Origin of the sequence: Pseudobacteroides sp., assembly GCF_036567765.1 — a bacterium.
In the GTDB taxonomy this organism is placed as follows: Bacteria; Bacillota; Clostridia; order Acetivibrionales; family DSM-2933; genus Pseudobacteroides.
Genome location: NZ_DATCTU010000112.1, coordinates 1 through 57,671, shown reverse-complemented (window position 1 = coordinate 57,671; position 57,671 = coordinate 1). Strand labels below are relative to the sequence as shown.

56 protein-coding genes and 1 pseudogene (1 of these 57 running past the window's edge) are annotated in these 57,671 nt (G+C 37.1%); 18 read left to right on the top strand and 39 right to left on the bottom strand.

Annotated features, from left to right (window positions below):
• The 8 genes from VIO64_RS18040 to rpsB all read right to left on the bottom strand — a co-directional run.
• On the bottom strand, window positions 1-1,069 hold the 5' portion of the coding sequence (locus VIO64_RS18040; RefSeq protein ID WP_331920822.1) for a 1-deoxy-D-xylulose-5-phosphate reductoisomerase. It extends 71 nt beyond the left edge of the window; 1,069 of the gene's 1,140 nt are visible here — the first part of the coding sequence; it begins with the start codon at window positions 1,067-1,069; the stop codon falls past the left edge of the window.
• A 12-nt stretch (window positions 1,070-1,081) separates the two neighbouring features.
• Window positions 1,082-1,936, bottom strand: a complete 855-nt coding sequence (locus VIO64_RS18035) for a phosphatidate cytidylyltransferase (RefSeq protein WP_331920820.1) — start codon at window positions 1,934-1,936, stop codon at window positions 1,082-1,084.
• Between the two features lie 3 nt (window positions 1,937-1,939).
• On the bottom strand, window positions 1,940-2,704 hold the full coding sequence (locus VIO64_RS18030) for an isoprenyl transferase (protein WP_331920818.1): 765 nt from the start codon (window positions 2,702-2,704) through the stop codon (window positions 1,940-1,942).
• A 215-nt stretch (window positions 2,705-2,919) separates the two neighbouring features.
• A complete protein-coding gene (locus VIO64_RS18025; protein ID WP_331920816.1) occupies window positions 2,920-3,123 on the bottom strand; it encodes a hypothetical protein in 204 nt (67 codons plus the stop codon).
• A 4-nt stretch (window positions 3,124-3,127) separates the two neighbouring features.
• Window positions 3,128-3,685, bottom strand: coding sequence for a ribosome recycling factor (gene frr / locus VIO64_RS18020; RefSeq protein ID WP_331920814.1), 558 nt, complete (start codon window positions 3,683-3,685; stop codon window positions 3,128-3,130).
• Window positions 3,686-3,702: 17 nt separating this feature from the next.
• Window positions 3,703-4,410: a UMP kinase gene (pyrH, locus tag VIO64_RS18015; protein ID WP_331920812.1), complete on the bottom strand. Its 708-nt coding sequence runs from the start codon at window positions 4,408-4,410 to the stop codon at window positions 3,703-3,705.
• A gap of 144 nt (window positions 4,411-4,554) precedes the next feature.
• Window positions 4,555-5,202 carry a translation elongation factor Ts gene (gene tsf, locus VIO64_RS18010; protein ID WP_331920810.1) on the bottom strand — a complete coding sequence of 216 codons (648 nt, stop codon included), beginning with the start codon at window positions 5,200-5,202 and terminating at the stop codon, window positions 4,555-4,557.
• A 75-nt stretch (window positions 5,203-5,277) separates the two neighbouring features.
• Window positions 5,278-6,033, bottom strand: coding sequence for a 30S ribosomal protein S2 (gene rpsB, locus VIO64_RS18005; RefSeq protein WP_331920808.1), 756 nt, complete (start codon window positions 6,031-6,033; stop codon window positions 5,278-5,280).
• A gap of 371 nt (window positions 6,034-6,404) precedes the next feature.
• On the opposite strand from rpsB, the gene VIO64_RS18000 reads away from it, so the two are divergent.
• From VIO64_RS18000 to VIO64_RS17955, 10 genes are all read left to right on the top strand, one after another.
• Complete coding sequence (locus tag VIO64_RS18000; protein ID WP_331920806.1) at window positions 6,405-6,773, top strand: DUF5362 family protein; 369 nt, start codon at window positions 6,405-6,407, stop codon at window positions 6,771-6,773.
• Between the two features lie 278 nt (window positions 6,774-7,051).
• Window positions 7,052-7,627, top strand: coding sequence for an RNA polymerase sigma factor (locus VIO64_RS17995; RefSeq protein ID WP_331920804.1), 576 nt, complete (start codon window positions 7,052-7,054; stop codon window positions 7,625-7,627).
• A gap of 1 nt (window position 7,628) precedes the next feature.
• Window positions 7,629-8,054: a zf-HC2 domain-containing protein gene (locus tag VIO64_RS17990; RefSeq protein ID WP_331920802.1), complete on the top strand. Its 426-nt coding sequence runs from the start codon at window positions 7,629-7,631 to the stop codon at window positions 8,052-8,054.
• A gap of 5 nt (window positions 8,055-8,059) precedes the next feature.
• On the top strand, window positions 8,060-8,710 hold the full coding sequence (locus VIO64_RS17985) for a DUF2953 domain-containing protein (RefSeq protein WP_331920800.1): 651 nt from the start codon (window positions 8,060-8,062) through the stop codon (window positions 8,708-8,710).
• Entirely contained in the window at window positions 8,700-9,077 is a 378-nt protein-coding gene (locus VIO64_RS17980; protein ID WP_331920798.1) for a GerW family sporulation protein, read from the top strand. Before VIO64_RS17985 ends, VIO64_RS17980 begins: the two co-directional genes overlap by 11 nt.
• A gap of 158 nt (window positions 9,078-9,235) precedes the next feature.
• Window positions 9,236-10,582 (top strand): CCA tRNA nucleotidyltransferase, encoded by a 1,347-nt coding sequence (locus VIO64_RS17975; RefSeq protein WP_331920796.1) that lies wholly within the window; start codon window positions 9,236-9,238, stop codon window positions 10,580-10,582.
• 218 nt (window positions 10,583-10,800) lie between these two features.
• Window positions 10,801-11,733, top strand: coding sequence for a hypothetical protein (locus tag VIO64_RS17970; protein ID WP_331920794.1), 933 nt, complete (start codon window positions 10,801-10,803; stop codon window positions 11,731-11,733).
• Window positions 11,734-11,829: 96 nt separating this feature from the next.
• Window positions 11,830-13,521, top strand: coding sequence for an extracellular solute-binding protein (locus tag VIO64_RS17965; protein ID WP_331920792.1), 1,692 nt, complete (start codon window positions 11,830-11,832; stop codon window positions 13,519-13,521).
• 18 nt (window positions 13,522-13,539) lie between these two features.
• A complete protein-coding gene (locus tag VIO64_RS17960) occupies window positions 13,540-16,026 on the top strand; it encodes a DUF5050 domain-containing protein (protein WP_331920790.1) in 2,487 nt (828 codons plus the stop codon).
• 66 nt (window positions 16,027-16,092) lie between these two features.
• Window positions 16,093-17,697, top strand: coding sequence for a fused MFS/spermidine synthase (locus tag VIO64_RS17955; protein ID WP_331920788.1), 1,605 nt, complete (start codon window positions 16,093-16,095; stop codon window positions 17,695-17,697).
• A 336-nt stretch (window positions 17,698-18,033) separates the two neighbouring features.
• On the opposite strand, the gene VIO64_RS17950 is transcribed toward VIO64_RS17955, so the two are convergent.
• Together VIO64_RS17950 and VIO64_RS17945 are read right to left on the bottom strand one after the other, a co-directional pair.
• Window positions 18,034-18,486 (bottom strand): hypothetical protein, encoded by a 453-nt coding sequence (locus VIO64_RS17950; RefSeq protein ID WP_331920786.1) that lies wholly within the window; start codon window positions 18,484-18,486, stop codon window positions 18,034-18,036.
• Window positions 18,487-18,619: 133 nt separating this feature from the next.
• On the bottom strand, window positions 18,620-19,063 hold the full coding sequence (locus tag VIO64_RS17945; RefSeq protein ID WP_331920784.1) for a cell wall hydrolase: 444 nt from the start codon (window positions 19,061-19,063) through the stop codon (window positions 18,620-18,622).
• A 164-nt stretch (window positions 19,064-19,227) separates the two neighbouring features.
• Here VIO64_RS17945 and VIO64_RS17940 point away from each other — a divergent pair, with 164 nt between their 5' ends.
• Window positions 19,228-19,539 carry a carbohydrate-binding protein gene (locus VIO64_RS17940; protein ID WP_331920782.1) on the top strand — a complete coding sequence of 104 codons (312 nt, stop codon included), beginning with the start codon at window positions 19,228-19,230 and terminating at the stop codon, window positions 19,537-19,539.
• Window positions 19,540-19,687: 148 nt separating this feature from the next.
• Here the strand turns inward: VIO64_RS17940 and VIO64_RS17935 are convergent.
• The 4 genes and pseudogenes from VIO64_RS17935 to VIO64_RS17920 all read right to left on the bottom strand — a co-directional run.
• Window positions 19,688-20,059: pseudogene (locus VIO64_RS17935) on the bottom strand (sigma-70 family RNA polymerase sigma factor); the annotation flags it as partial.
• Between the two features lie 24 nt (window positions 20,060-20,083).
• Window positions 20,084-21,709 (bottom strand): recombinase family protein, encoded by a 1,626-nt coding sequence (locus tag VIO64_RS17930; protein WP_331920780.1) that lies wholly within the window; start codon window positions 21,707-21,709, stop codon window positions 20,084-20,086.
• Between the two features lie 41 nt (window positions 21,710-21,750).
• Window positions 21,751-21,960, bottom strand: a complete 210-nt coding sequence (locus VIO64_RS17925; protein ID WP_331920778.1) for a hypothetical protein — start codon at window positions 21,958-21,960, stop codon at window positions 21,751-21,753.
• A 233-nt stretch (window positions 21,961-22,193) separates the two neighbouring features.
• Window positions 22,194-23,285, bottom strand: a complete 1,092-nt coding sequence (locus VIO64_RS17920; RefSeq protein ID WP_331920776.1) for a Gfo/Idh/MocA family oxidoreductase — start codon at window positions 23,283-23,285, stop codon at window positions 22,194-22,196.
• Window positions 23,286-23,543: 258 nt separating this feature from the next.
• Between VIO64_RS17920 and VIO64_RS17915 the strand changes: the two genes are divergently transcribed.
• Window positions 23,544-23,789, top strand: a complete 246-nt coding sequence (locus tag VIO64_RS17915; protein ID WP_331920774.1) for a hypothetical protein — start codon at window positions 23,544-23,546, stop codon at window positions 23,787-23,789.
• Here VIO64_RS17915 and VIO64_RS17910 read toward each other — a convergent pair.
• The 6 genes from VIO64_RS17910 to typA form a co-directional block, all read right to left on the bottom strand.
• Window positions 23,764-24,183, bottom strand: coding sequence for a sigma-70 family RNA polymerase sigma factor (locus tag VIO64_RS17910; protein WP_333783868.1), 420 nt, complete (start codon window positions 24,181-24,183; stop codon window positions 23,764-23,766). The genes VIO64_RS17915 and VIO64_RS17910 overlap by 26 nt on opposite strands.
• A 68-nt stretch (window positions 24,184-24,251) precedes the next feature.
• Complete coding sequence (locus tag VIO64_RS17905) at window positions 24,252-25,913, bottom strand: peptidoglycan D,D-transpeptidase FtsI family protein (RefSeq protein WP_331920770.1); 1,662 nt, start codon at window positions 25,911-25,913, stop codon at window positions 24,252-24,254.
• A gap of 98 nt (window positions 25,914-26,011) precedes the next feature.
• Window positions 26,012-27,235 (bottom strand): U32 family peptidase, encoded by a 1,224-nt coding sequence (locus tag VIO64_RS17900; RefSeq protein ID WP_331920768.1) that lies wholly within the window; start codon window positions 27,233-27,235, stop codon window positions 26,012-26,014.
• Window positions 27,236-27,247: 12 nt separating this feature from the next.
• Window positions 27,248-27,886, bottom strand: a complete 639-nt coding sequence (locus VIO64_RS17895; protein ID WP_331920766.1) for an O-methyltransferase — start codon at window positions 27,884-27,886, stop codon at window positions 27,248-27,250.
• Window positions 27,887-27,983: 97 nt separating this feature from the next.
• Complete coding sequence (mltG, locus tag VIO64_RS17890; RefSeq protein ID WP_331920764.1) at window positions 27,984-29,075, bottom strand: endolytic transglycosylase MltG; 1,092 nt, start codon at window positions 29,073-29,075, stop codon at window positions 27,984-27,986.
• 34 nt (window positions 29,076-29,109) lie between these two features.
• Window positions 29,110-30,933, bottom strand: coding sequence for a translational GTPase TypA (gene typA, locus VIO64_RS17885; RefSeq protein WP_331920762.1), 1,824 nt, complete (start codon window positions 30,931-30,933; stop codon window positions 29,110-29,112).
• A gap of 279 nt (window positions 30,934-31,212) precedes the next feature.
• Here typA and VIO64_RS17880 point away from each other — a divergent pair, with 279 nt between their 5' ends.
• Window positions 31,213-31,533 (top strand): YmaF family protein, encoded by a 321-nt coding sequence (locus VIO64_RS17880; protein WP_331920760.1) that lies wholly within the window; start codon window positions 31,213-31,215, stop codon window positions 31,531-31,533.
• A gap of 43 nt (window positions 31,534-31,576) precedes the next feature.
• Here VIO64_RS17880 and VIO64_RS17875 read toward each other — a convergent pair whose 3' ends face one another.
• On the bottom strand, window positions 31,577-32,785 hold the full coding sequence (locus tag VIO64_RS17875; RefSeq protein ID WP_331920758.1) for a transglutaminase-like domain-containing protein: 1,209 nt from the start codon (window positions 32,783-32,785) through the stop codon (window positions 31,577-31,579).
• Window positions 32,786-33,157: 372 nt separating this feature from the next.
• Between VIO64_RS17875 and VIO64_RS17870 the strand changes: the two genes are divergently transcribed.
• Complete coding sequence (locus tag VIO64_RS17870) at window positions 33,158-35,248, top strand: glutamine synthetase III (protein ID WP_331920756.1); 2,091 nt, start codon at window positions 33,158-33,160, stop codon at window positions 35,246-35,248.
• A gap of 216 nt (window positions 35,249-35,464) precedes the next feature.
• Here the strand turns inward: VIO64_RS17870 and VIO64_RS17865 are convergent, their stop codons facing one another.
• The 8 genes from VIO64_RS17865 to VIO64_RS17830 form a co-directional block, all read right to left on the bottom strand.
• Window positions 35,465-35,998 carry a 2-oxoacid:acceptor oxidoreductase family protein gene (locus tag VIO64_RS17865; protein WP_331920754.1) on the bottom strand — a complete coding sequence of 178 codons (534 nt, stop codon included), beginning with the start codon at window positions 35,996-35,998 and terminating at the stop codon, window positions 35,465-35,467.
• 4 nt (window positions 35,999-36,002) lie between these two features.
• Complete coding sequence (locus VIO64_RS17860; RefSeq protein WP_331920752.1) at window positions 36,003-36,749, bottom strand: thiamine pyrophosphate-dependent enzyme; 747 nt, start codon at window positions 36,747-36,749, stop codon at window positions 36,003-36,005.
• A gap of 25 nt (window positions 36,750-36,774) precedes the next feature.
• Window positions 36,775-37,833 carry a 3-methyl-2-oxobutanoate dehydrogenase subunit VorB gene (locus VIO64_RS17855; RefSeq protein ID WP_331920750.1) on the bottom strand — a complete coding sequence of 353 codons (1,059 nt, stop codon included), beginning with the start codon at window positions 37,831-37,833 and terminating at the stop codon, window positions 36,775-36,777.
• Window positions 37,834-37,894: 61 nt separating this feature from the next.
• A complete protein-coding gene (locus VIO64_RS17850) occupies window positions 37,895-38,101 on the bottom strand; it encodes a 4Fe-4S dicluster domain-containing protein (RefSeq protein WP_331920748.1) in 207 nt (68 codons plus the stop codon).
• A gap of 9 nt (window positions 38,102-38,110) precedes the next feature.
• Window positions 38,111-38,815: a PilZ domain-containing protein gene (locus VIO64_RS17845; protein WP_331920746.1), complete on the bottom strand. Its 705-nt coding sequence runs from the start codon at window positions 38,813-38,815 to the stop codon at window positions 38,111-38,113.
• Between the two features lie 31 nt (window positions 38,816-38,846).
• Window positions 38,847-39,512 carry a hypothetical protein gene (locus VIO64_RS17840; protein ID WP_331920744.1) on the bottom strand — a complete coding sequence of 222 codons (666 nt, stop codon included), beginning with the start codon at window positions 39,510-39,512 and terminating at the stop codon, window positions 38,847-38,849.
• A gap of 20 nt (window positions 39,513-39,532) precedes the next feature.
• Window positions 39,533-40,303 carry a tRNA threonylcarbamoyladenosine dehydratase gene (locus tag VIO64_RS17835; protein ID WP_331920742.1) on the bottom strand — a complete coding sequence of 257 codons (771 nt, stop codon included), beginning with the start codon at window positions 40,301-40,303 and terminating at the stop codon, window positions 39,533-39,535.
• A gap of 9 nt (window positions 40,304-40,312) precedes the next feature.
• Window positions 40,313-40,912: a flavodoxin family protein gene (locus VIO64_RS17830; RefSeq protein ID WP_331920740.1), complete on the bottom strand. Its 600-nt coding sequence runs from the start codon at window positions 40,910-40,912 to the stop codon at window positions 40,313-40,315.
• A 225-nt stretch (window positions 40,913-41,137) separates the two neighbouring features.
• On the opposite strand from VIO64_RS17830, the gene VIO64_RS17825 reads away from it, so the two are divergent.
• Window positions 41,138-42,367 (top strand): cofactor-independent phosphoglycerate mutase, encoded by a 1,230-nt coding sequence (locus VIO64_RS17825; protein ID WP_331920738.1) that lies wholly within the window; start codon window positions 41,138-41,140, stop codon window positions 42,365-42,367.
• Between the two features lie 170 nt (window positions 42,368-42,537).
• Here the strand turns inward: VIO64_RS17825 and VIO64_RS17820 are convergent, their stop codons facing one another.
• Together VIO64_RS17820 and VIO64_RS17815 are read right to left on the bottom strand one after the other, a co-directional pair.
• On the bottom strand, window positions 42,538-44,910 hold the full coding sequence (locus VIO64_RS17820; RefSeq protein WP_331920736.1) for a DUF5050 domain-containing protein: 2,373 nt from the start codon (window positions 44,908-44,910) through the stop codon (window positions 42,538-42,540).
• Window positions 44,911-44,929: 19 nt separating this feature from the next.
• Entirely contained in the window at window positions 44,930-46,492 is a 1,563-nt protein-coding gene (locus tag VIO64_RS17815) for a recombinase family protein (RefSeq protein WP_331920734.1), read from the bottom strand.
• 338 nt (window positions 46,493-46,830) lie between these two features.
• Here VIO64_RS17815 and VIO64_RS17810 point away from each other — a divergent pair, with 338 nt between their 5' ends.
• Window positions 46,831-47,145 (top strand): hypothetical protein, encoded by a 315-nt coding sequence (locus VIO64_RS17810; RefSeq protein WP_331920732.1) that lies wholly within the window; start codon window positions 46,831-46,833, stop codon window positions 47,143-47,145.
• A 157-nt stretch (window positions 47,146-47,302) separates the two neighbouring features.
• Here the strand turns inward: VIO64_RS17810 and VIO64_RS17805 are convergent, their stop codons facing one another.
• The 5 genes from VIO64_RS17805 to VIO64_RS17785 all read right to left on the bottom strand — a co-directional run bounded on the left by VIO64_RS17805 (window position 47,303) and on the right by VIO64_RS17785 (window position 50,789).
• A complete protein-coding gene (locus VIO64_RS17805) occupies window positions 47,303-48,247 on the bottom strand; it encodes a type II CAAX endopeptidase family protein (protein ID WP_331920730.1) in 945 nt (314 codons plus the stop codon).
• Window positions 48,248-48,280: 33 nt separating this feature from the next.
• Window positions 48,281-48,859 carry a 5-formyltetrahydrofolate cyclo-ligase gene (locus VIO64_RS17800; protein ID WP_331920728.1) on the bottom strand — a complete coding sequence of 193 codons (579 nt, stop codon included), beginning with the start codon at window positions 48,857-48,859 and terminating at the stop codon, window positions 48,281-48,283.
• Window positions 48,860-48,912: 53 nt separating this feature from the next.
• Window positions 48,913-49,587, bottom strand: a complete 675-nt coding sequence (locus tag VIO64_RS17795) for a hypothetical protein (RefSeq protein ID WP_331920726.1) — start codon at window positions 49,585-49,587, stop codon at window positions 48,913-48,915.
• A 293-nt stretch (window positions 49,588-49,880) separates the two neighbouring features.
• Complete coding sequence (locus VIO64_RS17790; RefSeq protein WP_331920724.1) at window positions 49,881-50,357, bottom strand: zinc ribbon domain-containing protein; 477 nt, start codon at window positions 50,355-50,357, stop codon at window positions 49,881-49,883.
• Window positions 50,358-50,492: 135 nt separating this feature from the next.
• On the bottom strand, window positions 50,493-50,789 hold the full coding sequence (locus tag VIO64_RS17785) for a hypothetical protein (protein ID WP_331920722.1): 297 nt from the start codon (window positions 50,787-50,789) through the stop codon (window positions 50,493-50,495).
• Window positions 50,790-50,992: 203 nt separating this feature from the next.
• Between VIO64_RS17785 and VIO64_RS17780 the strand changes: the two genes are divergently transcribed.
• The gene (locus VIO64_RS17780) at window positions 50,993-51,952 is read left to right on the top strand and encodes a hypothetical protein (RefSeq protein WP_331920720.1); all 960 of its coding nucleotides are present in this window, start codon (window positions 50,993-50,995) and stop codon (window positions 51,950-51,952) included.
• Window positions 51,953-52,031: 79 nt separating this feature from the next.
• On the opposite strand, the gene VIO64_RS17775 is transcribed toward VIO64_RS17780, so the two are convergent.
• Window positions 52,032-53,021, bottom strand: coding sequence for an asparaginase (locus VIO64_RS17775; RefSeq protein ID WP_331920718.1), 990 nt, complete (start codon window positions 53,019-53,021; stop codon window positions 52,032-52,034).
• A 186-nt stretch (window positions 53,022-53,207) separates the two neighbouring features.
• Here VIO64_RS17775 and VIO64_RS17770 point away from each other — a divergent pair, with 186 nt between their 5' ends.
• The gene (locus VIO64_RS17770) at window positions 53,208-54,473 is read left to right on the top strand and encodes a nucleotidyltransferase (RefSeq protein ID WP_331920716.1); all 1,266 of its coding nucleotides are present in this window, start codon (window positions 53,208-53,210) and stop codon (window positions 54,471-54,473) included.
• Window positions 54,474-54,567: 94 nt separating this feature from the next.
• Here the strand turns inward: VIO64_RS17770 and VIO64_RS17765 are convergent, their stop codons facing one another.
• Window positions 54,568-56,235 carry a ribonuclease J gene (locus VIO64_RS17765; protein WP_331920714.1) on the bottom strand — a complete coding sequence of 556 codons (1,668 nt, stop codon included), beginning with the start codon at window positions 56,233-56,235 and terminating at the stop codon, window positions 54,568-54,570.
• Window positions 56,236-56,353: 118 nt separating this feature from the next.
• A complete protein-coding gene (locus VIO64_RS17760; RefSeq protein WP_331920712.1) occupies window positions 56,354-57,577 on the bottom strand; it encodes a glycosyltransferase family 4 protein in 1,224 nt (407 codons plus the stop codon).
• Window positions 57,578-57,671 lie beyond the last annotated feature (94 nt).

Genomic DNA, 57,671 nt, shown 5'->3' with positions numbered 1-57,671 from the left:
TCTTTTGATGTTTCTCCATAGCTTTTTCTATTATAGCCGGAATATCTATAAACCTGATCTTTTCTTCCAGGAATAAACCGACTGCCACTTCATTTGCTGCATTTAAAACCGCCGGCATAGTCCCTCCTGTCTTTAATGCGTCAAAAGCAAGCCCAAGGCATGGAAATGAATTTAAATCAGGCTCTTCAAATGTAAGGCTTCTCGTTTTCAGCAAATCCAACTTTGAAAACTCATTATCACTTCTATCCGGGTATGTAAGTGCAAACTGTATGGGAATACGCATATCGGGTGATCCAAGCTGTGCCATAACAGAGCCGTCACAGTATTCTACCATTGAGTGAATAACACTTTGGGGATGTATCAAAACCTCAATTCTGTCTGCGGAAATGTCAAAGAGCCATTTCGCTTCAATAACCTCAAGCCCTTTATTCATTAGGGATGCAGAATCAATGGTTATTTTGCTGCCCATAACCCAGTTGGGATGCTTTAATGCATCTTTTAATGTCACTTCCATGAGCTCCTCACAGGTTCTGCCCCGGAACGGTCCACCTGATGCAGTAAGGATAAGCTTTGATACTTTATTTAAATTATTACCCATTAAGCACTGAAAAATAGCAGAATGTTCACTATCGACAGGCAAAATATTTACATTATACTTCTTCGCCTCAGACATAACAATGCTTCCGGCTGTCACAAGAGTTTCCTTATTTGCAAGGGCTATGTCCTTCCCCTTTCTTATTGCTTCCATTGTAGGAATGAGACCAGCAATACCAACGATAGAAGTAACAACCGTGTCTACTTCATCCATAGCGGCAACTGCCTTTAGGCCTTCCAAGCCGCTAAGAACCTCAATGGGTAATCCTTTTAGCCTAGATTTTAGTTCATCCCTTAAAGAATCATTATTTATAGCAACAATCTTGGGCATAAACTCCCTAGCCTGCTCTTCCAAAAGGTCTAAATTGCCGTTTGCCGATAATCCTGAAACCCTTATTTTTAAATTCCTTGCTACATCCAATGACTGTGTGCCAATGGAGCCCGTCGAGCCAAGAATAGATATATTTTTAGCCATTATTTCAACTCCCTAGAATGATAAAACCATTCTTATATATAAATACACAGTCGGTGCAACAAACAAAATACTGTCAAACCTATCTAGTACACCACCGTGGCCTGGCATAAGGTTTCCGTAATCCTTGACTCGGGAAAACCTTTTTATAGCTGAAGCACCCCAGTCTCCGATCTGTGAAACAATGCCGTTGATACCGCCTAGAATAATAAAATGATGATAAGGAATAGTCTCACCCATATCTTTTTTAAACAAATAATTTATAAAAAGGCCAAAAGCAGATGTAAGCACCATGCTGCCTAGAATACCGCCTACAAAACCTTCAAATGTCTTTTTGGGACTTATTACAGGCAGAATTTTTCTTTTACCGAAGAATTTTCCTGAAAAGTATGCAAAAGTATCGGTAGCAAATGCACCTATGAAAATAAGCCAAATGTAATAAAAACCATTATCAAGCTTTCTTGTCATTACAACAAATGAAAACAAAAAGGGAACATACAGCATTCCGAATACCGTAAGGGATATGTTTATTATATTAAACTTCTCATGGAAGAAGATTATTATCAAAAATAAAAATACCATTACTAAAAATAATGCCAATGAAACATAATTTGCAGATTTTATTATGTCCAAATAATCAGTGAAAAACCTGTTGCTTGTTTTAAGTCCAACTATAAGAATCGGAAGGCATGACAAATAACCGAACAGCCTTATAGGCTTATAGCCCACATTTGATACTGCATTATAAAATTCATAAATACCTATTAGGGATAAAAGAAAAATTGATGCTGAGACAAAAAAACTTCCTGAAAATACCACAACAAAAAGTAATGCAATTCCTATAATTCCACTAATAATTCTCGTCTTCAAAAGTTACACTCCTCCAAAACGTCTATTTCTTTTTTGATATTCCATAATAGCCTCATCTATGTAAGCTTCGCTAATATCAGGCCACAGCACATCTGTGTACCAAAACTCGGTATAGGCCATTTGCCACAACAAATAGTTGCTGTGCCTTTTTTCACCGCTTGTACGGATAAGCAGGTCAGGATCAGGCATATACCACGTATATAATTTTTTAGCGAAATATTCTTCGTCTATATGATCATTCTTTATAATACCTTTTTCCGCTTCGGTCACAATCTCTTTTACAGCATTTACGATTTCGTCTCTTCCACCATAGTTCAATGCAATATTGAGGCAGATTCCGGAATTTTGTGAAGTAACCCTTTCAACCCTCTTGATTTCATTTTGAATATCAATGGGCAGCCCTTTAATATTGCCTATAACTCTAATTTTAGCCTGGTCTCCACCCAATTCCTTTTCTGCGTTTTTAAGCTTTTCCAAAAGGAGATCCATAAGCTCATCAACTTCCTTTTTAGGTCTTTTCCAATTCTCTGTAGAAAAGGCATAAACAGTAAGATATTTAACACCAAGCTTGTCACAATATCTTACAATCTTTTTTAAAACATTGCTGCCCTCCCTATGTCCCAATATTTTAGGAAGCTTTCTTCTTTTTGCCCATCTTCCGTTTCCATCCATAATAATAGCTATATGGGTTGGAATATTTTGAGGATCAACACCTATTCTTTCCCCTTTATCCTTATTATTTTTCAAGAACCCTTTAAATAAACTCATTACGCCTCCGATTAATCACTCTTCGTATAGATTGCAATTTGTATATACTTAGTCATGATCAAAAATAACTTCCGCTATAAATTTCGCTCATGTGTTGACTTAACTCATCAATCTATTATATAAAATTATTTAAAAGCCATAACCAATATATATAATACATTAATTTCTATAATAAAACAACAACAAACTATTTGGCCGCATAATGACTAACCCCTCTATATGAGGGGTTTTGCTATCAGCAGTCTAACTTTATTATTACCGACAATATCGCACCTTAGTATCCTGTAGCCCATATCGTACTCGCTGGAAGTTTTCCTGGGTTCGCTTGTCACTTTGATTTCATCTGCTTCAAATGAATATTTTTTTATCTGCTCTAATCCATCCTTCAGAATATATCCGGTCAAATCGGGTAAACTCAATGTGTTACACCTCTAATATTTCTTTTTCCTTATCTTCAACTACCTTTTCAATTTCAGCAACCCTTTTGTCAGTTATATTTTGAATATCCTTTTCCGCTGTCTTAAGGTCGTCTTCAGTTATGGAATTATTCTTCTTTTCGGCTTTGAAATGTTCTATGGCATCTCTTCTTATGGCCCTTACAGCTACCTTCGCATCTTCACCGTATTTCTTAACTGTTTTTGTAAGTTCTTTTCTTCTCTCCTCTGTAAGAGGTGGAAATACCAGCCTGATTATTTTTCCGTCATTGTTAGGATTTAGACCAATATCGGATTTTTGTATCGCCTTCTCAATTTCCTTTAAAACCTTAGCATCCCATGGCTGAATAGAAATAATTCTTGCTTCCGGTATTGTAACACTTCCTAACTGTGTTATTGGAGTAGGTACACCGTAATAATCTACCATAATCTTATCCAAAATGGACGAGTTCGCTCTTCCTGCTCTGAGTCCTGCCAAGTCATCCTTCAAAACATTTATAGTCTTTTTCATCTTTTCTTCAAATGGTTTGTAATCTTCTTTATTCATACTAATAACCTCCCTGATTACCTTATAGATGTTCCTATTTCTTCTCCAAGAATTACCTTAATTATATTATCCGGTTGATCGAGACCAAATACAATTATAGGTATATTATTGTCCTTACAAAGCGATGCTGCCGTTGAATCCATGACACCAAGTTCTTTATGAAGCAAATCTAGATATGTCAGCTTATCGAATTTCTTGGCATCAGGATTAACATTGGGATCACTGTCATATACTCCATCAACCTTTTTCGCAAGAAGTATAACTTCTGCGTCAATCTCAGCAGCCCTCAATGCTGCCGTTGTGTCTGTAGAAAAGTAAGGGTTCCCAGTTCCGCAGGCAAAAATAACAATTCTTCTTTTATCAAGATGCCTTACCGCCTTTCGCCTTATGTAAGGTTCTGCAATCTGCCTCATTTCTATAGCAGTTTGAACCCTTGTAGGTACTCCTCTTGACTCTAGGGCATCTTGCAGTGCGAGAGAATTTATAACTGTTGCCAGCATTCCCATATGGTCAGCAGTTGTGCGGTCCATGCCTTTGCCGCTTCTTCCTCTCCAGAAGTTCCCTCCTCCGACAACTATTGCCACATCTACTCCAAGTTTGTAAATTTCGTTTATCTTATCACAAACTCCATTAATTGTATCAGCATCAATACCGACTTTATGGTTTCCGGCTAAGGCTTCACCGCTGATTTTTAACATAACCCTTTTGTACTTTGGTGTCAGCATCAAAAATTTCCTCCGATTCTTAATATTAAAAGCAATTGTATTATATTAAGTTCAATTTATCACAACAAATGAAAATATTTTTATATATGAATATGGGAACATAATAAATGTTCCCATATTTTAATATTATTATTTGCTTTAATATTAGCCACCGATTTGCTTCATAACTTCATCAGCAAAGTTTTCCTGCTTCTTTTCTATACCTTCGCCTCTTTCAAATCTAACAAACCTTCTGATGTTGATATTTTCTCCGATAGTTGCGATTTTTTCAGTCATAAGCTGCTGAATTGTCTTGTCATTATCTTTAATCCATGGCTGTTCTAAAAGACATACTTCCTTGTAATACTTCTCGATTCTTCCTTCAACCATTTTTTCAATAATTTTCTCAGGCTTTCCTTCATTTAGTGCCTGTGCCTTCAAAATCTCTTTTTCCTTTTCCAAAATAGCTGTAGGAACTTCTTCACGTCTTACGTACTCAGGTTTTGCTGCTGCAATTTGCATTGCTACATCTTTAACAAAGCCTTTGAACTCTTCATTTTTTGCTGCAAAGTCTGTTTCTATATTAACTTCAACGAGAACACCGATTCTTCCGTCTCCATGAATATAAGCTTCTACCAATCCTTCAGCTGCTATTCTTCCTGATTTCTTTGCAGCTGCTGCCAATCCCTTTTCTCTTAATACTTCTATTGCCTTTTCCATATCTCCGTTAGCTTCTGTAAGAGCCTTCTTGCAATCCATCATTCCGGCTCCAGTTCTTTCACGGAGCTGCTTTACCAAATCTGCTGTAACCATAGTAAATCCTCCATAAAAATATTAATATAATATTTTTTCTTATAATCTATTATTTATTTTAATTTTAATTGAAAATTATTCAGCCTGAGCTTCCACTTCAACTACTTCCTCAGCTTGAACAGCTGCAGGTGCAGTATCTGTCAACTGTTCGCCCTGTCTGCCTTCTAAAATAGCGTCTGCTATTTTAGCTGTAATTAGTTTAACAGCCCTTATAGCATCATCGTTTCCTGGTATAGGGAAATCAATTTCATCAGGGTCACAGTTTGTATCAACTATAGCAACAACAGGAATACCCAATCTCTTTGCTTCCAATATTGCATTTCTTTCTTTTCTTGGGTCAACTATAAACATAGCTCCAGGCAATCTCTTAAGATTCTTTATTCCGCCAAGATTCTTTTCAAGATCAACCATTTCTTTTTTAAGCTTTATAACTTCCTTCTTAGGAAGAACATCAAATACTCCGTCCTTCTCCATGCTTTCCAATTTGTTTAATCTGTCAATTCTCTTCTTGATAGTATTAAAGTTGGTAAGCATACCTCCGAGCCATCTTGCATTTACAAAGTACTGACTGCTTCTTTGTGCTTCTTCCTTAATAGAATCCTGTGCCTGCTTCTTTGTTCCTACGAACAATATATCTTGTCCGTTCATTGCTACTTCTCTTATGAAGTAATAAGCTTCTTCTACCTTCTTTACAGTCTTCTGAAGGTCAATGATATAAATACCATTACGCTCTGTAAAGATAAATTCCGCCATTTTAGGATTCCATCTTCTTGTCTGGTGACCAAAGTGAACCCCTGCTTCCAATAACTGTTTCATAGAAATTACTGACATTTATTATTCCTCCTTTTAGTTATACCTCCACGTCTTCATCTTCCTGGAACACTCATTAGGAGCACTTTTCCAAAAATCAGTCCGTGTGCGTATTTTTACCGTTAAATAGTATAACACAAGGAAATAATATTATCAACTATTTCGACTAATTTATAAATATTATTTTTCACCCCCCCCTATAAACACTTGAAATTAGGTCAAGGATAGACTACTATTATATATATCCTACTAAATTAAATTGTGAAAAATGTTTTGCAGTTTTTCAATCTTAAATGTTACTTTCAAAACATATAGATTAAAGCAGATTTAACAGATTAACAATTAACCACTTTTAATCTATCTACTATTTTTTATTTATAGGGAGGCATTTTATGGAAGATATTAATTTTCTAAAAAGTTCGGCAGATTTTTCAGTGGTGCAGGGTAAACCACTAAATGGCTGGACTAAGTTTGTTGGCATATCGTATATTGTCTATGGCTCATTGATGTGTGTCGGAATCCTTACAGCAGCTATAGGTATACCTATAATATTTGCCGGCCTTAGGATTTTAAGAGCATACGAGGATATGAAACGTTTTTCCGAGTCAAACAGCTATTACAACTTAGCGAACGCGGTTGATAACCTTAACGGCAGCTTCAAAATCACAGGGATTCTGATTGTAATAGGTTTATCATTTATGGCATTATATATTATTGCTATAGTTGCTATTATGTTTTTGGGAATAATGGCTTTTCGTTAACAATCCTGTTCAACTTTTTTATGGTATTTTTTCTACACGTAAATGTATAGAATTAATCAATTTTAATACAGCTTATTAAGCCGGAGGATACTCCGGTTTAATTTTTTTAATGTCTAGGAAATTATGGTGTCTGCTACACCACAATTTCTCACGACAACAATCAAGGTTGCAAAATCGCAAGCGATTTTTTTAATGTCTTTGAAACTTTTTTGATTTTCAATTGTATTTATATTTATAAGACAAAACACTCAAGATTTTATAAAAGGATGGATGCAGCTTTGGAAGTAGCGGACAAGGAACTTATCAAACTTTGTAAAAGAAAAAATAGAGAAGGCTTTGATCTCTTATTCCAAAAGTATGAACGTTACATATATAAAATATGTTACTTCTATGCATCTTCCAAGGATGACTCATTGGATCTTGTGCAGGAAATATACATGAAGATTTTTAAGTCTCTCGATAGTTTTGATGAAGACAAGGCACTGCTTCCCTGGATAAAGAGGATTACGATCAATACATGCATAAACTTTTTAAAGAAAAACAATAAAGGTGTCATTTCTCTAAATGAAAGCACCGTTCCTGAAGAAGATCCCTTGGAGCTAAAGCTTGTTTCATCCGAAAACACAGAACAACAAATACTTTATCAGGATACTAAAAAGGTCGTAGAGAATTCCATAAGAGAGCTACCCTATGAAATAAGAATGGCAATAATTCTAAGACATATAAAAGGATACAGCTATAAGGCAATAAGTGATTTGATGTCATGCCCCGAAGGTACTGTAAAAACTTATATACATAGAGGCCGAAACCTTCTTAAGAAAAGTCTTATCAAGAAAGGAATATGGGAGGTATAAAATGGATTGCAATTTTGACACTGCTTTACTCCATGATTATTTGGAAGGAACAATTGACGAGCTGGAAAAAATATTTGTTGATGAGCATTTAAAGGTATGCAGAAAATGCAAAAAGGAACTTACCCATTTAAAGCTGCTTTTCTGGGAACTGGAAGGCATAAATGATGAGGAGATTGATATCCCCCATGAACTCGAATCCATAAGGGAAAATGTTGTTGACAATATAATGGCAGATGAAAGTGAAGGTTTTGGTATCAAAAAGCTTTTAAGAATCCAAAAAAAGAATCTGGAAACCTCCAACATGTATATAAATTATATTCCCGGTAAGGATTTATTCGAAAAAGGAATAAAAAAATCTTCTTCCATTTTATATAATGCATCAGGCAAGGCTATAAAAAAAGGAATTAAAATAATACAGTCGAGGTAATAATCATGGTTATATTGTTTATACTAAAGGTTTTCGGCATACTGCTTTCTTTTGTGGTTCTGCTTCTTTTGTTTGTACCTTTCACATACTGTGTCGCTGCCAGAAAGCATAAAGACACACATATAAAAGCTGGCGTAAGTTGGTTGTTTGGCTTATTGGGATTTACATTTTCCAAGAAAAACTGGAATAAAAGCCAACTATATATAAGACTTTTAAAAATAAAATTTTCTGTTATTAACAGCAATACTAAAAAGCTGCACCTTAAGGTAGATTCCAAATATCAAAAAAAAGATAAACTGCCACAAAACAACGTCAGGTTTTTAGATAAAAACTTTTTAAAACCAATAATGAAAGCATTAAAAGAGCTTTTTTATCATATAAAACCTAAAAGATTCAAACTTGAAGGGAGGTATGGTTTTGAAGACCCTTTTTACACTGGGGTAGCCCTGGCATCCTTTAACATAATGCGGCCGCTTTTTATAAATTATAATGTTAATGTATGTCCTGTATTTGAAGATGAAATACTTGAGGGTAATTTTCTTATAAAGGGTCGCCTGATACTGATTGCAGTTATGGTTATCGCTATAAAAACTCTTTTTAATAAAAATGTCAGAAAAATATTATTTTCCAAGGAGGAAAAAGCATATGTCAATTGATTTGAATGTAAATGAAAACATAAACATGATTTTTGAGAAATTGGAGAACTTTTTGAAATCAAAAACAGTAGTGGGTGAATCCATCAAAATTGGTGAAACAACAATAATACCGTTTCTTACAGTCACCTTTGGATTAGGTTCGGGAGGCGGCGATGGAAAGGACCCTAAAGGAGCAAATGGCACAGGTTCCGGTGCAGGTGTTGGTGCAAGAGTAGCTCCTACAGCAGTTCTGGTAGTAAAAGGGGATGATGTACAGCTTCTTCCAATTAAGAAAACAGGCGGTCTTGATAAGCTTATTGAAATGGTTCCCGACATTGTATCCCATATCAAATGCGATAAGGCCGGTGATACTGAAGAAAATAAATAATACCTGAAAGTAATGCCATAGGTAACATGAGGGCTGTCGGATATCCGACAGTCTTTTTAATGCCTTGGCAATAAAACAGCTTACAATTATACTCCCTAGACATATAACCTTGTGCTATAATGGATAATATAAATTTCCAACCTGAAAGAAAGGATTTTATGAAAAAAGATATATTATTACCGGATGATGTACTAAGCATTATAACAAGGCTGAATACCGCAGGCTATGAAGCCTTTGCAGTGGGCGGCTGTGTAAGGGACAGCCTTCTCAATAAAACACCCAAGGATTGGGATATAACAACAAATTCACTCCCCCACAATACAAAGTCGTTATTTGAAAAAACCATAGACACCGGACTAAAACATGGAACCGTAACTGTCGTTATAAATAATGAAAGCTACGAAATAACAACCTATAGGATTGATGGTGAGTATTCCGATAACAGAAGACCTGACAGTGTTGAGTTTACCGCTTCCCTGAAGGAGGATTTAAGCCGCAGGGATTTTACCGTCAACGCCCTCGCCTATAACCCGTCCTTAGGAGTAATAGACTATTTTGAAGGCATAAATGATCTTGATGATAAAGTTATAAGAGCCGTAAGGAATGCTGATGAAAGGTTTAAGGAGGATGCTCTTCGGATGCTTAGGGCAATACGTTTTTCTGCCCAGCTTGGATTTCGAATAGAATCCCAAACCCTAAAAGCCATTTCACAAAACAAAGAACTTATAAATAATATAAGCCCAGAGAGGATAAGGGAAGAGCTTACCAAGATATTGGTTTCACCCAATCCATCAAAGCTTCTTCTTCTCCATGATACAGGACTGTTAAAATTTGTACTTCCTGAATTTGAAAGCTGCATCGGCATAGAACAGAACAACCCTTATCATATGTATAATGTGGACCAACATACCATTCTTGCTGTGTCCGGCATTGAATGCGACAAGATTTTAAGATGGACAATGCTGCTTCATGATATTGGGAAAGCGGTTACCAAGACTACCGACTCAGAAGGGATAGACCATTTCCATGGTCATCAGAGTGTCAGTGTGGATTTGGCCCTTAGTATTTTAAAAAGGCTACGGTTTGACAATAAGTCCATAGATATTATACTAAAGCTTATCAAGCATCATGATATGAGAGTAGCCCCTGACAATGTCTCCATTAAAAAAGCTCTGAAAACACTTGGCAAAGAGGCTATATTCCTGCTTCTAAAGGTCAAGGAAGCAGATATAAGAGCTCAAAACACCAAATTTCTTGAATCAAGGCTCGTTGATTTGGCTAAAATTAAATGTATGGCAGGAGAAATAATAGAGTCTAATGAGTGCTTTAGCCTGGATTCTTTAGCTATTAGCGGAGATGACCTAATTAATCTTGGTATCAGCCAGGGTAGAAATATTGGAATTATTTTAAACAAGCTTTTGGACATGGTTATTGAAAGTCCTCAATTGAACACTTATTCCCACTTATGCCGAATAGTTGGCACCCGATTTTTGGGTCCTATGTAAATTTTTTCGAACACATGCCTTTTTAATCAATAATAGTTCTATTAGGGGATTGTAAAGTACTTTTATTAGGTATATAATTTTAATGTTACCCTAATTTGCTTTGTGGTTAATGTAAACATCGGTTTATACATTAACAGATTGCTTTTGTAGTTACAAAAGTATTCTACTCGGCAAGTTAGTATTATCTCATAACATTATATTACAGGAGGCAACCAAAAATGAAAAAAAATTTACTACTTATATCACTGTTAGTATTAATCTCAGCTGTATCTACCTCTTGCAGCTCTGATAGCAACAATACCGGCACCACAAGCCCTGAACCCTCGGCTATTACAGAGCCCTCACCTACACCAATTGATCCTTTGAGTATCAAAAAACCCCAAAGTGATATATCAATTGTAGTAAACAGAGGCAACATATTAGGAACAGTTGATCTAAAAAGTAAAAAATGGACAAATGCATCCGATTCACAAAAGCTTTTAAAAGGAGATGAGGTTTTTACTTATTATTCATTTGACTCAGTAGTAGGAACAGGCATAACACCCAAAATCAAAGAAGATAAATCAATTGATATAGCACAGGATTTCCCATACGCCAACAATGATGAGCTTAATGCAAAAGTTTTCATATACCAGCTTGGGATCAGCGGACCTTGGAACGCAATGCCAAGAGTTCCAAAAGCCTCAGGTGCAAACCTTATAACATACGGAAAAATAGTTAAGGATGTACTTGATAAAAAAGGCTTATCCAATAGCAACATATCTATTAAAAGGTCTTCTGAGATAGACCTTGACGGTGATGGAACAGTTGAAAAACTGGTGTGTGCATATGACTACAATACTGCCTCCTGGTACAAATCAGAGGGCAAAGAAGGACAAGGCACATACTCGATGGTTGTACTTAATAAAGTTGTAGACGGTCAGGAACAGAACATTGTTATACGTGATCAATACTCAAAATCCAAGCCTGCTAAGGAGTGTATTTATTTTGCTCCTATGGTTCTTGATATAGACAATGACAACAACATGGAAATAATTGTAGAAGGTAAAAACCAGAATGCTTCCACAATTGAAGTCTTCAGAGTTGTAGGAAAAGATGTAGTCAACGTCTATTCCACAGAAATACCTACAAAGATTATCAACAAGAAATAATAAACTTTGCTTATTAGGGGGACAAGCTTAAATGCACAGTCCCCTTTTTATTTCATTAATAAAATATTATTCTCAATTAAAGAAAGGAATACATACATGAAAAGAATTATACCGGCTATCATTTCCCTAATTTTGATTTTCTCCTCAGTAATACCTTCATCTTCGGCACAATCCAAGATAAAAGTAGCACTTGACGGCAAAGAACTGAAATTTGATTCAGCCCCCTTCATCAGCAACGGAAGAACCATGGTGCCTTTTAGAGCAATCTTTGAAGCACTTGGAGCAACTGTAGAATGGGATGCAGATACCGATACCGTAACTGGTACAAAAGATGATTTAAGAATTATACTTACAATTAACAGCACTACAGCCTCGATAAACGATGACATTATTGAATTAGATGCTGTTCCCCAGGTGAAAAACGGAAGGACTTTTGTTCCCACCAGATTTGTGGCAGAAAACCTTGGTGTGAGGGTTTATTGGAACAACGCTTCTAGCACGGTAGTTCTTTTGAGCGATAAAGTGGACCCATCCATGGACAGCAGCTATATAGAAGCAGCCAACCCTACTTATGAAGAGTCCAACTCCAATAAATCAGAAATAACTTTCTGGTACTTCAATAAGGATGAAGCACCTAATATAGTAAGAGCATATAACGAGCTGTATCCGGATAAAAAGATAAACCTATCTGTAATTCCCGATAAGGATCAACAATACCAGAACAAGCTTACGTCAGCTTACAGGGCAGGATCAGGTATTCCGGATGTTGCCGGATTTGAATCAGCCTTTGTCAAGAGGTTTGTTGAAATGCCCGGAGCCCTTGATGATATTACAGCAAAATCCAAAGATATTACAGGAAACATGTATCCTTATACTCTGGATGTGGGAAAGGATAAGGGCGGAGTTTTAAGAGCAATCGCTCACCAGATCGCACCCATATCAATCGGTTATAAAAAATCTCTTGCCAAAAAATATCTTGGGACAAATGACCCTGCAAAAATATCACAGATGATTTCCACATCTGATAACATTCTTAAAACCGCAGCCACCCTAAAGTCGAAAAGCGGTGGCAAAGTGGCCCTTTTCCCTACTTTCGAAGAGCTATTAAGGACTTATATGGGTGCACGCACCAAAGGTTGGGTATCAAACAACAACCTTGTAATTGATCAAAAAGTGCTGGACTTTATGGATCTTGCCAAGAAGCTTAGAGCCAACAGATATGAATCAGGCCTTGACCAGTGGTCTCCCGGCTGGTCTGCTGCCATCGCAAGCGATGAAACAGCAATGTGCTGGGTTATACCTACTTGGGGTGTACCCTGGATAATAGGTTCTAATGATAAAAGAGCTGCTGACGGCGGCAGATGGGCACTTGCCACACCACCTTATCAAAACTTCTGGGGCGGTACATGGTTTGGATTATCTTCAAAGAGCACCAGAAAGCAGGAAGCTTTCAATTTTATAAAAGCCTTCACCTCCAATAAGAAGTTTATGAAGAAGTGGTGTATCGACAACCAGGATATGCCAAATAACAAAGCATTGGTAAATGAATTGGCATCAGATTCATATTACACATCCAAAATAACAGGCCAGAATAACTTTAAGATATTTGGCCCACTTGCTGAAAAAGTAAACGGTAAATTGCTTACAAAATATGATGATACAATAGAAAACTCATATATCGATGTGCTTCGTTCCTACCTGGCAGGAAAAATTGATACCAGGGATGAGGCCATAAAAATCTTAAAAGATAAAGTAAAGACCAACTTGAAAGATATTGCTGTTAAATAACCTAATTTGAGGTGTATAATGAAAAAAATATTATTACTATTTGCATTTTTAATGCTGCAATTGTTTCTTTCAACCAGTTCCTATGCTGCTCCTGCAAAAATAAAGGTGATAGTAAGAGGAAAAGCCCTTACAATGGACACTGCACCTGTAGTGTCCTCGGGCAGGACCTTGGTCCCAATGAGGGATATTTTTGAATGTCTTGATGCATACGTTGAATGGAACGACAAGACAAAATCCATTACAGCAACCAGAAGCGGAAAGGTGGTAAAACTTAAAATCGGAGATAAAAAAGGCTTTATTAACGATACTCCGGTTGTTTTAGATGCCTCACCAAGTATAACAAAAGGCCGGACACTTGTTCCTCTGCGGTTTGTGGGAGAGGCCTTTGGTGCCAAGGTTGAATGGGATAATGGTACAAGAACCATCAACATTTCAACAGATGATCTTGTTGAAAAGACATACAACACCTCAGGAAATATTAATAACGAGGGTTATGTATGTTCAAGCGGTGACTATGATTATATTTCCTTCTATAACTTAGGCACTTATAAAATAAAGCATGGAAGTTCTGAAAAAGTAAAAATCAACGGAAACCCAGTATCATTCATAAATATTGTTGGAGATTGGATGTATTTCGTATACTCTGAGAAATACCCTGTAGAAAGCGAGAGAGACAGACTTTACAGGATGAAGCTCAACGGCACCTCATCCACTAAAATAACCTCTGATAAGGTTTTATATGCCTCCATTGTTGATGATTGGATCTACTACATAAACCAAAGCGATTATGACAGACCATATAAAATACGTTTAGATGGTAAAGGCCGTCAGAAAATCAGCGACGATACCGTGTCCAATCTTGTGGTGTCTAATGGATGGATATTTTTCGAAAGGGACGGTGACCTTTGCCGCATGCGAACAAACGGCAAGGATGAGTCGGTTTTATGCGAGGAAATAACAGGCAATCTAAATTTTAATAACACAAAAGACACACTAATCTTCAGCTTATTTAACGATGAGGACAGAGGAATATACAAAATTAAAACCAACGGAACAGGCATTGAAAAGATTGTGAGTACTTCGGTAAATTCCTTAAACTATTCTGAAGGCTTTATATATTACAACGACTTTCTTGGTAACCTATATAAAATCAAGGAAGACGGAAGTGAAAAAAAGAAGATTAGTACCGGAGTTAAAGGTAGCCTAAACATATCGGGAGATTGGATATATTATACAAGCTATGTAATGCCTAAAAGCTTATCTGATATGGATATACCTGATGAAGATATAAATTCCAATGAGGATATGGAATCTGATGAAGATAATGAAATTAGCGAGAAGATTGATATCAAATCAAAGGAATTCAGAGTAAAAACTGACGGTTCAGTTAAGCAAAACATGGATAAAGAGGGCATATTCCAAGATATACAGACCTTTATTCCAGGAACCACCTCCTCTACCCCGATGCCAATTACAGTTACATCGGTTCCGCGGCCTCAGGCCACCCTTAGCCCAAAGGACATTGCAAAGCATACTGAAGCAATTTACCTAATCAAAACTTTTGATGAAGATGGTGAGCCCATAGGTTCAGGCACAGGGTTTAATATTGAAAGCAGCGGTATAATAGTAACAAATTACCACGTTATAGAAGGAGCCACAACTATCAAATGCAGTGTCAACAACAGTACAACATATGATGTTGAATATATTTTAAACTATAACGTGATGAGAGACATAGCTATACTAAAACTCAAAAATACATCCAACTTACCATTCTTAAGCCTTGGAGATTCCGACAAACTTGAGCTGGCTGAAGAAGTTGTTGCCATCGGAAATCCCCTTGAGCTGCAAAACTCAGTATCGACAGGTATTGTCAGCGGACTTAGGGTGTTATTTGGAATGAGTTATATCCAGACCAGTGCTGCCATCTCTCCTGGTAACAGCGGCGGTCCTCTCATAAACTCCTATGGCGAGGTAATAGGTATTACTACCATGTCTATGGCCAACACCCAGAATATCAATTTCGCGGTGCCCATAAACAGCGTTAAAAAACTATTCCCAACAGCAGCAATGATTCCGCTTTTAGCAGCAAGCAGGGAAGAATCGGTTTTTGAAGAATCTGAGCCTAATAACACTCTGGAAAAGGCTGCCGATTATCCTCCTAACTCCACTATGGAGGGGACTATAAAAGATGAAAAGGATTTAGATTACTTTAAATTTAATTTGACTAATAAATGTAAAGTTATCCTTGTAGGCATAAGCGAGGGAGCATTTCTTACTGAAGAGTCCCAAGATGATTTAAGTATTATACTAATTGACAGCAATGGCAAGCAAATTGCCAAAAGCGTTTCTCAGGTTGAAAGCGAATTAAAAACCCAGAACTTGACAATGGAACTGGAGCCTGGCAGTTACTACATTTTAGTTAAATCTGCGGAAGGCTATAAGGCCGAGGAATTTAAAGACAACTCAAGTAATGAATATGGGATTATATTTTTAACCGATTGATTACATGTACTTGATTTATCACTTTAAATTTAGCATCATACTATTACAGAAAAAATGGGGGATACCATGAGTAAAAACATATATATTTATCTTACCGCATTCTTCTGCGGAATGTCGGTAATGGCTGTAGAACTGAGTGCAACAAGACTACTTGCACCTACCTTCGGTACATCCAGTATAATTTGGACTATTGTTATAGGTCTTATAATGATTTCTATGAGTCTTGGTAACATATTAGGAGGAAGATCTGCCGACAAATATAACAGCATGGACAGACTCTATGCTCTTATATGGGCCGCCGCTATTTATATAGGGCTTATCCCTTTTGTAGGAAAATATATAATTATTCTTTCTGTAACAATTTTTATGTGGGTTTCCCCTGACAATCTTGTTGTATCGGGATCAATTTTGTCTTGTCTTATCATATTTTCCATTCCACTTGTAATACTGGGCATGGTCACCCCATATCTGGTAAAACTAGGCATAACAGATATAAATAAAAGCGGGAAAACCGCAGGCGAAATATATGCACTTTCCACCATTGGAAGCATTATAGGGACCTTTATACCTACATTTATCACAATACCCCTTGTAGGAACCAGCAAGACTTTCCTTATATTTTCCCTTATCCTAAACCTAATTTGCCTCTATTACTTTGTCTCAAAAAGGATAAGACTTGCAAAATCCATAATATCAAGCGTTATCATATTGGCTTTGACTGTCATACCATTTCATGATTCATATGCCTTCTGGAAGCAAAACATAGTCTATGAAGGTGAATCCAAGTACAATTACCTTCAGGTCTCAGAGGATTCAAAGTCCGTTATACTATCAACAAATGTGGCATTTGGTGTCCAGTCAATATACAAGAAGAACAGCGTTATTACCAACCTTTACTATGATTACGCACTTATGGCTCCACTGTTTATGAAGAATGTTAATTTCAATTCCAGTAAAGATGTTCTTATATTAGGCCTTGGGACAGGTACTTATGCAAAACAGCTAAAGCACTTTTTTCCCAATGTCAATACGGACGGTGTTGAGATTGATCCCAAGATAGTGGATCTTTCAAAAAAGTATTTTAATTTAAAAGATAATGAAGCCAACATCTATATAAATGACGGAAGGACGTTTTTAAACACTCATAAGGATAAAAAGTATGATCTTATAATGGTAGATGCATATCACGACATAACAATACCGTTCCATATGTCTACCAAGGAATTCTTCGCATTGTTAAAAGAAAGCTTGAAGCCTGACGGCATAATTGTAGTAAATATTAATATCCGCTCTAAGAAAGACTCTCAGATCAATGACTATATTTGTCAAACAATAAAAAGCCAAATGGAAAAAGTGTACAAATGCGAATTGAATAACTCCACTAATACCATAGTGTTTGCATCAAGGGATGAAAACTCTCTAAACTTTTTTCTAAACAACTCTGAGAGTATTGAAAAACAAAATCCTTTAAAAGGAATTTCCGAATATGTTAAGGCAAACCTTACAGAGATCAACGAATCCAAGTTAGTTTTCACAGATGAAGTGGCACCAGTGGAAATCATGGGTCAAAAAGTACTTGATGAAATTGTAGCAAATGAACTCGAGTCCTTTAAGAATGAACTTAATTCTGGAAAGGGATTTTGGGATAACATCATGCAGTATTTACGATAAACCATTATTTGCAACAATAACAAAACATTTATCCATAAAAAGTCAAGGAGATAGTCTATCCCTATCTCCTTGACTTTTTAAGTACTACCTAGATTCAATAGTCTTATAGCTTATTAATCACATACATCGTAGTTTTTTCCGTTGAAGAACAGTAACAAGAAAATGAGTATAAAGAATAATATTTCGCTGTTGTCACCTAGAAATCCTTTAAATAAACCGTTAGACATTATTGATTACCTCCATAAATTTATGATACTATATATTATTCTTTTTATAAAAATTGGTGCTTGTAAAACATCATTTTTATAAAAAGAATAATAAGTTTTTTGTACAGTTTTACAGCAATATAGTTACAAATTTTATTGAATAAATGTCACACAATAGGACATCGTCTGAGCCTGTTGGTCTTAATAGAATATAACTTGCTCCGACAGCTATCAGGGTTCCTACCCTGTCAATCAAAGGCCCGTTTGTGCCTATTAAAAACTCAACTCGCATAAGCTTTCCTATCTGAGTCGTAAGAAATCCCGGTGTAAACATGGTGCTCTGAACAGTTGACGGTACCGGAATAGAATTACCATGTACTTGCTGCCCGGCAACTCCAGGACTTAGAGCAGGACCCGCTGAGTATCCTGTAGGCATACCTGTCGGTAAAGCAGGCATTGTACCTGCAGGCAGTGCAGGCATCATACCTGCTGCTTGCTCAGTTCCATTAGTAAAGTTTTGCATACCGCTAGACCCATTGCCGTAAGAACTACCGCATGGACGCATAATAGGTGGATATGTCACAAAAATTCCTCCTTGTTTAATAAATTTGGTCAATCATTTAATCAAATTTTGGTACTCTAAGATTTCTTATTTTTCTTTCGAAATTTTTATAAATCAAAAGCATAGATTACTAAAAATGCTCTTAATAGAAATATTATGTTTCTGCATATAGGGGAGTCGGTAAGTAGAAGCAGTGTTCCCCGACCCTGTTAAAATAGCTCCCTGTTCTTGTGGCTGGGAAATAATCGGAGCATATAGCACTAAAGGGATTATAATACCAAAGACAGTCTCCGGCACCCCAGTGCACATTACCGGCAAGAGCCCAATCTGCAATGTCATAATGAATCTGCTCAGGCTCATTGGACCAGACTGTTTGTGGATTATATTCTCCATATGCTTCCGGCATAAGGCATGTAAACTGGTATGGCTGTTCAATTACCCTTCTTAAGTTTCCCTGACCGGTCCTTAAATACTCACCGTATGCTACATGTACCCTATTCATAACAACAGAAGCAACTGCTTTCATGCCGTCAATACCTTCACCGCCAGCCTCACATTTTATGAGTCTTGCAAATAACTCTCTTTCTGAATATGCCATCTTAATCACCTTAAACTGTGTTTTATATATTATATTTACATAACAACCATTATGATACAAAGAATAATTATTTTTTTGAAACCAATACTAAGGAATGATTGAAGTTTAATTCATCACTTTTAATGAGTATTATTAAATCTATAAATAGTTGGAGGGATATAATTTTGTATAACTTGTACTATGAGAATGGAGTTCTGATTAAACCAAATGTTGTTGTCAAGGGTGATAATGCATCTGTAACCTACAAAGGAATATTAAGCAACTCAGGTGCCAAATCGGTTTATATGCATGTTGGTTATGGAGATACTTGGGAAAATACTAAAGATATAAAAATGGAAAAAACAGAAGAGGGGTTTGAAGCAAGTTTGCCCGTATCAGACGACAAGCCTCTTAAAATGGTATTTAAAGATTGTGCAAACAATTGGGACAATAATGGCGGAAGAAACTACACTTTTGAAGTTCAATCAAGGCTATAGAACAAAATCGCTTGTGATTTTGCAACCTTAGTCGTTGTCGTGGGAAATTGTGGTGCAGCATGCACCATAATTTCTTAGACATGAACAAAATGAGCATCCCCAAAAGCAGGGTTAACCAGTGCTTTTGGGGATAATAAGTATATTATCTTCAATTCTCAACTTTTAATTCTTTATTTAGTTTTTTTATAGCCTTTTTCTCTATTCTCGATACATATGACCTGGATATACCAAGCATAGAAGCTACTTCACGCTGAGTTTTGCCTACACCGCTTAAAAGCCCGTATCGGAGTTCCAATACTATTTTCTCCCTGTTTTTTAATACCGCTTTCATTTTGTTATACAGCCTTACGACCTGCATCTTGAGATCAACTTCATCAACAACAGACTCGGAATTATCACCAATTACATCGATTAGGGTTATTTCATTGCCCTCTCTATCTACTCCTATGGGATCCTGAAGTGAAACCTCGCTCTGATTTTTCTTGGTTGATCTTATATGCATAAGTATCTCATTTGCAATACTTTTAGTGCGGAAACAAATAAACTAATATAAAATCATATCCAGCTTTTCACCATTCCATATTATTCTATCCACAACACTTCGCATGATCTTTCTTTTGTCCTCAACATCCATAAGCTCCCAGGCTTTATCATTAAAGCTTCCCAGACTGTAAGCTGTAAGCTCGGGATTATACCTTCCATCCTCATTATCTCTTTCCTTGTTTTCCAGAGTCAACATTTTGATTTGTAGGTTTTCCTTTTGCTTGGTATATTTCTCCACGTTTTTTGTAAGTATGTCTATAACTTCTTTGTGTCCTTTAGATATGGCGAAAACTAAATTTTGGATTCTCAATTCCAATTCAGCTATTCTTTTCTCAAGTGCATCCTTCTCAAGCTGCAGTGGTGATTGATTAGATGAAACTACTTTTTTACCTCCCTGTATATCCTCAAATATAGGCAAAGCCTTTGCTGCTATTTTTTTTAGCTCATCTAAAACCAAGCTATCTAAAGTATTTCCGCTAATATTATGCATGGAACATCTAATCCTCTTGCTCTTTTCTTTCAGCTCACATATATAATAAAATACCTGCTGACCATTTTCATTTTTTCTTTGAACTGTTTTGGGCCTCATATAGCCTCCACAGCTTGAACATCTTAAAATTCCTGAAAGCAATGATTCGGTGCTTTTTACCTTGCGCAAGCTCTTGGATTTATTCTGTAAAAGCAGCTCCTGGGCTTTTATCCATGTTTGAGACGGAATTATCCCATGATGCAGCCCTACAGCAACTATCCATTCACTGCAGTCTCTGTATCTGTCCTTATGCTCCTTATTTTGTTGGCTGGTTTTATTGTAAGCAATCAAACCATTAACACCGTTAAACTCCCCTGCATTCGAATACACATCATAATCCTTTTTTGATAAATACTCATATAAATTTTTATCTGCTATGGCATATACAGGGTTTGACAAAATAGGTCTTAAGGAGCCGGTATGAAAGTTTACCCCGTTCTTAGTTAAAATATTATGCTCTATCAGGTATTTTTCAACCCCTGAAATAGACTTTATTCTTATGTATTTATCAAAAATCAGCTTGATCATATTTATCTCTTCTTCAATTGGTGCAAGCTTGAACATTTTATGCTGCTTCCCATTTTTATCCACCGTAATAACCGGCTCGGATTTATATCCTGTAGGCGGTATTCCCCCAAGCCATCTCCCGGTTTTAGCCAATTGGATCATGTTGTCCCTGATTCTTTCTGCAATAGTTTCTCTCTCAAGCTGAGCAAAGACTGATGCTATATACATCATTGCACGGCCCATAGGGGTAGCTGTATCAAATTGCTCCCTTATAGATACAAAATTTACATTATGTTTGTTTAAATGATTGATAAGTTGTGAAAAATCAGATATGTTTCTGCTGATACGATCCAATCTGTAGCAAATTAAAACTTGAAATTGGTTGGTACCTGCATCCTTCAACAGCTTTTGAAATTCAGGCCTTTTGGTATTTCCTCCTGAAAACCCCTCATCCTCATAAATAAGAAAGTTACTTTCATCAAAGTTTAAGTATTTTATGGCATATTCCTTGCAAAGCTGAATCTGATTTTCAACACTCTCACCTTTGCCTGTAAATTTACTTTTCCTAGAATATATAGCTGCCTTCATCATAAACAATCCTTTATCCAATTATCATTTTTAAGATATAAAATTTACACAACCTTTTTACCAGTATTTTTTAACTCATTTACTATTTTCAAGTATAGTTTATTTTTTTCTCCATCACATATAGGCAGACCAAGTATATAATCACTTATAAACTCAATATATGCCTTTCCCATTCTCCTTCTTAATTCAATAAGTTCCCCTTTGCTTTGCGGATAGTGAACTTCTATTATGTAAGAATCCTTTGGCCTGGCCATCAGACTCCCCCTTCTGCATTACTATCTATGAAATGTATATGCAATATTTACTTGTACTCTTTACTAAGTAATGATCAAAATATTACTTCCGCTTTCTACGCGTGTGTTGACGAACTAAGTCAACATGTAAGCGAAATATAGCGGAAGTTTATTTTGGCATTACTAAGTAATGATCAAAATAAGCTTCCGCTATATTTTTATAGATATATCAAAATCCCTTATTAAGTAGTTGATTACTGAATAAACTTTTGAGCCTGATTGCTCACGGGCATTTGGTGCAAGAACTCTACTTCCTTCTTTGCAGCATCCACATAAACTATAGTCCTTTTATTTATGGAATCTAAAATATCAAATACCATTTTCACATCACCAAACTCCACATCAGGCGTAACTGATATTTCTTCAATACCCGTTAAAGCATTGTAGAAGTTAAGCAGCTCATTGTAAAAGCCTCTCTCAGGTGTATATTTAATTTGTTCCGATGTATTGTCATTATAAGCCACATTTATTATTCCACAGCTTTTCTCTTCTAAGTATATCTCACCTTTGGAACCGAATATCCTAAAACCTATTATAGGTTTTTGAGGCTCCAGACCTGAAGGGAAATATGTGTACTGGCCGATTACATTGTTTTTGAACAAAATATTTGTGTTTATCGAAACAAAAGGACTATAATCTTCCTGCTGGGGTTTTCCAAATGCCTGAACACATTCTACTGCACCAAATATATGCCTTAAACCCGCAAGGTCATGAATTGCAGCATCTAAAAAAGCACCTCCGTAATAATTTGGATGCTGCCTCCACTCTGTTGCTGCAAATGTATCTTTTGTCATCTCACATGGAAAACAGCTAACGTTATTTCTTATAAAGTATGTCACATCGCCTATCTTTCCGCTCAATACCAGATCCCTAATTTTATTGATTTCTTCATTGTACCTGAAGTTTTCCGCTATCATTATTTTTACCTTAAACTTTTTTGTCAGTTCGAGATACTTTTTAGCCTGGTCCATATTTGGGGCCATTGGCTTCTCACATATAAAGTCCTTGCCTGCTTTTGCAACTGCTTCAGATATAACATAGTTTTCATCAATAGGAACCAGGATGTCAACTGCATCAATGTCATCCCTTTTGAGCATTTCATTGTAATCATCATAAACATTTTTCAGATCAAGATTAATTTTTTCAGCAAATTGTTCAGCATCTTTTTTTGTACGATTTACAAGGGCTGCAATCTCATATTTATCACTTAACTCTCTAAGTGCCGGATAGTGTAGTCTTTCCCAAGCATATCCCGTACCTATTACGCCTAATCTAATTTTTTTCAAGGAAGCACCTCCGATTTTTAATATATGGTTCTTCTTTTCATTTGCATTTCTTATTATTTGTGTTTCTTACTATTTGTGTTTCTTATTATTTGTAGCGGAAGTTTTATTATTCGTCGCCCCGGTATCAACTGTTGAAAAGATATTTAGATAGGTATAATTAAAGCCAAACTTGTACATTTTAAGATTATGCAAATATCATTAAAAATTAAAAGGCAAGACCATTGTTTCAAAAACTTTTAGAAATGGAGATATGTATAGATGAGTCTTACTATTATGGGAATTTTAGTTGACAGAAGAACCGAATCCGCCCCAAAGGTTCAAGAGATACTTACCAAATTCGGGGACAGCATATTATCAAGGGTGGGAATACACGATCCCGGCGAGGAAGACCATGGGCTTATAACATTAAACATCAGGGACAGGGAGGAAAAAATCCATAGTCTATCAAAAGAGCTTGAATCACTAAAAGGAGTCAGCGTTAAAACGGTAAACATGAAATCTTAAAGGCGGGAACAATTGCTTCCCCCTTTTTTTGTTTCCAGAGCATATGCATAGCATTTTCTATACAACGTACAGCATACGTTGCAAGACGTGCTCCTTTTGTCTGGTCAAAGGTGGAAATAGCCTTGATGAGCCCTATTGTTCCTATAGAAATAAGGTCATCGCTATCATAACCTGAAGAATTGTATTTTTTTACAATATGGGCAACAAGCCTTAAGTTTCTCTCGATGAGAACATTTCTGGCCTCTTCACTTCCATTCTTATATTTAACCAGATATTCAAGTTCCTCTTCATGAGATAGTGGTTGTGGAAAAGAGTTCCCATTTGATACATAGCCTATTAAAAAAATTACACTATTTAGGGTATTAGCCACTATTGGAAGTAATACAGACAACAAGCAGGGCACCTCCTAAAAATAGGTTACCCTTTAAATATATGATATGGGGTATCAAATGTGTGCATATTTTATTTTTTCAATCTATAAATTTTTTCAGAAATTTCTTTAAAAAGAGGTGCTGCTGCCTGTCCTCCGCTTTTACCGTTTTCTACAAAAACCGCCACAGCGTATTTAGGATTATTTCCCGGAAAATATCCGGCAAACCATCCGTGTACAACCTTTTCCCCATCTAAATATACTCCCGTTTCAGCACTTCCGGTTTTTCCGCATGCGATAAAATTCTCTTCTGGTTTTGCTTTTGTACCAGTTCCGTAGGAAACTGTAGCTTCCATAAGTTCATTGAGCTTATCGGCAGTTTTTTTTGATATTACCCTGTCCCAGCCGGTTTTACGCACTTTTTTGATCTCTTTGCCATTCTCATCAATAATTGAATCAACTATGTTTACCTTATTTTTTATTCCTCCGTTTGCAACAGTTGCCATCATATCCGCAACCTGAAGCGGAGTGGCCATTATCCCTCCCTGCCCAATAGACATATTGGCTAAATCGCCGTCGGTATATCTGCCGTTAATGGAGGGAATATTGCCGCTGGCTTCATCAACCCCTTGGGCACCAATTCCTGCTGCCTTACCGAAGCCAAACTTTTCTGCCATTGAGAGAAGCCTTTTTTGCCCTAGCTTTATTCCAAGTTCGATAAAATATGAATTGCATGAGTTGGCAAATGCCTCAGTAAATCCAATTTGTCCATGCCCCCCCTTTTCATAGGATGAGCACCTAAATTCCCTGTCTCCTAGCTTCAATACTCCGGAACAAAAATAGTCTTCATTTAAAGGCATCCCCGATTCAATGGCCTCAGCTGCAGCCACTACTTTAAAAACAGAACCGATATTATAAGACGCGACTGCCCTGTTAAAAAGCTCATTTTGGGGGCTTTGCAGGTAGCTACCCACATCATTCTGATTGAAGTCGGGGTTACTTGCCATTGCAATTATATCACCTGTATTGATATCTTCAACTACAACAGCACCGCTTACCCCATACTCTTCCATCGTGCCTTCTACTATCTTTTGGATATGATAGTCCACAGTAAGCTTTATATTCAGTTTTTTTTCATCTCCGTTTGCTTTTACAATCCTGCACCCAATTCCCTGTAATATGTTATCATTTGCATTTGTCACAACCCTGATAGAGTTTTCCTCTTCAGCCTTTAGTATGTTTTCATAGTACTTTTCCAGGCCTGCCGCTCCCACCTGATCGGCCTTATTAAGATATCCTAAAACATGTGTGAGATATGAGTAGTTTCCGTATCTTTTTAAGGTATTTAGCACAGAAACACCAGGTCCTTTAAGGCTTTTCACCTCATTTGCTTTTTCCTTATCAGTTTCTATGATTATCGGTGCCTTCTTACTATCAATTTCTTCCTTTAACTTATATCCATTAACACCTAGTATTCCCGACAACCCTTCAATGAAGTCATTCTTGCCTCTTAAAAGTATGGGCTCTAGCACAAGAGAACTTTTCGCCATTCTGTTGGTAAAGGGTATCAGGTTTTTATCAACAATACTTCCCCTCGGCTTTTCGATGGTAACTGCAGAAATCCTTTGTGCAGATGCTTCAGAATCCAGCCTTCTACCTTGATAAAACTGAATATAAGATATTCTTGCAGCAAGTAATATAAACATGATTGTAAAAATAATGACAACTAAGCCGAATCTCCTATTTACGGGCATAAAAATCCTCTCTCCTGATAATATTCACAAAACCACTTACATCCTTGGATTTTGTCTTATTTTTACCTGGAAAGAGGATGTGTATTCATAATCATTTCTTAAGCTTTTTTTCTCAGCATTGTGAACTCTTCCACAGGCTCCTCCATTTGCATGTAAAGGATCATCTGAGGGTGAGGAGCTATCTCTATATCATTGCCATCCGCATCTTTCATAGCTGATATTTTCTGTGTAAAATACTTTCCTTGAGGTCTCACCACTTCTATCTCATCACCGACAAACATTCTGTTCCTCTGCTCTATTTTTGCTATACCGGTATTCTTGTCATACTCCAGAACAATTCCTATAAATTCGTACTCCCTTATATATGAACTTGTGTGATAAATCTGTCCCTGTCCGGTAGGTTTGCCCATATAAAAACCTGTGGAGTACTCCCTGTGGCTTGCCTTTGAAAGCTCTTCCAACCATAGTGGATCAAAGCTGCAATTCTCCTTGAGAGCATAAAATGCATCAATAGCATCTCTGTAGGCCTTTACAATAGTTGCAACGTAATAGGAGCTTTTCATGCGGCCCTCTATCTTAAGGCTGGAAACTCCTGTTTTTATAATCTCTGGAATATATTCTATCATGCAAAGGTCCTTTGAGTTGTATATAAAGGTTCCTCTTTCATTCTCATAAACCGGCATATACTCGCCAGGTCGTTTTTCTTCAACAAGATGATATTTCCATCTGCATGGATGTGCACAATAGCCCTTGTTGGAATCACGGCCTGTCATATAATTGCTAAGAAGGCATCTTCCTGAGTATGATATACACATCGCCCCATGCACAAAAATTTCAAGTTCAAGGTCATCAGGTAATTTTTGGCGGATCTCCCCTATTTCAGAAAGCGAAAGCTCCCTTGCTAGTATTATCCTTTTAACCCCTTGGTCATACCAGAACTTAGCACTTATCCAATTGGTGTTATTTGCCTGAGTGCTTAAGTGAACCTCCATATCCGGAGCATTTTCCTTCACAACGGAGAAGGTACCGGGATCAGATAGAATTACCGCATCAACACCCATTTGTGCCGCTTCTTTGATAAACTCAGGCATTTTGGCCAAGTCTTCATTGTGTGGAATTATATTCATGGTAAGATATACCTTTTTACCCCTATCATGAGCAAATTTGATGCCTTCCATCATTTCTTCCCTGCTGAAATTTTCAGCAGAAGCCCGAAGACCAAATTCCTCTCCCCCTATATAAACAGCATCTGCACCATAAAGCACAGCCATCTTTAGTTTTTCAAGGCTGCCTGCAGGTGCCAGCAATTCTACTTTATTCATGCTTCCATCTCCTTACTTTTTATAACTAAGTGCAACCCCGTCACCTACCGGCAGTATGCTTGTATCAAGCTCTTCATTCTCACAAATGGTGCTTAGAAAGTCTCTGAGCCTTTTTACAATTGTTTTTTTTCTCCTTACAACAAGTTTGTCGTTTGCCACCATTCCCTTGTACAGCACATTATCGGAAAACAGAAGCCCGCCTTTATTGAGCATCCTCAAACATTCAGGCAAAAACTCAGGATACTGTCCCTTTGCTGCATCCAAAAAAATCATGTCATATTTTTTATCCAGGCACCTAAGTACCTCTACAGCATCTCCTACAATGATATTAACTGTACCATCAAGGCCTGCCCTTTTTATATTTCCTTTAGCACGCTCTATCATGAGCTCATACCTGTCAATGGTATCGATCTTTCCGCCCTCCTCCAAAACCTTTGAAAGAATGATTGCAGAATAACCGATAGCCGTACCAACCTCAAGTATTCTCTTAGGCTTTAAGATCTTACCGGTTACCAAAAGCAGCTTTGCTACCTCCGGCTGAATAATTGGTACATGGTTTTCCTCCGCAAATATCTCAAGCTCTTTTAGGACACCGTCATTTTCCTTAATAGTATTCCTGATATAGTCGTTGATATAATCATAAATAATCATAATTATGTATTTCTCCGGTTTTATTTCTATAAAAATTGTGAGGCACTAGACCTCACAATGAAAGTGTTTCCAATTTTATTATGGCAGTAAACCATTTTTAATTAAACAGACCATACTTTTTCACTGCCGCCTGATGCTGGCTTAATGTGGAAGAGAACTCGTGGGTGCCATCACCTTTAGATACAAAGTAATAGTAATCTGTGGTTTCAGGCTCCAGTGCTGCCTCTATGGAGTCCTTCCCAGGGTTGCATATGGGACCTGGCGGCAGACCTTCATACAAATATGTGTTATAGGGATCGTTTATCTTTGTATCTTCATCTGTCAGTTTGGCTTTAACCTGGCCTGTATTGTTTAGAAGTATATACTGTATTGTTGCACAGGATTGAAGCTTTTTATGTGTCGGATTCTTGCTTTTCAGCCTGTTATAGAAAACCCCCGATATAAGCCTTCTCTCCTCATATTCCTTAGCTTCCCTCTCAATAATGGATGCAAGTATAATAACCTGATCAACTGTAAGTCCCAACGCCTTTGCCTTGTCATAATACTCCGGTTTGAATATTTCGTCAAATCTTGCAAGCATACGGTTTATTATGGCCTTCTCCCCGCTTTTAACATCAAATATATACGTATCGGGGAACAAATAACCTTCCAGCTTCTTTTCTCTCTTTGGTATATCTTTTAAAAATTTGAAATCATACTTTTCATTTGATGCAACACTTGCAAATTTGGCTTTATCAACAAGCTTATCCTTACTAAGCTTTTCAGCCACCTGATTGAATGTGTATCCTTCAGGTATCATTACCTTGGAAGTAACTGGATCGCTGGATAAAATCCTCATCAATGAATCATAATCCAGATCTTTGCTTATTATATGGGTGCCTGACTTGTATGTCCCGTCAAATCCATTTATCTTTGATATCATTTTAAACATGAACGTATTAGTTATTATACCTTCTTCTGCAAGCTTATCAATTATTTGAGCCGATGTTGCATTCTTAGGGGTTTCAAACTCAATCCTTTTGCTTGCAGGAATAACGGGCAATGGTTTATCAAGATTATCATCCTGGTTTTCCAACACATACCTGTATGAAAACGCAGCACTAATAAAAAATGTACAAATAAGAACTATAAATACTATAAACCTTATTATGAGCCTATTCTTTTTTTTAGTATTTTTTGATTTACCCAAATCAACCACCACTTTACATAATAATATGTTTTTATTAACCTAGCTTACTTTTAAATTTGGCCCTCATCTCAGTGTCAAGAATTCTCTTTCTGATTCTTATATTCTTTGGAGTGATTTCAACAAGCTCATCATCTGCAATAAATTCCAGGCACTGCTCAAGACTCATCTGGCGTGGCGGTGTGAGCCTCAACGCTTCGTCGGATCCTGATGCCCTCATGTTTGTTACATGCTTCTTTTTACAAACATTAATAACTATATCCTCAGCCCTGGCATTTTCTCCGACAACCATCCCTTCATATACCTTAAGACCTGGATCAATAAATAAGGTTCCTCTGTCCTGGGCATTATAAAGTCCGTATGTTACAGCTTCACCATCTTCCCATGCAACAATTGATCCTCTTTGTCTTCCAAAGATCTCACCCTTAAAAGGCTCATGCCCATGGAAAATATGGTTCATTATACCATTTCCCTTTGTGTCAGTCATAAACTCAGATCTGTATCCGATAAGCCCTCTTGCTGGGATCTTAAACTCAAGCCTCATATATCCCTGATTGGGTGAATGCATGTTTACCATTTCTGCCCTTCTGGTACCGAGCTTCTCCATAACAACACCCATAAAATCCTCAGGCACATCTATGGTAAGGTGTTCGATAGGCTCATGCTCAACACCGTCTATTTCTTTGAAAATTACTTTTGGTTTTGATACCTGGAACTCATATCCCTGCCTTCTCATTGTCTCAATAAGTATTGAAAGGTGCAGTTCACCCCTTCCGGATACCTTGAAAGAATCTGCCGATTCAGTTTCTTCAACCCTCAAGCTCAAATTGGTCTCAAGTTCTTTAAAGAGCCTGTCCCTTAGGTGCCTTGATGTTACAAATGTGCCTTCACGGCCTGCAAAGGGACTGTTATTAACACTAAATGTCATGGTTATGGTAGGCTCGTCTATCTCAATAAAAGGAAGGGCTTCCGGACAATCAACATCACATATTGTCTCACCTATAGTTATATCGCCCACACCTGAAACCGCAACGATATCACCAAACATGGCTTCAGCCGCTTCAACCCTTCTTAAACCTTCAAACATGTAAAGTCTGCTTATTCTCATATTGAAAAGAGATCCGTCAATCCTGCAGGTAACTGCCTGCTGTCCGGCTTTAATGGTCCCTCTTTCAACCCTTCCGATGGCTATTCTTCCGACATACTCGTCATAATCTATACTTGATACCAAAAGCTGCAGCGGTTCTTCTGAAGAACCTTGAGGCGATGGAACATTTTCTATGATCGTCTCAAACAAGGGCTCTAAGTTGCTGTTTTCATCATCAATGTTGGTTTTTGCATAGCCTTCCCTTGAAGATGCAAATACTATAGGAAACTCCAGTTGGTCGTCATCTGCTCCAAGCTCAATAAACAATTCCAAAACTTCATCAATAACTTCTGTGGGCCTTGCTTCAGGCCTGTCTATCTTATTTATAACCACTATAGGTTTTAAATTCAACTGAAGTGCCTTTCTTAAAACAAATCTTGTCTGGGGCATTGGTCCGTCAAATGCATCTACAAGAAGCAATACACCATCAACCATCTTTAAAATACGTTCAACCTCACCGCCGAAGTCTGCGTGGCCTGGCGTGTCCACTATGTTTATCTTTGTATCCTTGTAGCAAACAGCAGTATTCTTTGCAAGAATAGTTATTCCTCTCTCCCTTTCAAGGTCATTTGAGTCCATAACCCTTTCCTGTACCTGCTCATTCTCTCTGAATATACCGCTCTGCCTTAACATAACATCAACAAGCGTAGTCTTACCATGGTCAACGTGTGCAATGATAGCAATATTTCTTAAATTTTCTCTAGAACTATTCACAAAAATCCCTTTCTATCTTGGCAAATTTCTATTATATTAATATTATAAATGCCAAATAATTGTAGTTTAATACAAGTCTATATTTTTATAAATTACGTGCAAGAAATTATACCATATTATTTTAAAGGAAACAAGGTACATAAAAAATCACTTTTTATTGATCAAACTTCTTCATGGCAAAAAATATTAATAATAAATTTAAATTAATTGTACAATATTATATAATAAGGTACAAAAATTCTCAAAGACATTAAGCAAAGTATTAACATGGAGGTACAAATGAATCCTCATATACATGAATACAAAATAGATTCAAAAGTTACAAAAGGACATAAACATAGAATAAGAGGATATACGGAGAGTATGCTTGGAATCAACTCATTCCATATACACTTTTTTTACGGTGTTTCTTCCTACAGCAACCATACACATTACTTCTCGGGATTCACCGGATTTCCAATCAAGACCTCCAACGGCCATATTCATAAGATCGAGGATATTCTAGAAATAAATAACATGCATGAGCACCTATTACTAGGCTATACCTTTGAGGAAATAGCCTACAAAAGCAATCCAAAACTAAGGGGAGCATTCATATAAGCCGGGTATTTTAGTCGGCAGTATGAAAATCCCCTTGTTAAAGCTACCACTCGCCCTGAACCTCTGGATTTTTATGGTCTGTATCAAAATTGGACCTATCAAAGTAATTTGCCATAGTCCCGAATGTAGTGTCCACATTTATCCACTTATTCTTTTCTTTTGAGAACACCTGATTCCAGGCATGATCTCCCCAGGTGATACCGCTGTACCCAAGCCCTGTAACCAATCGAACCTTAAGCCCAACTGCCCTGCACATTGAAATATACAGACATGAATAATCAAAACATATTCCATTTCTTGCTCTAAACGCGATTATTGAACCGGATTCTATCCCGGCAGGATTAACACTGACCCTTTCCGCCTTATCATAGTCATAGCTGAGGTTTTCGGATATCCATTTATATATCTTCTGTGCCTTTTCATAATCACTTTTAGCGTCTTTTGTAATATCCCTTGCAGTGCCATCAATATCTTTATTTGATTTAATAGCCTGATCCAGGGTTACCCCATTAAAATACTCTATTACCCTTACATTTTGTCCTGCTATTTTTTTGACCAATTCCTGCATTCCTGCTTTATTACCGTTCAGGTCAGGTACAAGATTATTTCCATTCCCTGAATTACTAAAAGAATCATTTAAAAGCACTGGTATCTTTTTCGCAATACCTGAATCAAGAATCGGTGTAAGGCCTTTATTATAAATAAAGTTGTAGGCTGTAGAATCCTTCATGAGATTGGAAAGCTGGGGATACTGGTAATAGTAATTGAAAAAATTAAGTAATAGCCCCATGATAAGAATAACCAGAATTGACCTAGGAATCTGGACAATACCTCCTAACAGGATTTTTATACCCTTACCCAATGGATTAATTCCTTCATAGAGAGCTTCTGAAGTAGGTGCAATTAAAAATCTGTAAATTAATTCCTTTATAGGCCACATTAAAATAAGCAGAACAGCAAGGATGATTGGAACATTAAAAATATACACAAGTATATCTCTTCCATTAAATATATTCTTAAAGCCCTCCGGTATCATCTGATATATATCGAAAAGCACGCCGTCACCGTGTTCAAAATATATTGTTTTTGTCAAGTATATTGATACAATCAATAAAAGAATGAGCTCAATATTTTCAAAAAGGGATTCTAATGAGTGATAAATCCGCTCCCTAGTAAAAGGCCTTAACGCACCTGATATAATTGGCAAAAAAAATATTATTACAAATGCAATTGTTACAAAATTAATATCCATCTATAAATCTCCGTTCCGTAAGTTTATATAATGGCAGCGGCATGCACTGGACAATTAAATATTGTTTTTACTCCAACAGCAAATTGGTGAACCACTTATGGCTCATAATTATATAATACTACTATTATATGTTTTTTGTATATGATCAAAATTTTTATCTTGCATTTTAATTAAAAAAGCGGTATTATTTAAATTGAGTTTAATTTAATAGCAATTAATAGTCTTCACACGATAATAGGCAAAGAGGTCAATTATTTATTGAAGCTTAGTCATGGAGTAAACAAGGGCGTTTTGAATTACTTTAATTCGCTCTTTTTATTTTGCTCTTAAGTATATTATGATTTCTTGTATAATTAGAAAGGGGATAACAAAATGATTCCATCAGAAATTTTCGGTTCTAAAGTATTTAATGATGCAACTATGAGAGAACGTCTTCCTAAAGCAACATATAAAGCTTTGAAAAAGACAATTGATGAAGGTCTTCCTCTCGATCCTGCTGTAGCTGAGGTCGTTGCAAGTGCTATGAAGGATTGGGCTATAGAAAACGGTGCAACCCACTTTACTCATTGGTTCCAGCCAATGACAGGAATTACTGCAGAAAAGCACGATTCATTCATTTCACCTACTTCAGACGGTAAGGTAATCCTTGAGTTTTCAGGAAAAGAACTGATAAAAGGTGAGCCCGATGCTTCATCTTTCCCATCCGGAGGCTTGAGAGCAACATTTGAAGCTAGGGGATATACTGCTTGGGATTGTACTTCACCAGCTTTTATAAAAGACGACTCTTTATATATACCAACAGCATTTTGTTCATATACTGGAGAGGCATTGGATAAGAAAACTCCTTTGCTCCGCTCAATGGAAGCTCTTAACAAACAGGCAATGCGTATATTAAAAATCTTTGGAAATACAACAGCTAAAAACATTATAACTACAGTTGGTCCTGAACAGGAGTATTTCCTTGTAGATAAAAGTTTATACGATGCACGTAAGGACCTTATATTCACAGGCCGTACACTTTTCGGTTCCATGCCTCCTAAAGGTCAGGAAATGGAAGATCATTACTTCGGAACATTAAAGGAAAGAGTCTCCGAGTACATGAAAGAGTTGGATGAGGAATTGTGGGCACTTGGGATTTCTGCAAAAACCAAGCACAACGAAGTTGCTCCTGCTCAGCATGAATTGGCTCCGATATTCTCAACTACAAACATAGCGACCGACCACAATCAGCTTACGATGGATCTTATGAAAAAAGTAGCATTAAGGCATGGTCTGGTATGCTTGCAGCACGAAAAGCCATTCGCAGGCGTTAACGGTTCAGGTAAACACAACAACTGGTCAATGGCTACAAACGACGGCCAGAACCTCCTAGAGCCTGGCAGCACTCCCCATGACAATGCACAGTTTTTGTTATTCCTTTGCTCAGTAATTAGAGCAGTTGACGAATATGCTGATTTATTGAGACTTTCAGCTGCAAGCCCTGGAAATGACCATCGTTTGGGAGCAAATGAAGCACCGCCTGCCATAATTTCAATATTCCTTGGAGAACAGCTTACAGATATACTTGATCAAATCGAAAATGGTGGAGCAAAAAGTTCAAAGTCCGGCGGAGAATTAACAGTTGGTGTTACAACTCTCCCTCCTCTTCCTAAAGATACAACAGACAGAAACAGAACTTCACCGTTTGCGTTCACAGGTAACAAATTTGAATTCAGAATGGTTGGTTCATCACAATCTATAGCAGGTGCCAACTTCGTATTAAATACCATTGTAGCTGAAGTATTGAGCCAGGTAGCAGACAGACTTGAAGGTTCAAATGACCTTAATAAGGATGTTCAGGCATTGCTTCAGGAAATGGTCAAGAATCACAAGAGAGTTATCTTTAACGGTAACGGGTACTCTGATGAATGGGTTGCCGAAGCTGAAAAGAGAGATCTTCCAAATATCCGTTCAACAGTTGCTGCTATTCCTGCACTTATTTCTGAAAAGAATATATCAGTATTAAGCAAGCATGGAGTACTTAGCAAAACCGAATGTGAATCACGTTACGAAATCAACCTTGAGAACTATATCAAAACTATTAATATAGAAGCCTTAACAGCACTTGAAATGGTTAACCGTCAGATTGTACCTGCAGTTATTGCTTACACAACCGACCTTGCCAGCTCAATATCTGCTATTAAGAATACAGGTATTCAGGCTGATGTTTCGGCTCAGACAGAATTACTTACTGAAGTTTCTTCATTATTGGCTTCCTTGAAGAAGAATATAAAGATACTTCAAGATGTTACTGAAAAAGCTGCCTCTATGCATGGCGATTCATTCAAGCAAGCATGCTTCTACAGAGACACAGTATTTACACAGATGGCTGCTGTAAGAGCCGATGCCGATAAACTCGAAACATTGGTTGATGCCGACTTGTGGCCGATACCAACATACAGTGATTTACTTTTTAACATATAATCGAAAAATTCCCTACCTATATTAAAAGTGTTACTAATCTTACATTTGGCGAAGCAATAACGAACGGTTCAACAGGATTTGCGACAGACAAAGGTAATAGGTTTATCCACTTTTAATATAGTGGTGCACATTACTCTAAAAGGGGTATTGCAAGACTTCTTGCAGTACCCCTTTTAGCATTTAATATATTAGTAGTAATTAACCCTTTAAATTTGATTAAAAATTTATACCATTTTTTAGAGCTTTCATTTCCTCCGGTATCATATGATGCTTTTTAGATGGTAAAACCTTCTTTAAAGACTCCTCAAAGCTCTCTGTTGAAATAATTTCCGTATGAGCTATAAGTTTTCCTAAAAGTATTATGTTGGCATAGGTTACATTGCCCATTTCGTCAGCCATTTTGCTGGCAGGGATCCTGTAAACCTGGACATCCTTTCTTTTCACCTCAGCATCAACTAAAGAACTGTCTATTATAATAACTCCGCCCTCTACAACTGTGTTCTCAAATTTGGAAAGGGAAGGACCATTCATAACGATAAGTGCTGTAGCACTGTTCAATATCGGTGAAGCCACCGGTTCGTCGGAAATTACCACACTGCAGTTGGCAGTTCCCCCTCTCATTTCCGGTCCATATGAGGGAAGCCATGAAACATTCTTTTTCTCTATCATTCCTGCATTAGCAAGAACTCTTCCGGCAGATAAAATTCCCTGTCCACCAAAACCTGCTATAATTATCTCCTGTTTTACCACTGTCCTACACCTCCAAATCCTTTCCCTTGAAATTACCCAAAGGATAATGCGGCATCATGTTGTCCTGAAGCCATTTTAATGACTCAATAGGATTTAATCCCCAGTTTGTAGGGCAGGTTGAGAGGATCTCAACAAGTGAAAAACCCTTATTTGCCAACTGTATCTGGAAGGCTTTTTTAATAGCCTGTTTAGCGTTCTTTATGTTTTTAATATCATTTACTGCTACTCTTTCGAGATATACTACACCTTCAAGAGTTGAAAGCATTTCGCATACTTTTATCGGGAAACCGTGACTCTCTGAATTTCTTCCGAAAGGAGTAGTCATTGTTACCTGATTTAAAAGAGTAGTTGGTGCCATTTGACCGGAAGTCATTCCATATATGGCATTATTCACAAATATAGTGGTGATTTTTTCTCCTCTGGCAGCGGCATGTACTATTTCGGCGGTACCTATAGCCGCCAAATCGCCGTCTCCCTGATAAGTAAAGACAACATTGTCCGGATTGGCTCTCTTAACGCCTGTTCCCACAGCAGGAGCTCTTCCGTGAGCTGCTTGTACCATATCGCAATTGAAATACTCATAGTTGTTATAAGTACATCCAACAGGCGAAATTCCAACTGTTTTACCTTCTATCTGAAGCTCATCTATAACTTCTGCAATAAGCCTGTGAACAATACCGTGAGTACATCCAGGGCAATAGTGCATTGAAACATCTTTTAATGCATGAGGCCTTTCAAAAACTTTAGGCATCTTTAATTTCCCTCCTAAATTCAAATCAACCCTTTAATATTTCTTTTATTTTGTTAAGAATATCCTGCTGGGTTGGTATCATACCACCCATTCTTCCGTAAAAATGAACAGGTTTCTTTCCATTGACCGCCATCCTTACATCTTCAACCATCTGCCCTGCATTCATTTCAACTGTCAGAAAAGCCTTGGGCACATCTGCATACTTCTGGAATTCGTTGTCAGGGAAAGGCCAAAGTGTGATAGGTCTAATCAACCCCACCTTAATTCCTTCCTTTTCTGCCATTGTTATAACATTCTTTATGATCCTAGCAACTGTTCCAAATGCTGCAACAATAACATCTGCATTTTCGCAGTTATAGGTTTCTACCCTGACCTCATTTTCTTCAATAGCTTTATACTTAGCCTGCAGCTTTAGGTTGTGATCTTCCATTTTCTCAGGATCTATATAAATTGACGTGATAACATTGTTCTGTCTTTCCATTTTGCTTCCGGTAACAGCCCAATTTTTATCAACTTTTATAATCTCTTCCTTGTCTTTAAATTCTACAGGCTCCATCATCTGACCTAATATTCCGTCTCCCATAATCATTGATAGAATCCTGTATTTATCCGATATGTTAAATGCCTCTACAGTGAGCTCATAAAGTTCCTGTACACTACATGGTGCCAAAACTACCATTTTGTAGTCACCATGTCCCCCGCCTTTAACTGCTTGAAAATAATCACACTGTGCAGGAAGTATTCCGCCTAAGCCCGGTCCCGTTCTAACTATATTTACTACAACAGCGGGCAACTCCGCACATGATGCATACGATATTCCTTCCTGCTTAAGACTTATACCAGGGCTTGAGGATGATGTCATAACCCTTACGCCTGCACTGGCAGCACCATAAACCATATTTATAGCCGCAACCTCACTTTCGGCTTGTAAAAAAGTACCGCCTTCCTCAGGCATCCTCTTAGCCATATAATGAGCTATTTCTGTTTGCGGAGTAATAGGGTAACCGAAATAATGCCTGCAGCCTGCCCTTAATGCAGCTTCACCGATTACTTCGTTACCTTTCATCAGAATTTTTTCTCCCATCAAATACGTCCCCTTTCTAAACAAAATCGCTTGCGATTTTGTCAACCTTGAAAAGCTACTATTATTTATCTACTTCAATGACTACATCGGGGCAAATAGTAGCACAAAAAGCACACCCGATACATTTATCCATTTCTTTTACATCTGCAGGATGAAACCCCTTAGAATTAAGCTTATCGGTATTGATAGCTATTATTTTCTTTGGGCAGACCTCTACACACAATCTGCAGCCCTTACATTTTTCTTCATTAAATTTTACCCTAGCCATAAGACCCCCCTACTTCATTTTACTATTTTTTGACCAAAATCCACTCCGTTTATTATAAAACTCTTTGTCCTCATTTGCAAGCTCGGTTAAGAATTGTTCAAGAAGCAATATACCATGTGGATCAATATAATCATACTTAACTCCGTATTCCATTCCCTTTTCTCTGGGTTCCACTCTTACAATACTGCCGTCAAAGGTAAAAATCCTTTCAAAAGACAGGTTAACCTCAAAATTAAATGTGCTATTTATGAAATTATCATCAACACCTATGCTTTTTTCAATGTTTTCCCTTACTAAAAAAGCTGCACCTGCCTTGCTGATATTGGTAAGTATAGCAAACACCCCATTCGGGGGATACTTATCTTTTCTTATTACAGCACTTAAGTATACATCGAATCTTGTATAATCCCTCTTATCATTAAAGCAATTCACCTGATGAACCTTTATTGTTAATCTTTGAGGATGGGCAGTATGTATATTTGTAATCCAGCCTATAAACATCAGCTCAATACTATCGGATGTATACTTGCATTTAATTGTATCACCAATCATAATAATATTTTCTAGATAGGACTTTTCAAGGCCGATATCAACTTCAATGAAATCATCACTCAATGAATAGATAATATTAGTAACCCATGCAGGGCTATTTTCAATTTTTGTTTTTATAATACTACCTACCTTTAAATATTTCTCAAGCAAATTATTATCCACTGATATATTCACACCTCTCGTTTAGAAAGACTTATTCCCAGGGCAGCTTTATAAATTTATCCATTATGAAAACTTCACCTTTTATTTCTTTCCTTACCTTGTCTATTATATCGTTAAATCCGGATGTAAAGGCAATAGGTATTCCAAGCTTCGAAGACACCTTTTCAAGTATTTTTTGCCCCTCCAATATTTCCTCACCTGTGGAGCTTTTGAGTATATTTGTATTATTAATCAGGGATGTAACCTTCAGCCTTGAACTTGCCTCTATTTCACCGATTATTTTCTCTATTTTCTCCGGGTTATCTGTCATAGGCCTTTTCACATTTACAACAAAATACATTTCGGAGTCATCATTTTGTATCTGATCCTTAAAAGCAGAAAGAGCTCTTGCCCCTATATCATCACCACCTACATCCAAAACAACCCGCTGGTCTTTTTTTATAAAAAGTGAATTTATTTCAGCAGGTACGGCAGGTACATCAACATTGGTATTTGCATATATGGACGAAACAATATTTATTCCTTTTTGCACTAGAACTTCTCTGGCATCTGCAGTCCTGAAATATGGATTTACTATATCAAAATCCATTATAGCCATCTTATATTCTTGGGCCAGCTTCATGGCACAATTCACCGCAACCTCTGTTTTACCGCTTCCAAAATGTCCTGTGAATATCAATACTCTCCTATTAAACATAAGCTACCACTTCCTATTATTTAGTCTTTCCCATCCTTAAAGCCTATAATATCCTTAACAACTTCCCCTGCAATAATGAGTCCTACCACAGAAGGCACAAAGGATATGCTTCCGGGTATCTGATGACGGCTTGTACACTTTCTGGTAGTGCCTTTTGGGCATATACAGCCTACGGCACAGCTTGACCCTTCTGTTTCTCGCGGCTTTATGGGCACTTCCCTTGAGTAAACAACCTTAAGGGAAGTCACATCACGCCTTTTCAGCTCGTATCTCATAACCTTTGCAAGTGGACAGACCGAAGTGCTGAATAAATCAGTCACTTCAAATCTTGTTGGGTCCATCTTGTTACCTGCACCCATACTGCTTATTATAGGTATACCCTTTTCCTTTGCCTTAACAACAAGGTCAATCTTTCCTGACACGGTATCTATGGCATCTATAATATAATTATAATCATCACATATCAGCCCATCAGAGCTTTCAGGAAGATAAAACATCCGGTGAGTTATAACCTCCGCTTTAGGGTTAATCTCAAGTATCCTTTCCTTCATTACCTCTACTTTAGGTTTTCCCACAGTCTTCCTTGTGGCGTGAAGCTGCCTGTTTATATTGGTAAGACAAATACAGTCATCATCAACAAGCACAAACTTTCCAACCCCTGATCGTGCCAAACCTTCAACTGCATAGGTGCCGACGCCGCCTATCCCGAAAACTGCAACCTTCGCATCGCCAAGCTTCTTCAGTGCTTCTTTTCCAATCAACAACTCTGTTCTTGAAAACTCGTGTAACATTTATTTAAATTATCCTTTCCTTAAAGCCTTCGTTGCTTCACAGACTTCTACCATACGCTTTGCAAGTATTGACGCCCTTTTTATTGCAAATTCATCATCCTGTGCAGGTCTATGGGCACAAACACCATGATGCCCGCAGTCGTCTTCTAAATAGCCGTCTGCCACTATGGTCATCCCGTGAACCAGCATTATATCATGGAGTGCCTTCATTGTGGTTTCCTGTCCCCCATATTTGGATGTTGCAACCGTTACTCCAGCAGCAATTTTATTGTAAAAGGCCTTTTCTCCCCTAAGCTTTCTGGTCTTATCAAAAAAAGCTTTCAATTGTCCGGTGATTGTCCCAAAGTATACCGGGCTCCCAAAAATTATTCCGTCTGCCTTCCTCAAAAGCTCAAAGGCTTCTTCAAGTTTTGTACCCTTAAAGCAAACTCCTGAACATGGATTTGAACAAACATTACAAAAACTGTGTTTCGCAGTTTGGAGAAGCTCAGGAACTTCTAGGATTGAGACTTCAGCTCCTAATTCCGCTGCTTTTTCCATCACTTTCTCAAGCAAAAACTTTGTATTCCTACTTTTATTCGGACTCCCGTTTAAACCTATAATCAACATATTCTTGCACCTCAGCCTTATGAATTATAATATTATGTATTATTATATGATATTATTCCTATTCTCTCAACATGCCTACAACATTAAATCAAAACTTATTTTTAATATGGAATTTTTTAAGTTTATGATATATAATTATTTCCTGAAAGCCTAATTTTATAGATAAAGACAGCTTTTATATGATGTTAACAATATAAAATATTATGTAAAGGAACGGTAACATTTATGAAATATATTGTTGTACTTGGAGACGGTATGGCAGACTACCGTATTCCGCAATTGGAAAATTTGAGCCCATTGGAAAAAGCAAATAAGCCAAACATTGATAAACTTGCCCAGAACAGCAGGGTTGGAATGGTTAAAACCGTACCCGGCGGAATACCTCCAGGAAGCGATGCCGCAAATCTTTCTGTTATGGGTTATAATCCAAAGATTTATTATTCCGGGCGTTCACCCCTTGAGGCAGTGAGTATGGGCATTGAATTAAACGATACCGACGTTACCTTTAGATGCAACCTTGTTACACTTTCAGATGATGCTGACTATTCGCAAAAAACAATGATTGATTACAGCTCTGATGAAATTTCAACAAAAGAAGCTCACCAGCTTATTTCGGAGATTCAACGCCATTTCGGTACATCGGATATTACATTCTTCGGCGGAATAAGCTACCGCCATTGCATGGTATGGAAAAAGGGTTCTATAGAATTTACTCTGACTCCTCCCCATGATATTTTGGATAAAAAAATTACCGATTACATGCCAAAGGGACCATACAGCGAAATGGTTCAAAAGATGATGATAGAGAGTTACAACATATTAAAAGATCATCCTGTAAATATAGAGAGGATTGCAAAGGGCTTAAGACCAGCCAACTCAATATGGATTTGGGGCGAGGGCAAAAAACCTGCTTTAGCAAGCTTCAAAGACAAGTACAAAATAACCGGTTCTGTAATATCCGCTGTTGACCTTATAAAAGGAATCGGAATATGTGCAGGACTTGATTCAATTGATGTGGAAGGAGCTACAGGCAATATCCATACAAACTTTCTCGGTAAAGCCGAGGCCGCATTAAAAGAGCTTGATTCCGGAAAGGACTTTGTATATGTCCATATAGAGGCACCTGATGAGTGCGGTCACAGGCATGAGGTTGAGAACAAGGTCAGGTCTATCGAGCTTATTGACGAACTGGTGGTAGGTACTCTTTTAAAAGGCCTAGAAAAGTATCCTGACTATAGGATAATGGTTCTTCCTGATCATCCTACACCATTATCTTTGAGGACTCACACCTCAGAACCTGTGCCTTTTCTGATATATCAAAAAGGCGATAATATTGTCTCAGGCATTAACGGTTATGATGAGTTCCAGGCCAAACAATCAGGTATCATGGTAAATGACGGTTATACCCTCATGGATAGCTTTATACAGCTGAAAAATCTTAATGAACTCAAATAAGGCCAATTATGGTGTAGTATACCATAATTTCCTCGCCATTAAAAAGGCACTGGTGCTTAGTTATTCACCAGTGCTTTTTATTAATGTCTAAGAAATTATGGTGTATAAACATCACAATTTCTCATGACAACCATTAAGGTTGACAAAATCATTTCATGATTTTGTTCTTCTCATCCTCCAGTTACGGTTATATCATAGAACACACTCTTAAGATTATCATCCGACGTATCTGCAGCCTTGACAACAAGATAATATGTTCCGCTGCCCACATCTGCCTTGAGATCTAAAAAGTCCTCTCCAAATTCACTTAACTGCTGTGCTTTACTCACCTCATTGCCGTCCTTATCCAGCAATACCATATTAACTCCTTTAGTTTTTTCGCCACTTGTGCTTATTATTGCTGTAACCAATATCTTACCCGGCTTATCAACTTCCAAACTCAAATAATCCTTATCCTTTTTATCTTTTAATTTACCGCTTATGTTTATTTCATATTTTACCGGATTTGCCCTCTCTTTTAAATCATTAGGCTCACTCTCATAAATACTGCTCTCAATTTCAGCGATACCTTGAACCGGCATAAGAACCGACGAAGGAAAAAGCTTTTTAACATCATCCACAGGAACGGCAAAATTTATGTTTTGAGTTCCAACCAACATAAATGTTGTCATACCTACTACTTCCCCCCGCATATTGAAAAGCGGCCCCCCGCTGCTTCCCGGTGAAATGGAAGCAGTGGTCTGTATATAGTTTACACCGAATATGGTCCTCACGCCGCTGATTACCCCTGTAGAAACCGTATTTTGAAAATCCATGGGGTTTCCGATAGCAACCACGCTCTCTGCGAGTTCAGCTGCCGATGAAGACCCAAGCTTGACAACAGGCAAATTGCTCGCTCCGTCCAGTTGTAAAATGGCAATATCTCTTATAGAACTGTAATTCAAAACATTTTTCACATCAAATGTTAATTTGTCAGATAGTGTACATTTAATCGAATATGCACCCTTAATAACATGGAAATTGGTAACTATTATACCACTGCTGTCAATATTAAATCCGCTGCCGTATCCAATAGGGTTCCCATCCTCGTCAAAGGTTTTTATATAGGCAACAGCGTCTTTTTGCCTTGCAACCTCCTTAGCACTTAAAATATTTGTAAGAGGCTCCTGTGATGGTAAAGCAATAGGGTTCGGCATAAGTTTATCCAGCAGCAAATTTACCTTAATGTCAACAAAAGGCCCATCCATATTAAGTCTTTGCTTTATAGTGGAGTCGGTCTTGATCCTGTAATCCTTGCTTTGAGCACCTTTAGAATCCCACTTTTTGTAATACACCCAATCGCCGGCAATATTGATTGACTGATCGATTCCTGTACCAACCCTGGCCTTTTCACTTCCGTCAATCTCAACCTTATACATGTTCTTGGAAGAATCATTATAATATATATACCCGCCAGCAATATTAAATGAATCTATATCCTCGGATAAAACCTGCTGCTGATTCTTCCCATCGGTACCTACTTTATAAATACCGGGTTCTTTTCCTCCAGTATTGTAATAAACCCAATCTCCCTCGGCAACTATGCATGAATCAACTCCCAGGTCTTTACACAAAAGCTTTTTATCGCTGCCGTTTGTCCTCATTTTATACATGGAATCATCATACTGCTCCATAAAATATATCCATCCATTGCTTACCGTAAAACTTGCTATAGAGCTGTCACTTATTAGCTCTTCTCCCTTGCCGTCAATTCTCATCTTAAACAACATATCATCATCTTCACTGTTTATGTAATATATCCAATCCCCCACAACATAAACACTCTGAACCTCATAATCGGTAAGCTTTGTAAGGAGATTACCCTTTGTTCTCATTTTGTAAAGGCGTCCTCTTTCCTCCTTTACCGGATAATCATAAGGATATGTGAAATATATCCAGTCATCCATAATGTTTATATTCATAGCTGCATTACCTGATATTTTCTCTTTAACCTGCCCATCCTTGCTCATTCTGTACAAGCCTTTATCCAAAATGGACATATAGATCCAATCCCCGTTTTCAGCAGTAAAGCCATAGTTTGAAATATTGCCTGATGAATTCCCCAGTGATTCTTCAACCCTTTGGATTTTAATTATTCTTTGGTCATTATCCCATTCTACCTCTGCACCCAAGGCTTCTGCAACAAACCTTAAGGGAACCATTGTCCTCCCTGCCGCAATTTTAGCCGGAAGTTCAAGCGGAATGCTCTTACCGTCTAAAGTTGCTGTCTTACTGCCTATTTTTAGCTTTATAGTCTTCTTCCCCTTTAGCACAGTTATAGTTTTTGTCTTTTCATCCCATGTCAAATACGCATCAAGACCTTCAAATATAGCACGCATGGGCACAAGAGTTCTTCCTTTTTCAACAACCGGTTTTGTGTCCAGTGTAAGGAAATCTCCCCCCAACGTTACCCTGATGTCCTTTGAGGCACCTTGTGATACCATACCTGTAAAGCACAGCAAAAACACCAAAACGGCAAAAATGCTAAGAATACTTTTTTTCATATGTCTTTTCTCCTTAAGTTTATGTACTTATTAGTTCTGTATTAAAATAAATAACTATTAGCCCACTATTTTTTTTATTTTCCATATCATTAAAACAAATCTCGTCATTATTATATATTTTATCGACTTTATCACCGTTGTCAAACACTATTATTTTTTCAACCATCAGTTTTACAGCTTCCAAATTGATATCACCGATTTCCAAATTTTTAAGCAGATTGCCAATATTAGCTATATTAGCTGCATCAAGCCTTTTTTGGCTCGCGGTTATTTCATTTTTTAGTGCGTTGATCTGAGACTGGAATTCATTATTGATTCTCAAAAATTGCTGCTCACCAATTTTTCCTTCCAATTTGTCAAGATACAGAACATCCTGTTGTCTGGTTTTTTCCTCAATAGTGGCCTCTATCTCATCAATTTTATTAAAGTTCATCTCCATAAGGAAGTAATCCTTTGCAAGAGCTGCAGCATTTTGTGAAATATCTTCTTTTGCAGCAGCACATTTTAACTCATCATACAAAATACCAAGCAGCTCTTCTTCATAAACATGGTGACTGGAACACTTTTTAGTACCGTTTTTTGCATAATTGCTGCAAACATATGCAGTAGGACTATCCTTCCTCTTTCTGGCATACATCATGCTTCCACAGCCTCCACAGAAGAGAAGAGAGCTGAACAGGTTTATTTTACCTTTGTGCCTCAGTTTTTTTACAACTTTTCCTTCACGTATTCTCTGGACCTCTTCAAAATCATTCCTGTCTATTATAGCCTCATGTGTGTTTTCTGTAATTACCCATCTATGCTCAGGCAATCTCCTTGTTTTTTTACTTTTGAAGCTGACCTTTTCACTCACTCCCTGAACCGTATCTCCGATATATACCCTGTTTGCAAGTATTCTCTGAACAGCTACGGGATTCCAGCCGTCCTTTTTAGTATTAGCCATATTTTTGGCAGATGGAGGCAAGCAGCCTTGCAGATTGAGATACCGTGCGATATATGAATATCCGTATCCCTGCTTGTACATTTCAAATATCTTTCTTACTACCCCCGCCTTACTCCCATCCACAATAAGCCTATTTTTGCTTTCAGGGGACTTTTTATAGCCATATGGTGCATGGCCTATGTATTCACCCTTTGAAATTTTAAACTTTAAATTTGCCCTGATTTTACGCGAAATATCCTTTGCGTATCTTTCGTTAAACCATGTCTCTATCCCTACCATATCATTGTCCTTGCTGCTGTCATACCTTCCGTCTGTTGTAAGCACCCTGATCCCATACTCTTCAAGAAAATCAAGAAACAAAAGTGTCTTTGCGTTATTTCTTCCAAGCCTTGATAAGTCTTTTAAAAGCAGCATATCGATGTTTTTTGACTTTACATCGTGCTCAAGCTGCTTAAGTCCGTCCCTTTCAAAGCCTGTACCCGATACGTTGTTATCTATATAAACTCCCGCTACTTCACCAAGCCCGTTCCTTAATACAAAATCTATAAGTAAATCTCTTTGAGTTTCAATAGTCTCATAATTTTCGTCATTATCATCTCTGCTTTCTCTTACATATATCCCCACTTTGTATTCCGGCATTCATATCACTTCCTGAATGGTTTAATTTTTGCTTTATTAGACTATACAGTATTTCCTCGTATTTTATTCTGCTTTTGTAAAATTTTACAACAACTCGCACTTTCTTCTTTCCCATTTTTTTATCCACAAAAAATATGCTGATATAAATATATTCATGTTAAACTTTATTTAATTTTGTCCGAATAAATATATGCAATAATTTTCAATAAAAAATTGATCACAAAGTATTTATTTTTTTGCGGAATGTTTTTATAATAATAAATTGGTGCAAATTTAATGATTGGCAAAGGCAAAAGAATTACTCATAACTTATATATACTAAGAAGAGGTGGAGAATTATGGCTAAGTGTGTTCCAGAAAAGCTTATCCGTTTTTTTAAAGTCATGGTAAAGGATATAGAAGATGGTTATGAATATGCTACAGAGCTCAACAGAATTTTAAACTCTGACGATTGCCAACACTCACTCAACAGTATGGAAATTGAGACACTGCGGGATTATGCAGAAAAAGTAAAAAAGGTTGGAGAAATCAATTATTACACCGAAGCCAGGATTAAGGAAATTGAAAGAGAAATCTTTGGAACAAGAGGGGTACTCGGGTTCCTTAACGATCATACTTCAAACTCATGTCCTGCTGCTAGTTGGCCTTTCTAAAAACAACAAAACTTCAAAATATTATACAGATAATAGGACAGGTTTTTACAAAATGGTGTCTATTCATAAGCAATCAGCAGATACTTCAAGCTGTTGCTATAGAATAGACACCATAATTTCTCAAAACATATAAAGCTGGTTTTGCTCCGGTGACTTTTCAAGCTGCTCCTAATATAATGCTAAGCAATAAAACACCATTTAGAAAGACATATAAGCTTAAAATTACTATTATTGGCCAATGAGATATTATTGAAATTATATCTCCTGAAGGTTTACTTATTGAAGGTATGTACCTGGATTTACCTTCGGTTGCCTTTGTAAATAACAGCATAAGCACAACCAATAACGCAAAAGCTATCATGCCCTGTACCATAGAGAAGCCAAACTGCTGGAAGGTTATTTCCGAGCTGTGTGAAATATCTTCATTCCTTGCTATATACATGATTATTACGGCATATGCATTATTTAAGAAGTGTGCAAGCATACTTGAAAAAATGGAATTTGTTCTAATGACATAATACGCAAACAGTATTCCCAGAAAAATTGGACCTAAGAGGTTTTGCATATCAAAATGAAACAATCCGAAGAAAATCCCCGAAATCACAATGGCTTTGTATGTCCCTCTTTTTTCATATGCTTTTAAAAATATTCCTCTGTTAAGAATCTCTTCACATATGCCTGGACTAACAGCTATTACAATTATCATCACCAGCACATCGTTTAAACTTTGAGGAACCGGTATAGGAGCTTCAGGAAGCTTCCCCAAAAGGCTCAAAGGATAGATGATAAGCATATTAAGAGCATTACCCACAAAGCTTGCAGGAATAGTTGCGAGTGTAATGATAACCAAAGGAATTAAGCCGGGATTATTAAGCCTTAAGACATCCTTTATGCTTAGTTTTCCTATTAGAATGTAGGAGAATACAGGGCCTAAAATAACTATATATTGGGTAACCAACATAATTATTATAAAATTGTCGGTACCAAGATCCCCTCCAAATATGGCCCCCAGAAAAATCATCACCATCGTAAACAATATATACGCCATGGTAAATGAGAAAAAGGTTATGTTTGCACCTGTAACTGTTATTTTATTCTTCATTATGCCTTCCTTTCAAACCATAAATATGGAGATTTATATCCTTCTTTTCTCTGTTATTATCAAATCCATCGGAATATCAAATTTATCTGCCGGCACAGATTTTACAACCTGAAATTCATATGCCAAGCCAATCTTGAAACAATCATTCCTGACTTTTTTTAAAAACCTGTCATAAAACCCTGCACCAAATCCTATTCTGTTCCTTTTCTCATCAAATACAACACCTGGAACAATGACAAGATCAATTTCTACAGGTTCAAATACTCTTATATATTCATCTTTAGGCTCCATTATTCCGAAATTCCCCCTATACAATTCTGATTCAGGGTCTTTAAGGACTGAAGCGATAATTTGCCTTGCCCCATTTTGATTATTTGAGATAACGGGTACACAAAGCTTTTTATTCAGACTAAAACATAAGTCAATAATGTCCCTTGTAATAACCTCTCCCTTAAAATCAATATAACACATTACAGAAGCAGAATTTTTAAATTCATTGAGACCAATAAGCGTATTAAATATTCTTCTGCTTTTCTCTATTCTTTCCTCTTCTTCTATGCAATTTCTTATTTTTAATACATCTCTTCTTAAAATTTCCTTATTTTGATCCACTTAAAAATCCTCACAAGTTCTCATTTATGATTTACCCATATTAAAAGCAGCCCCTATTGAACATTTGAAAACGCCGATATGGTAAAAAGTATCAAAAATGATGTAATAAGAAAAACAACTAGAGATGATACAAGGAGTGCTCGTCCGAAGGATCTTCTATCCTCATCATCTTCAGAATTCATATAAACAATTGCTGCAATTATACCGGTAAGCTGACCCACCCAGGGTAAAAAGGAACTTAGTGCCGTAAGGAACACCTTAGTTTTATTGCTTAAAGGTTTTATATCATAAGCATCCATATCTCCATAATTTCCGAATCGATAACCGTAATCCATCCGGTTATCGACTGGCTGCTGCTGATATGATTTATAATCCTTATAACTACTTGCCTCTGCCTCCCTGTTTACTGGCTCATTATTGCCGATGAAATTATTTATATTGCCACCATTTATATTTTCGGTATTGGCATCATCAGAATTATTTGTATTGTCATTATTTGTATCTTCATTATTTGTAAAGTTATCAATTATGTTATTATTTGTATTTATATCGTTATTTGTATTATTAGCGGTATCCACAGCATCCGGCCTAATAGTCTCCTGAGGCATCACATACGCCCTTTGAGCCTGATTATTAAGCAAGCTGCCGCAATATGGGCATCTTCTCGCATAATATGAAACCTCTTCTTTACAGTGATCGCACAACCTAAAATTGTTATTGTTTTCCAAATTATATTCCTCCCAATCAAAGGATTTATATTATATGTTTTGCAATATTTATATAGTTATTATAGATAAAAACATTGTTTTTGGCAAACAAAAAAAACACCACTACAGCTATATAAGTGGTGTCTTTCAACAGTATATAAATCTATGTATTGGCACAATCAAAAAATAACTTCCGCTATAAATATCGCTTACGTGTTGACTCAGCTCGTCAACACCCAGGATGCATGGCGAGCAGTTTAGTGAAGCTAAACGACCAGCCGCGTAGAAAGCGGAAGTAATTTTTCAAGCATCCCTTAATCCAATTTGGTTCCGCATTTTGTGCAGAATAACGAATCTTCTCCTACAACAGAATCACAGCCTTGACATTTCTTTTCAATAGCTTCTTCTGCTTCAAAAACTGGAGGCTCAATTATCTCTTGCTTTGTTCCGCATTTTGAACAGTAGTTAACGCTTCTATCCAACTCCTCACGGCAGGTAGGACAAATTTTTTCATTTTTGAGCTCGAGAATCTTATTTCTCATTTCCTTAATGTTATTGTTGTATTCATCTATCTGTTTGCATTTTTCCGCAAACAACTCGCTTGTAGTTTCGCCTTTTGCATAGGATTCATAGATTGTTTTACCTATTTCCAAATATAACTTTTCTATTTTATCCTCTTCAGAGCTTATGCTCATATTGAGCTTTGTAACCTCAACAAGCTCACTTGATTTTTTTGCTGCAGCTTTTGCAGTATCAGTTACCTTCCTTGTAAAACTTTCAAACATTGACATATATATGCCTCCTTCAATTACAAATGATTATTTAACGACTATCCTTATAAACATTCTATAATATTTTCTTAAAAAAATCAATATGTATATTAATATTTTTGATAATTTAATTAAATATTTTAATTTCATCTTAAGTCAAACAATATACTTTGAGTGAACAAGTTGGATTAAACTTTTTACTATATCATTATGATTATATTCATTAATAAGATATAAATCACCTCTATCAATTTGTATAAACATAGAAATTTTATATTTATCTTTGTTATCCATAAGTGCACTTATTATATCTATTGCCTCAAGAGGCTTATTATATACATAAATCCATTGAGAAATATCCTCCTCTGCTTTTACTTCTTTTTGGTAAAAACTTTTTAAAAATCTTTTAATTTCTCCGGATTTACCTGACCACATACTAACGGTAATTGACATATAATTTGCCTCCCTGATTAATTAAGAATTAAATTAATAAAAGTTATTGGTCATATCATATTTAATATTAAACAAAACAGATAAAAACCCTTTATGTAATTTTTTCATAGCTTGTATAAGTAAGTATTATTGATAAATACTATAAGTATTAAACAGGTTTAGATATACAACAATTTACAGATTAGAACCGGAGGATATATCAAATGGTACGATTAAAATCCACTATTTTTCAAATATTAGTTGTAACGCTTACTATATGTTTACCTACAGTAGGCTGCGGAAATAAGAACAATGGACCGTCAGGCCAGCAGCAGTCTGCCCAAGGCGGTCAAAGCAAGGAAACTACACCTGATGTACTTACAGGTATTGAAGAGAATATCGAAAGTATTATAACTGCCCTTAAGGGTCCTTCTGTACCAAAAGATGAGGATTCAACGGGTGATGCGAAGTCCGGCAAGCAGAGTAAAGAGAAAAGCACACAATCGGAAGAATCCAAAGGCAAACAAGAGGGTGATAAAAGCAGCGAGGAAGGCGGAGGTAGCAAAAGCTCCGAAAGCCCCAGCCCTAGTGAAAGCACACCATCACCAAAAGAGGGCAATACAGAGACCAAGCCCCAGTCATCACCTGCCAAACCTTCACCTCAGGATCCCTGGGCAGAAATCACGCCGCTTGTAAACAGCCTGCATTATCAATGGAATGAACTTAGGCCTGAAGCAACCAGCAAGGGTGCTTCCAGAGAACTTACAGACAACTTCAGCAACTCGCTCAACAGCCTTACAAATACCATAATCACAAAAAACAAAGAAAATACCCTTATGGAATCAAATAAGCTTTACTCTTATATTCCAGATCTTTTATACCTTTACAAAAGCAAAGCATCCCCCGAATTAAAGAGGGTTAAATACTATACAAGAAATTCCATACTGAATTCATTGGCTCCAAACTGGCCCACGGCAGAATCAGACATTACCAGTCTCAAATCGTCTTGGTCAACATATAAAAACACCATTGATAAGAAGCAGCATGAAAATGTCAGTAAGCTGGATTATTCAATAAATGAGCTTGAAAAGGTTATAAAAGATAAAAACCAACCTCTAATAGACATAAAAGGAAGGGTAGTATTGACAAATATCAACACATTGGAAAAAGCATCGGAAGAGTAATATCCTAGAACATAAAAAACGGGGCATTCAATTTTTTGAACTTCCCCGCTTCTTTATGCATAAATAAATCGCAAGCGATTTATAACGGATGTATCTCACCAACTATATCGCCCTTGTGGTTTATTACAGGTGGTCTCCATATTTTTTCCAATTCATTAATTTCACTATTCCCTATAATGCCAAGATTAATAAGCAAATTAATTACTGCCGGTCCTAAGGCTCTCATACTTCCGTCTTCAATCTTTAAGGCAATACCTATTCCCTTACCTATAACACCAACACAGAAAACCCCCTCATCTCCCAATTTGCAAATAATTCTTCCTCCAAATTGTTTCATCAGCTCGCTATCGGTTCTCTCTTTGCCGCCAATCATTTCAGGGTACATAGTCATAGCACTTATGAGGTAGTTTTGAGACTTTATATATTTGCCCCCCTTAAACTCATTATTGCATAAATTTGCATATGCCTGTGCCAGATTTTTAAGGGGTGCTGCAATAACGGGAACGCCGCAGCCATCAAAACCCTTTTGCATAGTTGAAGGCTCCAGGTTTGCAAATTCTGCGATAATGCTTTGTGCTCCAATCTGAACACTATGGTTTTCCTTATAATAACCCTCAATTTCATAACCCTTAGTTTTTGATGTTGCTATAAGGCCTATATGCTTTCCTGAACAGTTATTATGTAGAACTGTTAATTTGCCTCTCGATGCAGCTATTCTGCCGGCAGCCTCCTTGCTTATAGGCTCATGCATACCGCATTTAAGAACGCTTTCATCTTCACCTATCTTCCCCAAAATGCTCTTTAAAGTCTGAATATGCTCATTCTCTCCTATATGGGATGAAGAAATAATAGCAACTTCTTTTAAATCCAAACCAAACTTCTCAACAATTCCAGTTTCCAAAAAATATATGGCTTGCAGCGGCTTGGATGTAGATCTGAAAAAGGTAATCCGCTCATGATCTCCAATGCTGCAAATAACTTGTCCGTCAGCTCTTATAGCAACGGCATCTCCGTAATGAATACTCTCAACAACTCCGGACCTTAGAACTTCAACCATTCTAACAGGCATTAAGTATCCTCCTGTTCATTATTTATATTAATCTGATAAAATTTTTACAGTACTTGTTCCTGATTAAACTTACACTTGGTTATATTTATAATTGTAATATATCCATAAACTACACAAATTATTTCTTAAAAACAGCTTTTTGAGATATAATAAATGAAGCATAATATATATCATAGGAGAAACTATATGACGGTTCTTGGTCTGATAGTAGAATACAATCCATTCCACAATGGGCATAAATACCATATGGAGGAAGCACAGAAATTGACAAATGCCGACTTTACCGTGTGTATAATGAGCGGTAATTTCATACAGCGGGGTGAACCAGCAATTGTAAATAAATGGGCCCGCAGCAGGATGGCACTAATGTCCGGTGCTGACCTTGTCATAGAACTTCCAACGGTATATTCCATGGCCAGTGCAGAATACTTTGCATATGGAGCGGTTAAATTGCTGGACAGCCTTGGAATAGTAGATTATATTTGCTTTGGAAGTGAAAGCGGCAATATTGAAGATTTGGAATTAATAGCAGATGTGCTTATAAATGAACCTGAAGCATTCAAGTCCTACCTGCAGAAAAGTTTAAGCGAGGGACACTCCTATCCCCTATCCCGTGAAAAAGCACTGTCTATGTACTTCACTAACTATCTGCAAAATCCCGATATGATATTGAGAACTATAGCTTCTTCCAATAACATACTTGGTATTGAGTATATAAAAGCAGTTAAAAGGCTTAACAGCAATATAAAGTTTCAGACAATCAAAAGAATAAGCAATGATTACAACAGCGAGGAAGTTAGCGGCAGTATTTCCAGTGCAACAGCAGTTAGAAAATTTATCGGGGTCAATCAAAGCACCAATTCTTTGGCAAACCTTGAAAGTCTGGTACCTACCGCAAGCTTTAGTGCACTTATGGACGAGTTTTCCGCAGGGAGAGGCCCTGTATTTTCCCATAGCTTTGAAAATTATATAATAGGCCTTTTACGAAAAATGAGCCTTGAAGAAATCAAAAATCTCCCCTATGTAAGTGAAGGGCTGGAAAACAGAATCAAAAAATCCGCAGAAGATTCAGGTACATTGGAGAATCTTATAAGCGGCATTGCTACCAAAAGATTTACGCGGACCAGAATTCAAAGGATTATATTCAGTGTTCTTACCGGCCTAACTCAGAATATGTTCAATTCCTTTAACAGTTACGGGGGTCCTCAGTATGTACGTATACTTGGGTTTAACACTAAAGGAAGAGTTCTTTTAAAAAGAATGAAGCCGCATTGCACGCTTCCCATAATTACTAAGACTTCACAATTTAAAAACTCCTGCAACCCTATGCTAAGAAAAATGCTGCAGCTTGAATCAGAATCAACCGACCTATATGTATTGGGTTACAAAAACCCGAAATTTAAAAAGGCTGGACAGGATTTTACCCAAAATCCAGTTATGATTTACAAATAAACATTCAACAAATAAAACACCAAAATTGTCCAGACATGTACAAAACCCCGGGAAACAAAACCTCCCAGGGTTTAATTTGTAATATTTACAGCATTTAAACTTCCATTATGATGGGCAGAATCATAGGCTTTCTCTTTGTTTTTTCATACAGGTAATCCCTTAAAGTGTCTTTAATTATATTTTTCTTTGAAGCCCAGTCATTTTTCTTTTTCTCTTCGCATTTTATAAGAGCCTGCTTTGTTACATCCTTAACCTCTTCCATAAGGTTCTCAGACTCTCTTACATAAACAAAGCCTCTTGAAATAATATCAGGTCCTGCAACCACATTTCCCGACTCACCTTCTAATGTTATGACCACAACAATCAATCCATCCTGCGAAAGGTGCTTCCTGTCACGTAGTACAATATTACCCACGTCTCCTACTCCGAGTCCGTCTACAAGAACCTTTCCCGATGCTACATTGCCGTTTAGCTTGGCAGAATCCTCGGTAAGCTCAAGAACCTTACCTATATCCATTATAAAAATCCTGTCCATAGGCATTCCCAACCTATGTGCCAGGTTTGCATGCTGTTTTAAATGCCTGTATTCACCATGCACAGGTAAAAAGAACTTTGGCTTCACCAGACTATGTATAAGCTTTAATTCTTCCTGACATGCATGACCGGATACATGTATATCTGCAAGGGCTTCATAAATAACCTCAGCACCTCTTTTGAAAAGGTCATTTATTACTTTGGAAACAAACTTCTCATTTCCGGGTATAGGATTTGCAGATATTATAACCAAATCTCCCGGTACAATCTCAACCTTTTTATGCTCTGATGCTGCCATCCTTGATAGTGCAGACATAGGCTCGCCCTGGCTGCCTGTGGTAATTATAACTAGTCTGTCGGCGGGACACTTGTCGATATTATCGATATCAACTATTACCCCTTCCGGAACGTTGAGATAACCAAGGTTCATGGCTACTTTAACCACATTAACCATGCTCCTTCCGCATATGGCAACTTTTCTGCCAAACTTAACGGATGCATTTATCACCTGCTGCACCCTGTGAACATTAGATGCAAATGTTGCTACCAATATTCTGCTTCTGGCATTCATAAATATTTCTTCAAAGGTATCTCCTACAGTCCTTTCAGACATGGTATAACCGGGGCGTTCAACATTTGTGCTGTCGCACATAAGAAGCAATACCCCGTTTTTACCAAGCTCTGCAAGCCTTGCAAAATCCATAGGCTCACCTTCAATCGGGGTGTAATCGATTTTGAAGTCTGAAGTATGCACAACGACGCCCACGGGGGTATGAACAGCAACTGCTACTGAATCAGCGATGCTGTGGGTTGACCTTATAAACTCTACTCTAAATGCACCCAGCTCAATGGTTTGTCCCTGCATAACATTCTGCAGAACTACATCATTGATCATGCCGTGTTCTTCAAGCTTATACTGGATAAGCCCTAAAGTAAGTTTTGTTCCGAAAACAGGGACATTTATATCTCTAAGAACGTACGGAAGTGCCCCTATATGATCCTCATGCCCATGTGTTATAACAAACCCCTTTACCTTATCCTTATTCTTAACCAGGTATGAAACATCAGGTATAACTAAATCTATTCCAAGCATTTCATCTTCGGGAAATGCCAAACCACAATCAATTACTATAATATCTTCGCCATACTCAAATGCAGTAATGTTCTTTCCTATTTCCCCTAAACCCCCAAGAGGAATAATCTTTAGTTTCTTTTTATTTTTTGCCACAATTTAACCTCCAAATAATTAATAACTTTTAATATTATAGCATATTTAAAATAGTTATATAATATTAACTTTATATGCTTTATTTAGATGATTGTTATATAAAGTCAGACAACTATTGCTATAATATATCCAATTGTTCTTTAATACTTTTTGCATTCCATGGGTATTGTTTACAACTGTCAACTATCTCATTGTAAACATCCATAGTCTGGTCCGCTATATATTCCCAGTTATATACCCTTCTAACCTTTTCAAGTGCTCTTCTTTTCATCTCTTCTGCCCGGTCAGGATTAAAAAGAAGCTCCAGTATACAGTCAGCAAGGGAATTTGCATTTCCAGTATAAGCTTTTAGACCGTCAACACCGTGATGGACTATTTCTCCCAATCCACCGGTATCTGAAACAACAACAGGTACATCCGCAACCATCCCTTCCAAAGCAACTATGCCAAAAGGCTCATACAGGCTTGGAAATACTGCAATATCAGCAACTTTATAAAGCTGCAGCAAATCCTCGTCACTTATATATCCCGTAAAATATACCTTGTGAGACAAATTCTTTGAAGATGTAAGCCATTTCAGATGATCTAGTTGAGGTCCTCTGCCGGCAATGATGAATTTTGTATCATAATAGTGATGCAAAACCTTAGGCACAGCATCCAGCAAAACATGTGCACCCTTTTCATTGACAAGCCTGCCTACAAAAAACACAATTTTTTCCTGGTCCATTGCATATTTTCTTCTGACTTCCTGATTTTTCTTACAGCCGTTAAATTTATTAAGGTCAACCCCATTAGGGATTATCCTTATTTTATCGTCCGGAAGAGAAAATACGCTCCTAACCTCGTTTTTCATATAATTGCTGTTTACAATTACCCTCCATGATTCATATCCAAGCCACCATTCAACACCACTGATATATCTCTGGATATCATTATGTATCCCCCAATTCCTGCCCGATTCAGTAGCATGAATTGTGCAAACAAGCGGAATCGAATATGCGTTTTTAATGGTTTTGGCAGCAAATGCAACAATCCAATCATGAGCATGTATAATATCAAACTTTCCTATATCATTTATAAGAGCTACAGCCCTTCCTGTTAAGGCAAAGTTCAAATGCAAAACCCAATCGACAAAATTATATGTTCCAACGTCATATGAATGAACTCTGTGAACAATTACATTTTTGTCCTTTTCCAATTCTTTTGTTCCAGGTTCACAAAAAGTAACAACATGAACCTCATTATCTCTTTCTCCTAATTTTTGTGCAAGATCATAAACAACCCTTGAAATTCCTCCAACTATCCTTGGAGGGTATTCCCAAGAAAGCATTAATATCTTCATAATCGGCTCCTTTCGAGCTTAGCCGGATAATCTTCAATTTTTATTTATGAGAATAAAAATGTAAATTAAAATTCCTTTATAAGTATTTTGCGTA

What these genes read in the sequence shown, in the direction of transcription:
- VIO64_RS18030 (WP_331920818.1), bottom strand. Translation starts at nt 2,704, where the DNA reads ATGAGTTTATTTAAAGGGTTCTTGAAAAATAATAAGGATAAAGGGGAA.
- frr (WP_331920814.1), bottom strand. Translation starts at nt 3,685, where the DNA reads ATGAATAAAGAAGATTACAAACCATTTGAAGAAAAGATGAAAAAGACT.
- pyrH (WP_331920812.1), bottom strand. Translation starts at nt 4,410, where the DNA reads ATGCTGACACCAAAGTACAAAAGGGTTATGTTAAAAATCAGCGGTGAA.
- tsf (WP_331920810.1), bottom strand. Translation starts at nt 5,202, where the DNA reads ATGGTTACAGCAGATTTGGTAAAGCAGCTCCGTGAAAGAACTGGAGCC.
- rpsB (WP_331920808.1), bottom strand. Translation starts at nt 6,033, where the DNA reads ATGTCAGTAATTTCTATGAAACAGTTATTGGAAGCAGGGGTTCACTTT.
- VIO64_RS18000 (WP_331920806.1), top strand. Translation starts at nt 6,405, where the DNA reads ATGGAAGATATTAATTTTCTAAAAAGTTCGGCAGATTTTTCAGTGGTG.
- VIO64_RS17990 (WP_331920802.1), top strand. Translation starts at nt 7,629, where the DNA reads ATGGATTGCAATTTTGACACTGCTTTACTCCATGATTATTTGGAAGGA.
- VIO64_RS17985 (WP_331920800.1), top strand. Translation starts at nt 8,060, where the DNA reads ATGGTTATATTGTTTATACTAAAGGTTTTCGGCATACTGCTTTCTTTT.
- VIO64_RS17980 (WP_331920798.1), top strand. Translation starts at nt 8,700, where the DNA reads ATGTCAATTGATTTGAATGTAAATGAAAACATAAACATGATTTTTGAG.
- VIO64_RS17975 (WP_331920796.1), top strand. Translation starts at nt 9,236, where the DNA reads ATGAAAAAAGATATATTATTACCGGATGATGTACTAAGCATTATAACA.
- VIO64_RS17970 (WP_331920794.1), top strand. Translation starts at nt 10,801, where the DNA reads ATGAAAAAAAATTTACTACTTATATCACTGTTAGTATTAATCTCAGCT.
- VIO64_RS17965 (WP_331920792.1), top strand. Translation starts at nt 11,830, where the DNA reads ATGAAAAGAATTATACCGGCTATCATTTCCCTAATTTTGATTTTCTCC.
- VIO64_RS17960 (WP_331920790.1), top strand. Translation starts at nt 13,540, where the DNA reads ATGAAAAAAATATTATTACTATTTGCATTTTTAATGCTGCAATTGTTT.
- VIO64_RS17955 (WP_331920788.1), top strand. Translation starts at nt 16,093, where the DNA reads ATGAGTAAAAACATATATATTTATCTTACCGCATTCTTCTGCGGAATG.
- VIO64_RS17945 (WP_331920784.1), bottom strand. Translation starts at nt 19,063, where the DNA reads ATGGCATATTCAGAAAGAGAGTTATTTGCAAGACTCATAAAATGTGAG.
- VIO64_RS17930 (WP_331920780.1), bottom strand. Translation starts at nt 21,709, where the DNA reads ATGATGAAGGCAGCTATATATTCTAGGAAAAGTAAATTTACAGGCAAA.
- VIO64_RS17925 (WP_331920778.1), bottom strand. Translation starts at nt 21,960, where the DNA reads ATGGCCAGGCCAAAGGATTCTTACATAATAGAAGTTCACTATCCGCAA.
- VIO64_RS17915 (WP_331920774.1), top strand. Translation starts at nt 23,544, where the DNA reads ATGAGTCTTACTATTATGGGAATTTTAGTTGACAGAAGAACCGAATCC.
- VIO64_RS17905 (WP_331920770.1), bottom strand. Translation starts at nt 25,913, where the DNA reads ATGCCCGTAAATAGGAGATTCGGCTTAGTTGTCATTATTTTTACAATC.
- VIO64_RS17900 (WP_331920768.1), bottom strand. Translation starts at nt 27,235, where the DNA reads ATGAATAAAGTAGAATTGCTGGCACCTGCAGGCAGCCTTGAAAAACTA.
- VIO64_RS17895 (WP_331920766.1), bottom strand. Translation starts at nt 27,886, where the DNA reads ATGATTATTTATGATTATATCAACGACTATATCAGGAATACTATTAAG.
- VIO64_RS17880 (WP_331920760.1), top strand. Translation starts at nt 31,213, where the DNA reads ATGAATCCTCATATACATGAATACAAAATAGATTCAAAAGTTACAAAA.
- VIO64_RS17875 (WP_331920758.1), bottom strand. Translation starts at nt 32,785, where the DNA reads ATGGATATTAATTTTGTAACAATTGCATTTGTAATAATATTTTTTTTG.
- VIO64_RS17870 (WP_331920756.1), top strand. Translation starts at nt 33,158, where the DNA reads ATGATTCCATCAGAAATTTTCGGTTCTAAAGTATTTAATGATGCAACT.
- VIO64_RS17860 (WP_331920752.1), bottom strand. Translation starts at nt 36,749, where the DNA reads ATGCCTAAAGTTTTTGAAAGGCCTCATGCATTAAAAGATGTTTCAATG.
- VIO64_RS17855 (WP_331920750.1), bottom strand. Translation starts at nt 37,833, where the DNA reads ATGGGAGAAAAAATTCTGATGAAAGGTAACGAAGTAATCGGTGAAGCT.
- VIO64_RS17850 (WP_331920748.1), bottom strand. Translation starts at nt 38,101, where the DNA reads ATGGCTAGGGTAAAATTTAATGAAGAAAAATGTAAGGGCTGCAGATTG.
- VIO64_RS17840 (WP_331920744.1), bottom strand. Translation starts at nt 39,512, where the DNA reads ATGTTTAATAGGAGAGTATTGATATTCACAGGACATTTTGGAAGCGGT.
- VIO64_RS17835 (WP_331920742.1), bottom strand. Translation starts at nt 40,303, where the DNA reads ATGTTACACGAGTTTTCAAGAACAGAGTTGTTGATTGGAAAAGAAGCA.
- VIO64_RS17830 (WP_331920740.1), bottom strand. Translation starts at nt 40,912, where the DNA reads ATGTTGATTATAGGTTTAAACGGGAGTCCGAATAAAAGTAGGAATACA.
- VIO64_RS17825 (WP_331920738.1), top strand. Translation starts at nt 41,138, where the DNA reads ATGAAATATATTGTTGTACTTGGAGACGGTATGGCAGACTACCGTATT.
- VIO64_RS17820 (WP_331920736.1), bottom strand. Translation starts at nt 44,910, where the DNA reads ATGAAAAAAAGTATTCTTAGCATTTTTGCCGTTTTGGTGTTTTTGCTG.
- VIO64_RS17815 (WP_331920734.1), bottom strand. Translation starts at nt 46,492, where the DNA reads ATGCCGGAATACAAAGTGGGGATATATGTAAGAGAAAGCAGAGATGAT.
- VIO64_RS17810 (WP_331920732.1), top strand. Translation starts at nt 46,831, where the DNA reads ATGGCTAAGTGTGTTCCAGAAAAGCTTATCCGTTTTTTTAAAGTCATG.
- VIO64_RS17805 (WP_331920730.1), bottom strand. Translation starts at nt 48,247, where the DNA reads ATGAAGAATAAAATAACAGTTACAGGTGCAAACATAACCTTTTTCTCA.
- VIO64_RS17790 (WP_331920724.1), bottom strand. Translation starts at nt 50,357, where the DNA reads ATGTCAATGTTTGAAAGTTTTACAAGGAAGGTAACTGATACTGCAAAA.
- VIO64_RS17785 (WP_331920722.1), bottom strand. Translation starts at nt 50,789, where the DNA reads ATGTCAATTACCGTTAGTATGTGGTCAGGTAAATCCGGAGAAATTAAA.
- VIO64_RS17780 (WP_331920720.1), top strand. Translation starts at nt 50,993, where the DNA reads ATGGTACGATTAAAATCCACTATTTTTCAAATATTAGTTGTAACGCTT.
- VIO64_RS17775 (WP_331920718.1), bottom strand. Translation starts at nt 53,021, where the DNA reads ATGCCTGTTAGAATGGTTGAAGTTCTAAGGTCCGGAGTTGTTGAGAGT.
- VIO64_RS17770 (WP_331920716.1), top strand. Translation starts at nt 53,208, where the DNA reads ATGACGGTTCTTGGTCTGATAGTAGAATACAATCCATTCCACAATGGG.
- VIO64_RS17760 (WP_331920712.1), bottom strand. Translation starts at nt 57,577, where the DNA reads ATGAAGATATTAATGCTTTCTTGGGAATACCCTCCAAGGATAGTTGGA.